The 53,708-nt window shown below is 71.0% G+C and carries 59 protein-coding genes and 1 tRNA gene (2 of these 60 cut by a window edge); 19 read left to right on the top strand and 41 right to left on the bottom strand.

Annotated elements, in window-relative coordinates:
- The 4 genes from D9599_RS07135 to hpf form a co-directional block, all read left to right on the top strand.
- A protein-coding gene (locus tag D9599_RS07135) for an LptA/OstA family protein (RefSeq protein WP_198380656.1) crosses the window boundary here: on the top strand, positions 1 to 1,022 show its 3' portion. Its footprint begins 25 nt before the window's first position; only the last 1,022 of its 1,047 coding nucleotides appear in the window; its start codon lies beyond the left edge, outside the window; its stop codon occupies positions 1,020 to 1,022.
- The gene (lptB, locus tag D9599_RS07130) at positions 1,019 to 1,771 is read left to right on the top strand and encodes an LPS export ABC transporter ATP-binding protein (RefSeq protein WP_198380528.1); all 753 of its coding nucleotides are present in this window, start codon (positions 1,019 to 1,021) and stop codon (positions 1,769 to 1,771) included. Before D9599_RS07135 ends, lptB begins: the two co-directional genes overlap by 4 nt.
- Before the next feature lie 80 nt (positions 1,772 to 1,851).
- The gene (gene rpoN, locus D9599_RS07125; protein ID WP_198380527.1) at positions 1,852 to 3,315 is read left to right on the top strand and encodes an RNA polymerase factor sigma-54; all 1,464 of its coding nucleotides are present in this window, start codon (positions 1,852 to 1,854) and stop codon (positions 3,313 to 3,315) included.
- Between the two features lie 72 nt (positions 3,316 to 3,387).
- Positions 3,388 to 3,999, top strand: coding sequence for a ribosome hibernation-promoting factor, HPF/YfiA family (gene hpf, locus D9599_RS07120; protein WP_198380526.1), 612 nt, complete (start codon positions 3,388 to 3,390; stop codon positions 3,997 to 3,999).
- Positions 4,000 to 4,069: 70 nt separating this feature from the next.
- Here hpf and D9599_RS07115 read toward each other — a convergent pair whose 3' ends face one another.
- Together D9599_RS07115 and D9599_RS07110 are read right to left on the bottom strand one after the other, a co-directional pair.
- The gene (locus tag D9599_RS07115) at positions 4,070 to 4,291 is read right to left on the bottom strand and encodes a DUF1150 family protein (protein WP_043834018.1); all 222 of its coding nucleotides are present in this window, start codon (positions 4,289 to 4,291) and stop codon (positions 4,070 to 4,072) included.
- Between the two features lie 93 nt (positions 4,292 to 4,384).
- Entirely contained in the window at positions 4,385 to 4,822 is a 438-nt protein-coding gene (locus tag D9599_RS07110; protein WP_198380525.1) for an Hsp20 family protein, read from the bottom strand.
- A 217-nt stretch (positions 4,823 to 5,039) separates the two neighbouring features.
- On the opposite strand from D9599_RS07110, the gene def reads away from it, so the two are divergent.
- The 4 genes from def (at position 5,040) to D9599_RS07090 (ending at position 7,732) form a co-directional block, all read left to right on the top strand.
- Positions 5,040 to 5,573 (top strand): peptide deformylase, encoded by a 534-nt coding sequence (gene def, locus D9599_RS07105; protein ID WP_198380655.1) that lies wholly within the window; start codon positions 5,040 to 5,042, stop codon positions 5,571 to 5,573.
- Between the two features lie 8 nt (positions 5,574 to 5,581).
- Positions 5,582 to 6,493, top strand: a complete 912-nt coding sequence (gene fmt, locus D9599_RS07100) for a methionyl-tRNA formyltransferase (protein ID WP_198380654.1) — start codon at positions 5,582 to 5,584, stop codon at positions 6,491 to 6,493.
- Positions 6,494 to 6,506: 13 nt separating this feature from the next.
- Positions 6,507 to 7,271, top strand: a complete 765-nt coding sequence (gene truA, locus D9599_RS07095) for a tRNA pseudouridine(38-40) synthase TruA (RefSeq protein ID WP_198380524.1) — start codon at positions 6,507 to 6,509, stop codon at positions 7,269 to 7,271.
- Positions 7,272 to 7,339: 68 nt separating this feature from the next.
- On the top strand, positions 7,340 to 7,732 hold the full coding sequence (locus D9599_RS07090; protein WP_198380523.1) for a DUF1622 domain-containing protein: 393 nt from the start codon (positions 7,340 to 7,342) through the stop codon (positions 7,730 to 7,732).
- Here D9599_RS07090 and D9599_RS07085 read toward each other — a convergent pair.
- From D9599_RS07085 to D9599_RS07075, 3 genes are read right to left on the bottom strand one after another with little or no spacing between them, the layout of a single operon-like run.
- Positions 7,729 to 8,451, bottom strand: coding sequence for a class II aldolase/adducin family protein (locus D9599_RS07085; RefSeq protein WP_198380522.1), 723 nt, complete (start codon positions 8,449 to 8,451; stop codon positions 7,729 to 7,731). The genes D9599_RS07090 and D9599_RS07085 overlap by 4 nt on opposite strands.
- A 22-nt stretch (positions 8,452 to 8,473) precedes the next feature.
- Positions 8,474 to 9,913, bottom strand: a complete 1,440-nt coding sequence (locus D9599_RS07080) for an NAD-dependent succinate-semialdehyde dehydrogenase (protein WP_198380521.1) — start codon at positions 9,911 to 9,913, stop codon at positions 8,474 to 8,476.
- 14 nt (positions 9,914 to 9,927) lie between these two features.
- A complete protein-coding gene (locus tag D9599_RS07075; protein ID WP_198380520.1) occupies positions 9,928 to 11,466 on the bottom strand; it encodes an acetolactate synthase large subunit in 1,539 nt (512 codons plus the stop codon).
- A gap of 188 nt (positions 11,467 to 11,654) precedes the next feature.
- Here D9599_RS07075 and gabT point away from each other — a divergent pair, with 188 nt between their 5' ends.
- From gabT to mobA, 3 genes are read left to right on the top strand one after another with little or no spacing between them, the layout of a single operon-like run.
- Positions 11,655 to 13,004 carry a 4-aminobutyrate--2-oxoglutarate transaminase gene (gene gabT, locus D9599_RS07070; protein WP_198380519.1) on the top strand — a complete coding sequence of 450 codons (1,350 nt, stop codon included), beginning with the start codon at positions 11,655 to 11,657 and terminating at the stop codon, positions 13,002 to 13,004.
- On the top strand, positions 13,001 to 13,399 hold the full coding sequence (locus D9599_RS07065) for a hypothetical protein (RefSeq protein WP_198380518.1): 399 nt from the start codon (positions 13,001 to 13,003) through the stop codon (positions 13,397 to 13,399). The genes gabT and D9599_RS07065 overlap by 4 nt, the downstream gene beginning before the upstream one ends.
- Positions 13,400 to 13,412: 13 nt before the next feature.
- Positions 13,413 to 14,009 carry a molybdenum cofactor guanylyltransferase MobA gene (mobA, locus tag D9599_RS07060; RefSeq protein WP_232480240.1) on the top strand — a complete coding sequence of 199 codons (597 nt, stop codon included), beginning with the start codon at positions 13,413 to 13,415 and terminating at the stop codon, positions 14,007 to 14,009.
- A gap of 212 nt (positions 14,010 to 14,221) precedes the next feature.
- Here the strand turns inward: mobA and glp are convergent, their stop codons facing one another.
- Positions 14,222 to 15,481: a gephyrin-like molybdotransferase Glp gene (gene glp / locus D9599_RS07055; RefSeq protein WP_198380517.1), complete on the bottom strand. Its 1,260-nt coding sequence runs from the start codon at positions 15,479 to 15,481 to the stop codon at positions 14,222 to 14,224.
- A complete protein-coding gene (gene mobB / locus D9599_RS07050; protein WP_198380516.1) occupies positions 15,469 to 15,969 on the bottom strand; it encodes a molybdopterin-guanine dinucleotide biosynthesis protein B in 501 nt (166 codons plus the stop codon). Before mobB ends, glp begins: the two co-directional genes overlap by 13 nt.
- 174 nt (positions 15,970 to 16,143) lie before the next feature.
- Between mobB and D9599_RS07045 the strand changes: the two genes are divergently transcribed.
- The 3 genes from D9599_RS07045 to D9599_RS07035 all read left to right on the top strand — a co-directional run bounded on the left by D9599_RS07045 (position 16,144) and on the right by D9599_RS07035 (position 19,036).
- On the top strand, positions 16,144 to 17,145 hold the full coding sequence (locus D9599_RS07045; RefSeq protein WP_198380515.1) for an NADP-dependent oxidoreductase: 1,002 nt from the start codon (positions 16,144 to 16,146) through the stop codon (positions 17,143 to 17,145).
- 26 nt (positions 17,146 to 17,171) lie between these two features.
- Positions 17,172 to 18,608 (top strand): M20 family metallopeptidase, encoded by a 1,437-nt coding sequence (locus tag D9599_RS07040; protein ID WP_198380514.1) that lies wholly within the window; start codon positions 17,172 to 17,174, stop codon positions 18,606 to 18,608.
- Positions 18,609 to 18,676: 68 nt separating this feature from the next.
- Positions 18,677 to 19,036 carry a hypothetical protein gene (locus tag D9599_RS07035; protein WP_198380513.1) on the top strand — a complete coding sequence of 120 codons (360 nt, stop codon included), beginning with the start codon at positions 18,677 to 18,679 and terminating at the stop codon, positions 19,034 to 19,036.
- A gap of 6 nt (positions 19,037 to 19,042) precedes the next feature.
- Here the strand turns inward: D9599_RS07035 and D9599_RS07030 are convergent, their stop codons facing one another.
- Positions 19,043 to 20,056, bottom strand: a complete 1,014-nt coding sequence (locus tag D9599_RS07030) for a tripartite tricarboxylate transporter substrate binding protein (protein WP_198380512.1) — start codon at positions 20,054 to 20,056, stop codon at positions 19,043 to 19,045.
- Between the two features lie 80 nt (positions 20,057 to 20,136).
- Positions 20,137 to 20,856: a pirin family protein gene (locus tag D9599_RS07025; RefSeq protein ID WP_198380511.1), complete on the bottom strand. Its 720-nt coding sequence runs from the start codon at positions 20,854 to 20,856 to the stop codon at positions 20,137 to 20,139.
- A gap of 111 nt (positions 20,857 to 20,967) precedes the next feature.
- On the opposite strand from D9599_RS07025, the gene D9599_RS07020 reads away from it, so the two are divergent.
- The 4 genes from D9599_RS07020 to D9599_RS07005 all read left to right on the top strand — a co-directional run bounded on the left by D9599_RS07020 (position 20,968) and on the right by D9599_RS07005 (position 24,826).
- A complete protein-coding gene (locus D9599_RS07020) occupies positions 20,968 to 21,714 on the top strand; it encodes a DUF3833 family protein (protein WP_198380510.1) in 747 nt (248 codons plus the stop codon).
- 70 nt (positions 21,715 to 21,784) lie between these two features.
- The gene (locus D9599_RS07015) at positions 21,785 to 22,309 is read left to right on the top strand and encodes a histidine phosphatase family protein (protein ID WP_198380509.1); all 525 of its coding nucleotides are present in this window, start codon (positions 21,785 to 21,787) and stop codon (positions 22,307 to 22,309) included.
- A gap of 262 nt (positions 22,310 to 22,571) precedes the next feature.
- Entirely contained in the window at positions 22,572 to 23,882 is a 1,311-nt protein-coding gene (gene gltA / locus D9599_RS07010; RefSeq protein WP_198380508.1) for a citrate synthase, read from the top strand.
- Between the two features lie 434 nt (positions 23,883 to 24,316).
- On the top strand, positions 24,317 to 24,826 hold the full coding sequence (locus D9599_RS07005) for a hypothetical protein (protein WP_309228564.1): 510 nt from the start codon (positions 24,317 to 24,319) through the stop codon (positions 24,824 to 24,826).
- Between the two features lie 29 nt (positions 24,827 to 24,855).
- Here the strand turns inward: D9599_RS07005 and D9599_RS07000 are convergent, their stop codons facing one another.
- From D9599_RS07000 to D9599_RS06865, 28 genes are all read right to left on the bottom strand, one after another.
- Positions 24,856 to 26,268, bottom strand: a complete 1,413-nt coding sequence (locus D9599_RS07000; RefSeq protein ID WP_198380507.1) for a hypothetical protein — start codon at positions 26,266 to 26,268, stop codon at positions 24,856 to 24,858.
- Between the two features lie 91 nt (positions 26,269 to 26,359).
- Positions 26,360 to 26,436 (bottom strand) — tRNA-Arg (locus D9599_RS06995).
- 101 nt (positions 26,437 to 26,537) lie between these two features.
- Positions 26,538 to 27,647, bottom strand: coding sequence for a 3-isopropylmalate dehydrogenase (gene leuB, locus D9599_RS06990; protein WP_198380506.1), 1,110 nt, complete (start codon positions 27,645 to 27,647; stop codon positions 26,538 to 26,540).
- A 29-nt stretch (positions 27,648 to 27,676) separates the two neighbouring features.
- Positions 27,677 to 28,288, bottom strand: a complete 612-nt coding sequence (gene leuD / locus D9599_RS06985; RefSeq protein WP_198380505.1) for a 3-isopropylmalate dehydratase small subunit — start codon at positions 28,286 to 28,288, stop codon at positions 27,677 to 27,679.
- Positions 28,285 to 29,724: a 3-isopropylmalate dehydratase large subunit gene (leuC, locus tag D9599_RS06980; protein ID WP_198380504.1), complete on the bottom strand. Its 1,440-nt coding sequence runs from the start codon at positions 29,722 to 29,724 to the stop codon at positions 28,285 to 28,287. The genes leuD and leuC overlap by 4 nt, the downstream gene beginning before the upstream one ends.
- 84 nt (positions 29,725 to 29,808) lie before the next feature.
- On the bottom strand, positions 29,809 to 30,201 hold the full coding sequence (gene rplS, locus D9599_RS06975) for a 50S ribosomal protein L19 (RefSeq protein ID WP_198380503.1): 393 nt from the start codon (positions 30,199 to 30,201) through the stop codon (positions 29,809 to 29,811).
- A gap of 25 nt (positions 30,202 to 30,226) precedes the next feature.
- Complete coding sequence (trmD, locus tag D9599_RS06970) at positions 30,227 to 30,979, bottom strand: tRNA (guanosine(37)-N1)-methyltransferase TrmD (RefSeq protein ID WP_198380502.1); 753 nt, start codon at positions 30,977 to 30,979, stop codon at positions 30,227 to 30,229.
- Entirely contained in the window at positions 30,976 to 31,566 is a 591-nt protein-coding gene (rimM, locus tag D9599_RS06965; RefSeq protein ID WP_198380501.1) for a ribosome maturation factor RimM, read from the bottom strand. Before rimM ends, trmD begins: the two co-directional genes overlap by 4 nt.
- 18 nt (positions 31,567 to 31,584) lie before the next feature.
- Positions 31,585 to 31,929 (bottom strand): 30S ribosomal protein S16, encoded by a 345-nt coding sequence (rpsP, locus tag D9599_RS06960; protein WP_198380500.1) that lies wholly within the window; start codon positions 31,927 to 31,929, stop codon positions 31,585 to 31,587.
- Between the two features lie 31 nt (positions 31,930 to 31,960).
- Complete coding sequence (gene ffh, locus D9599_RS06955; protein ID WP_198380499.1) at positions 31,961 to 33,346, bottom strand: signal recognition particle protein; 1,386 nt, start codon at positions 33,344 to 33,346, stop codon at positions 31,961 to 31,963.
- Between the two features lie 407 nt (positions 33,347 to 33,753).
- The gene (locus tag D9599_RS06950; RefSeq protein ID WP_198380498.1) at positions 33,754 to 34,128 is read right to left on the bottom strand and encodes a hypothetical protein; all 375 of its coding nucleotides are present in this window, start codon (positions 34,126 to 34,128) and stop codon (positions 33,754 to 33,756) included.
- A 41-nt stretch (positions 34,129 to 34,169) separates the two neighbouring features.
- Positions 34,170 to 34,568, bottom strand: coding sequence for a RidA family protein (locus D9599_RS06945; protein WP_198380497.1), 399 nt, complete (start codon positions 34,566 to 34,568; stop codon positions 34,170 to 34,172).
- Positions 34,569 to 34,573: 5 nt separating this feature from the next.
- Positions 34,574 to 35,629 (bottom strand): aromatic ring-hydroxylating dioxygenase subunit alpha, encoded by a 1,056-nt coding sequence (locus tag D9599_RS06940; RefSeq protein WP_198380496.1) that lies wholly within the window; start codon positions 35,627 to 35,629, stop codon positions 34,574 to 34,576.
- 4 nt (positions 35,630 to 35,633) lie between these two features.
- On the bottom strand, positions 35,634 to 35,876 hold the full coding sequence (locus D9599_RS06935; protein WP_198380495.1) for a recombinase-like helix-turn-helix domain-containing protein: 243 nt from the start codon (positions 35,874 to 35,876) through the stop codon (positions 35,634 to 35,636).
- Positions 35,873 to 36,217 (bottom strand): hypothetical protein, encoded by a 345-nt coding sequence (locus tag D9599_RS06930; protein ID WP_255531542.1) that lies wholly within the window; start codon positions 36,215 to 36,217, stop codon positions 35,873 to 35,875. The genes D9599_RS06935 and D9599_RS06930 overlap by 4 nt, the downstream gene beginning before the upstream one ends.
- Positions 36,214 to 37,197 carry a PDR/VanB family oxidoreductase gene (locus D9599_RS06925; protein ID WP_232480239.1) on the bottom strand — a complete coding sequence of 328 codons (984 nt, stop codon included), beginning with the start codon at positions 37,195 to 37,197 and terminating at the stop codon, positions 36,214 to 36,216. Before D9599_RS06925 ends, D9599_RS06930 begins: the two co-directional genes overlap by 4 nt.
- Positions 37,194 to 38,708, bottom strand: a complete 1,515-nt coding sequence (locus D9599_RS06920; protein WP_198380494.1) for an aldehyde dehydrogenase — start codon at positions 38,706 to 38,708, stop codon at positions 37,194 to 37,196. The genes D9599_RS06925 and D9599_RS06920 overlap by 4 nt, the downstream gene beginning before the upstream one ends.
- On the bottom strand, positions 38,708 to 40,396 hold the full coding sequence (locus D9599_RS06915; RefSeq protein ID WP_198380493.1) for a thiamine pyrophosphate-binding protein: 1,689 nt from the start codon (positions 40,394 to 40,396) through the stop codon (positions 38,708 to 38,710). Before D9599_RS06915 ends, D9599_RS06920 begins: the two co-directional genes overlap by 1 nt.
- An 11-nt stretch (positions 40,397 to 40,407) precedes the next feature.
- Positions 40,408 to 41,193 (bottom strand): SDR family oxidoreductase, encoded by a 786-nt coding sequence (locus tag D9599_RS06910; RefSeq protein WP_198380492.1) that lies wholly within the window; start codon positions 41,191 to 41,193, stop codon positions 40,408 to 40,410.
- Between the two features lie 4 nt (positions 41,194 to 41,197).
- On the bottom strand, positions 41,198 to 42,124 hold the full coding sequence (locus D9599_RS06905) for a VOC family protein (RefSeq protein ID WP_198380491.1): 927 nt from the start codon (positions 42,122 to 42,124) through the stop codon (positions 41,198 to 41,200).
- Positions 42,121 to 42,954 (bottom strand): IclR family transcriptional regulator, encoded by an 834-nt coding sequence (locus D9599_RS06900; RefSeq protein ID WP_198380490.1) that lies wholly within the window; start codon positions 42,952 to 42,954, stop codon positions 42,121 to 42,123. The genes D9599_RS06905 and D9599_RS06900 overlap by 4 nt, the downstream gene beginning before the upstream one ends.
- Entirely contained in the window at positions 42,947 to 43,738 is a 792-nt protein-coding gene (locus D9599_RS06895) for an alpha/beta fold hydrolase (RefSeq protein ID WP_198380489.1), read from the bottom strand. Before D9599_RS06895 ends, D9599_RS06900 begins: the two co-directional genes overlap by 8 nt.
- Positions 43,735 to 44,514, bottom strand: a complete 780-nt coding sequence (locus tag D9599_RS06890) for an SDR family oxidoreductase (RefSeq protein ID WP_198380488.1) — start codon at positions 44,512 to 44,514, stop codon at positions 43,735 to 43,737. Before D9599_RS06890 ends, D9599_RS06895 begins: the two co-directional genes overlap by 4 nt.
- Positions 44,511 to 45,359, bottom strand: a complete 849-nt coding sequence (locus tag D9599_RS06885) for an ABC transporter permease (RefSeq protein ID WP_198380487.1) — start codon at positions 45,357 to 45,359, stop codon at positions 44,511 to 44,513. Before D9599_RS06885 ends, D9599_RS06890 begins: the two co-directional genes overlap by 4 nt.
- Positions 45,346 to 46,365: an ABC transporter substrate-binding protein gene (locus D9599_RS06880; RefSeq protein WP_198380486.1), complete on the bottom strand. Its 1,020-nt coding sequence runs from the start codon at positions 46,363 to 46,365 to the stop codon at positions 45,346 to 45,348. Before D9599_RS06880 ends, D9599_RS06885 begins: the two co-directional genes overlap by 14 nt.
- Positions 46,366 to 46,370: 5 nt before the next feature.
- Positions 46,371 to 47,228, bottom strand: coding sequence for an ABC transporter ATP-binding protein (locus tag D9599_RS06875; protein ID WP_232480238.1), 858 nt, complete (start codon positions 47,226 to 47,228; stop codon positions 46,371 to 46,373).
- 182 nt (positions 47,229 to 47,410) lie between these two features.
- Positions 47,411 to 48,391 (bottom strand): tripartite tricarboxylate transporter substrate binding protein, encoded by a 981-nt coding sequence (locus D9599_RS06870; RefSeq protein WP_198380485.1) that lies wholly within the window; start codon positions 48,389 to 48,391, stop codon positions 47,411 to 47,413.
- 62 nt (positions 48,392 to 48,453) lie between these two features.
- Positions 48,454 to 49,257, bottom strand: a complete 804-nt coding sequence (locus D9599_RS06865) for an IclR family transcriptional regulator (RefSeq protein WP_198380484.1) — start codon at positions 49,255 to 49,257, stop codon at positions 48,454 to 48,456.
- A gap of 84 nt (positions 49,258 to 49,341) precedes the next feature.
- On the opposite strand from D9599_RS06865, the gene D9599_RS06860 reads away from it, so the two are divergent.
- On the top strand, positions 49,342 to 50,292 hold the full coding sequence (locus D9599_RS06860; protein ID WP_198380483.1) for a cupin domain-containing protein: 951 nt from the start codon (positions 49,342 to 49,344) through the stop codon (positions 50,290 to 50,292).
- 199 nt (positions 50,293 to 50,491) lie between these two features.
- Here the strand turns inward: D9599_RS06860 and D9599_RS06855 are convergent, their stop codons facing one another.
- The 4 genes from D9599_RS06855 to D9599_RS06840 all read right to left on the bottom strand — a co-directional run.
- Positions 50,492 to 51,265 (bottom strand): ATP-binding cassette domain-containing protein, encoded by a 774-nt coding sequence (locus D9599_RS06855; RefSeq protein WP_198380482.1) that lies wholly within the window; start codon positions 51,263 to 51,265, stop codon positions 50,492 to 50,494.
- Positions 51,262 to 52,215: a substrate-binding domain-containing protein gene (locus D9599_RS06850; protein ID WP_198380481.1), complete on the bottom strand. Its 954-nt coding sequence runs from the start codon at positions 52,213 to 52,215 to the stop codon at positions 51,262 to 51,264. The genes D9599_RS06855 and D9599_RS06850 overlap by 4 nt, the downstream gene beginning before the upstream one ends.
- Before the next feature lie 33 nt (positions 52,216 to 52,248).
- Positions 52,249 to 53,214, bottom strand: coding sequence for an ABC transporter permease (locus tag D9599_RS06845; RefSeq protein ID WP_198380480.1), 966 nt, complete (start codon positions 53,212 to 53,214; stop codon positions 52,249 to 52,251).
- 184 nt (positions 53,215 to 53,398) lie between these two features.
- Positions 53,399 to 53,708 carry the end of an FGGY-family carbohydrate kinase gene (locus D9599_RS06840; RefSeq protein ID WP_198380479.1) on the bottom strand. The gene runs 1,181 nt beyond the window's last position, so the window shows 310 of its 1,491 coding nt (coding positions 1,182–1,491); its start codon lies off the right edge, out of view — the gene reads right to left on this strand; it ends in the stop codon at positions 53,399 to 53,401.

Raw genomic sequence — 53,708 nt, 5'->3', positions numbered from 1 at the left:
CCGCGCTGGCGGCGGTGCTGGCTCCCTCCCCTTTCGGGGCAGCCTGGGCGCAGCCGATCGATCTTTCGGGCTCGGGCGGCGGGCCGGTGGAGATCACCGCGACCGACGGGATCGAGTGGCGGCAGGGCGAGCAGGTGGTGATCGCCCGCGGCAAGGCGAAGGCCGTGCGGGACGGGGTGACGGTGGACGCCGCCCGGCTGATCGCGCGCTACCGCCCGCGGGCGCAGCCACCGGGGGCCGAGGCGCCGGCGGATACGGCCGGGGGCGAGAGCCCGATGTCGGGCGGGGAGATCTGGCGGCTGGAGGCGGAGGGGGACGTGGTGATCTCCACCCAGACCGACCGGGCGCAGGGCGACCGCGGCGTCTATGACATCGACCAGGCCGTCATGGTGATGACCGGGCGGGACCTGAAGCTGACGACGCAGAGCGACACGATCGTGGCGCGGGACAGCCTCGAATACTGGTCCCAGCGGCGGATGGCGGTGGCGCGGGGCGCCGCGCGGGTGACCACGAGCGACAACCGCCAGATCATGGCGGACACGCTGGTGGGCTATTTCCTGGAGAACGCGCCGCCGGTTCAGGCCGTGGCGGCGCGGCCGGCGGCGCCGACGCCCCCTGCCCGGCCCGGTGCCCCGGCGGCGGCGCCCGGTGCGGCTCCTGCTGCGCCCCGGCCGGTGCCGGGCGAGGGGTCGAAGCTCGACCGGGTGGAGGTCTTCGGAAATGTCGAGATCCGGACCGAGACGGAGGTCGTGCGCGGGGATCGCGGGGTCTACAGCCCGGTGACGGGCATGGCGCGGGTGCTGGGCAACGTGCGGATCACGCGCGGGCAGAACCAGTTGCAGGGGCAAGAGGCGATCGTGAATCTTCGTACGGGGATCTCCCGCCTCGTCTCCGCACCGGGACAGCGGGTGCAGGGGCTGGTGCTGCCGAATTCGGGGCAGGAGGCGGCGCCGGCGGGCGGCGCAGCTCGGCCGGCGGCGCCCTCCCCCACGCCTGCACCGGCCCAGGGGCGGGCGCGGTGAGCGAGGGATTTAGGGTGGTGCCGGGCGAGTCCGGGCTCGTCGCGCGGTCGCTGGGCAAGCGCTACAAGAAGCGGCCGGTGGTGCGGGGCGTCTCGCTCAGCCTCAAGCGGGGTGAGGCCGTGGGGCTGCTCGGGCCGAACGGCGCGGGGAAGACGACGACCTTCTACATGATGACGGGGCTCGTGCGGCCGGACGAGGGGCAGGTCTTCCTCGACGGGCACGATGTCACGATGCTGCCGATGTACCGCCGCGCGCGGCTGGGCCTGGGCTACCTGCCGCAGGAGGCGTCGATCTTCCGGGGGCTCTCCGTGGAGGACAACATCCGCGCGGCGCTGGAGGTGGTGGAGCCGGACCGCGAGCGGCGGGACGGGATGCTGGATAGCCTGCTGGCGGAGTTCGGGATTGCGCATCTCAGGCGCGCGCCGGCGCTGGCGCTCTCGGGCGGGGAGCGGCGGCGCTGCGAGATCGCGCGGGCGCTGGCGACGCACCCGGCCTACATCCTCCTGGACGAGCCGCTGGCGGGCATCGACCCGATCGCGGTGGGCGAAATCCGTGACCTCGTGCGGCACCTGAAGGATCGCGGGATTGGGGTGCTGATCACCGAGCACAACGTGCGGGAGACGCTGGCGATCATCGACCGCGCCTATATCCTGCATGATGGGCAGGTGCTGATGGAGGGCCGGCCGAGCGAGATCGTGGCGCATGAGGGCGTGCGGCGGGTCTATCTCGGGGAGCGGTTCAGCCTGTGAGCGCGCTGGTTACTCGCCGCGTGGGACGCGGGTGCTGATGATGCGCGCAACGTGCTGATGGCGCGGGTGGCGGATCGCTCATGGTAGGGTTAGGGCCGCGGCTCGACTTCCGGCAGACGCAGCAGCTGGTGATGACGCCGCAGTTGCGGCAGGCCATCAAGCTGCTCCAGTCGAGCAACGTCGAGGTCTCCGCCTTCGTCGAGGAGGAGTTGGAGCGCAACCCGATGCTGGAGCGGGAGGAGGGCAGCGCGCCCGTCCTGGCCGCGCCGGCGGAGCAGGATTCCTTCGAGGCTGCCTCCTCCGCCACCATGCCTGACGAGGCGAGCAGCCCGATCGAGGCGGACTGGTCGGGCGGATACGAGAGCGGCGATGCGCTCTACCCGACTTCCGGCGGGGCGCGGGCGGATGCCTGGGACGAGGACGGGCGGAGCCTGGAGGAGATCGCGGGGGAGCGGCCGCGCTCCCTGCGCGAGCTGCTGGCCGAGCAGGCGCGGCTGACCTTCACCGACGCGCGGGAGCGGCTGATCGCGGGGCAGTTGATCGCGCTGCTGGACGGCGCGGGGCGGCTGGCGGTGACGGACGAGGCGATCGCGGGGGCGCTGGGCTGCGAGGAGGCGGTGGTGGCCGCCGTGCGGGCGCGGATGCAGCGCTTCGAACCGACGGGGCTGTTCTGCGGCAGCCTGAAGGAGTGCCTGGCGGTGCAGCTGGCGGAGCTGAACCGGCTGGACCCGGCGATGCAGGCACTTTTGGATAACCTGGAGATGCTGGCCCGGCGGGACATGGCGGGGCTGCTGCGGGTCTGCAGCGTGGATGCCGAGGATCTGGCCGAGATGGTGGCCGAGATCCGGCGGCTGAATCCGAAGCCAGGCGTCACGGGCGACGGCGAGGTGGCGCCGATGGTGGTGCCCGACGTGCTGATGCGGCGGATGCCGGACGGGACGTGGATGCTGGAGCTGAACCCGGAGACCTTGCCGCGGGTGCTGGTGAACCGGGGCTTCCACGCGACGGCCTCGACGGCCACGCGGTCGAAGGAGGACAAGGCCTTCATCGCGGAGAAGCTTCAGGCCGCGAACTGGCTGGTGCGGAGCCTGGAGCAACGGGCGAACACCATCCTTCGCGTGGCGGCCGAGATCGTGCGCCGACAGGAGGGGTTCTTCCGCCACGGGGTCGGGCATCTGCGGCCGCTGATCCTGCGGGATGTCGCGGACGAGCTGGGGATGCACGAGAGCACCGTCTCCCGCGTGACGGCGAACAAGTACATCGCGACGCCGCGCGGCACGCTCGAGCTGAAGTACTTCTTCACCACGGCGATCGCGGGGACGCATGGGGGGGAGAGCTTCTCGGCGGAAGCCATCCGGCACCGCATCCGCGACATGGTGAATGCCGAGACGGCGGAGGACGTGCTGTCGGACGACGCCATCGTGGAGCGGCTACGGGCGGAGGGCGTGGACATCGCGCGGCGCACGGTCGCGAAGTACCGGGACGCGCTGAAGATCCCCTCCTCGGTGCAACGCAAGAGGGAGAAATCGGCGCTCGTTCTCTGATCGGTCCTCTTTAAACCGGCCCCGGCCCGTCTCACGTCACTTATGTTACAAGTAGGACAAGGGAGCCGATCCATGCAGATCACTGTCGCCGGCAAGGGCGTCGAGACCGGCGAGGCACTCAAGACTCATGTGACGGACGGGCTGGAGGCGGTCACCCGAAAGTACTTCGACCATGCCCTCGATGCCCATGTGACCTTCCGCAAGGACCGAGCCTTCTTCGCCTGCGACATCAACCTGCGGGCGGGCCGCGGCCTGAATATGCGGGCAGAGGGGGAAGGTGTGGACGCCCACCGGGCCTTCGCAGATGCGGCAGCGCATATTGGCAAGCGGCTGCGGCGCTACCGGCGCCGGGTGAACGAGCACGCGCGGAGCATGGCCGAGGAGCGCGACCCGCTGACCGAACTGGCGCGCGCGGTGGTGCTGCGCGAGGAGCCGGAGGAGGAAGGTGCCGAGGCGGCGTCCACGGAAGGCGAGGCGGTGACGGCTGACGGCTACGCGAACGGGGCCGTGGTGGCCGAGGCGCCGACCGAGATCAGCCGGCTGACGGTGCCGGAGGCGGTGATGCGGCTCGACCTTTCCCAGGAGACGGTGCTCATGTTCCGCAACCGGGGCACCGGGGTGCTGAACGTCGTTTATCGCCGGGCGGACGGGCATGTGGGGTGGATCGATCCCCAGACGGCGTGAAGCGGCCGCGTGCTGAAAAGGGGGAGGCCGGATGGCCTCCCCTTCCCTTTTCGGGATCCCGGCCCGGCTCTCAGTGGACGAGGACGGGCGCCATCTCGTGCTGGAGGATGGCGGCGATGGCCAGGGCCTCGTTCGGGGCGGCGCCGATGGGGGTGCCGTCGGCCGCGTGGATGGCCACCGCCTGGGTGCCGTTGACGGTCACCGGACGGATATAGGCCATCTCCTGGGCGCCGAAGCGGGCCCAGTCGAGGGGGGTCAGGTCACGAAGGCTGATTTCGGTGTTGGGCTGCATGATGTTCTCCTCGCCCGCAGCCGGGATGGCCTGCGAGCCTATAACGTCCTTCAGGCCCCCCGGTTCGGCAGAGCGTTTCGGACGGGGAAGGATCTAGGCTTGGCCGTCCACGAGGGGGCGGGTTCTGCCGTTGATCTGGATGGTCCGGACCCGGACCTCGGGCTGGGGGCGGCGCAGCTCGACGTGCAGGAGGCCGTTGTCGAGCCAGGCGCCCTCGATCTCGATCCCCTCGGCGATGACGAAGGCGCGCTGGAACTGGCGGCCGGCGATGCCGCGGTGGAGGAAGATGCGGTCCTCCGCGTCCTCCTTCTGGCGGCCGCGGATCACCAACTGGTTGTCCTCCTGGGTGATCTGGAGGTCGTCCATGGCGAAGCCGGCGACGGCGAGGGTGATTCGCAGGCGGTCGGCCGCGGTTTGCTCGATGTTGTAGGGGGGATAGCCGTCGGCGGTCTTCTGCACGCGGTCGAGCATCTGCTCGAGGTGGTCGAAGCCGAGGAAAAGCGGCGATCCGAAGACCGGCGAACGCGACATGTTGCGGCATCCTTGGGGAAGCGAGGCCACGCGGCGCGGCCCTTGAGGAGGCACCGCCCACGAGCCTGATATTGTCAGGCCGGGCGAGCGTTGCAAGGGCAGGGGTTACAAGGCGGAGAGGTGCGGACGGGTGGCGGGGGTCGCCCTGCCGGGAAGCGGTTCGGCCGGGGGCGGCATTCCGCCGGGGCGGGTTCTGCCCTACATGCGCGACACAGCCATGACCGACGCCCCGATCCTTCCCATCCTGTTCCACCCCGCGCCCATCCTGCGCGCCAAGGCCCGGCCAGTGGCCGAGGCGGATGGCACGCGGGTGGCGGACCTCGCGGCGCGGATGCTCTCGACCATGTACAAGGCGCCGGGGATCGGGCTGGCCGCGCCGCAGGTGGGCGAAGGGCTGCGGCTGGTGGTGCTGGATGTCGCCAAGGAGGAGACGCCGGCGCCGATGGTGCTGGTGAACCCCGAGATCGTGGCGGCGAGCACGGAGCGGGCGGTGCGGGAGGAGGGATGCCTTTCCCTGCCCGGACAGTACGCGGATGTGGAGCGGCCGGCGCGGGTGAAGGTGCGCTACCGGGCTCTGGACGGCTCCCGCCAGGAGGTGGAGGCGGATGACCTGCTGGCCACCTGCCTGCAGCACGAGATCGACCACCTCGATGGGGTGATGTTCACCGACCATCTGAGCCCGCTGAAGCGGAACATGCTGATCAAGAAGTTCTTGAAGGAGCAGAAGCTGAAGTCGCGGGAGGCGATGTGACCCTCCCGTTGCGGCTCGCCTTCATGGGGAGCCCGGCCTTCTCGGTGCCGGCGCTGCGGGCTCTGGTGGCGGCGGGGCACGAGGTGGCCTGCGTCTATGCCCAGCCGCCGCGGCCCGCGGGGCGCGGGCAGCGGGAGACCCCCTGCCCTGTTCATCAGGCGGCGATCGAGATGGGGCTGCCGGTGCGGACGCCGGCGCGGGTTCGGCGGGATGTGGCGGAGCACGAGGCCTTCACGAGGCTCGGCCTCGATGCGGCAGTGGTGGTCGCCTATGGGCTGATCCTGCCGAAGCCGATGCTCGATGCGCCCCGGCGTGGCTGCCTGAACATCCATGCGAGCCTGCTGCCGCGCTGGCGCGGGGCGGCGCCGATCCACGCGGCGGTGCTGGCGGGGGATGTCGAGACGGGCATCACCATCATGCGGATGGACGAGGCGCTGGACACGGGCCCGATGCTGCTGCGCGAGGCGACGCCGATCGGGCCGCGGGAGACGACGGCGGAGGTTCACGACCGGCTTTCGGAGATGGGCGCGCGGCTGGTGCTGCGCGCGCTGGAGGAGGACCCGCCCGCCGTGCCGCAGCCTGAGGAGGGCGCGACCTACGCCCCGAAGCTCGGGAAGGAGGACGGTCGGCTCGACTGGTCGGAGACGGCAGTGGCACTGGACCGGCGGGTGCGGGGGATGACGCCCTGGCCGGGGGCCTTTACGGCGCTGGGCGGCGAGGTGCTGCGGGTTCTCGCGGCCGAGCCGGCGGCGGGGCGGGAGGCGGCGCCGGGTACGGTGCTGGATGACCGGCTGCTGGTGGCCTGCGGCGGCGGGACGGCGTTGCGGCTGACCCGCGTGCAGAAGGCCGGGCGTGCGGCCATGGAAGCTGGCGCCTTCCTGCGCGGGCATGCCGTGCCGGCCGGCACGGTGCTCGGTTAGGGGCTGGGCCAGGATGCCGCGCTACGCCCTGCTGGTGGAGTATGACGGGGCGGGCTTCGTCGGCTGGCAGCGGCAGGCGGAGGGGGTTTCGGTTCAGGGCGTGCTGGAGGAGGCGGGCGCCTTCCTCAACGGCGGCGTGGTGCCGGAGGTGGGTGCTGCGGGGCGGACGGATTCCGGGGTGCATGCGGAGGGGCAGGTCGCCCAGATCGACCTTTCCGCCGACCTGCCGGGGGAGCGGGTGCGGGAGGCGCTGAACGCGCGGACGCGGCCGCACCGGGTTTCCGTGCTGGCGGTCGCGCGGCCGGGGCCGGAGTGGAGCGCGCGGTTCTCGGCGGTGCACCGCAGCTATCGCTACCGCATCCTCAACCGGCGGGCGCGGCCGGCGCTGGAGGAGGGGCGGGTCTGGCACGTGCCGGCGCCGCTGGATGCGGCGGCGATGCACGAAGCCGCGCAGGGGCTGCTCGGGCACCATGATTTCTCGGCCTTTCGCGCCGCGACTTGCCAGGCGAAGCACGCGATGCGGACGCTCGACCGGCTGGATGTGTCGCGCGAGGGGAAGGAGATCGTGGTGCGGGTGGAGGCGCGGTCCTTCCTGCATCATCAGGTGCGGAACCTCGTGGGCACGCTGGCGAAGGTGGGCTGGGGGCAGCGGCCGGTTTCCTGGCCCCGGCAGGTGCTGGAGGGGCGGGACCGGCGGAAGGCGGGGCAGACGGCGCCGGCCGAGGGGCTTTGCTTCGTGGGGGTAAGGTACGAGCCCGGGTTGGAGTGGAGCGCCTAGGGCGTCTCGGGCGCAGCAACGCGGAGACCAGGGTGCCGTTCACCTCTTCGGCGAGGAGGCGGGGCGGCGTGGAGGAGCTTTTCAAGACCTGGACGGCCTGGGTTGCCCTGGGCGTCGAGGGGGCGGCGGCGCTCATCATCGCGATCGCTTCGCTGGAGGCGACTTGGCGTGCATTGCGCGTGTTCCTCGCCCGGCCGGCGCTGCCGGACGCGGAGAAGGAGAGCGTGCGGCTGCGGCTGGCACGCTGGCTGGCCGTGGCGCTGGAATTTGCGCTGGCGGCGGACATCCTGCGCACCGCGATCGCGCCGGGCTGGGATGAGATCGGCAAGCTTGCCGCCATCGCGGCGCTTCGGACGCTGCTGAACTTCTTCCTGCAGCGCGAGATCGCGGACGAGGCGGAGCGGCGACGGCGCGGAGATGCGGTGACGGAGCGGCCCGGGGCCGCCGCGGCCCCTTCCTAGATCCCGCCGAAGCCGGCTCGCGCGCGGCGGTACTCCCAGGAGCGGGAGAGCGGGCGCTCGCCCATCTGCATCCTCGCGGTCAGCGCGATCTCGCCGGGGGAGAGGTACTGGACTTCCCCCATGGCCTCGGCGGCGGCCTGGACCTCGGCGTTGTCGCGCAGCGTGATGGCGACGAAGACGACGGCGGCGAGGCTGACTTCCGCGTTGGTGGCGCCGTGGCCGCGCAGCAGCACGCTGTTGCCGCTTCCCATGGCTCGGGCGTGGCTGTCGGCGACGGCAGCGTCGCCGATGATCATGGCGGTGTCGCCGAATTCGGGGACGCTGTCCCAGACGGGCACCGATTCACCCAGTACGGCGGCGAGGTGGAAGACGGGGCGGAGCGGCCGCTTCGTGATCGTGAAGGGCAGCACCGTGCGGGCGTGGTGGTGGACGATCGCCTGCACGTCCGGGCGCGCGGCGTAGAGGCGGGCGTGGACGATGGTTTCCAGGTAGGGGCGGCGCCCGCCGAGGTCCTCGGGCTTCGCGTCGAGGTCGAAGCGGATGAGGTCAGCGCGGGAGACGAGCTCGGGGCTGCGGGAGGCGCTGAGCCAAAAGCGGGAGGGATCGTGCGGGTCGCGCGCGGAGACGTGCCCGAAGTCGTCGAGCACGCCCTCATGCGCGAGGATGCGGTTAGCGATGACGAGGTCCGCCAGCAGGGCGTCCAGCGTGCGGTCGGTCATCGCCCCCCCTCCCCTTCCCGGTTCAGATGCCGGTCTGGGTGACGAACTTCGTCACCAGGTAGGCCTCGATGGCCTCGGAGCCGCCCTCCGAGCCGTAGCCGCTGTCCTTCACGCCGCCGAAGGGGACTTCGGGGAGGGCGAGGCCGAGGTGATTGATGGTCATCATGCCTGTTTCCACGCGGGCGCCGAGGGCCTGCGCGGTGCCGGCCGAGCCGGTGAAGGCGTAGGAGGCGAGGCCGAAGGGAAGGCGGTTGGCTTCCTCCACCACCTCGTCGAGGTCGGAGAAGCGGTTCACCAAGGCGAGCGGGCCGAAGGGCTCCTCGTTCATCGCGCGGGAGTCGAGGGGCAGTTCGGAGATGACGGTCGGCTCGTAGAAGTAGCCCTTGTTGCCGATGCGCTTGCCGCCGGTCTGGAGCTTCGCGCCGCGCCCGACGGCGTCCTGCACCAGCGCCTCGATGGCGGGGATGCGCCGCTCGTTCGCGAGCGGGCCCATGGCGACGCCGGCCTCGGTGCCGGGGCCGACCTTGATGGACTTGGCGGCCGTGGTGAAGGTCTCGAGGAACTCGTCGAAGGAGCGCTCCTGGATGAGGAAGCGCGTGGGGGAGACGCAGACCTGGCCGGCGTTGCGGAACTTCGCCGCCGCGAGGGTTTTCGCGGCCTTCTGCACGTCGGCGTCGTCGAAGACGATGGCCGGCGCGTGGCCGCCGAGCTCCATCGTGGCGCGCTTCATGTGCTGGCCCGCGAGGCCCGCGAGCATCTTCCCGACCGGGGTGGAGCCGGTGAAGGTGATCTTGCGGATGACCGGGTGCGGGATGAGGTAGGCGCTGATCTCGGAGGGAACGCCGTAGACGAGGCCGATGACGCCCTTCGGCACGCCGGCATCGACGAAGGCGCGGATCAGCTCGGCGGGCGAGGCCGGGGTTTCCTCGGGCGCCTTGACGATGATGGAGCAGCCGGTGGTCAGTGCGGCGGAGAGCTTGCGGACGACCTGGTTGATCGGGAAGTTCCAGGGCGTGAAGGCGGCGACGGGGCCCACCGGTTCACGGAGTGAGAGCTGGTACACGCCCTCCGCGCGGGCGGGAATGACGCGGCCATAGGCGCGGCGGCCCTCTTCGGCGAACCAGTCGATGATGTCGGCGCCGGCGAGGACTTCCATCTTCGCCTCCGGCAGCGGCTTGCCCTGCTCGGCGGTCATCATGGTGGCGATGGCGTCCGCGCGGCTGCGGAGGAGGTCGGCGGCCTTGCGCATGAGCTTGCTGCGCTCATAGGGCGAGACCTTGCGCCACACCGCGAAGCCGCGCTCGGCGGCGGCCAGCGCCTCGTCGAGGTCGGGGATCTCGGCGTGGGCGACGGTGCCGATCACCTCCTCGGTGGCGGGGTTGATGATCTCGAGGGTCTTGCCGGAGCGGGCGTCGCGCCACTCGCCGTCGATGTGGAGCTGAACCTTGGGGTAAGCGGACATGGCGTTGCCTCCGTCTAGATGACGAGTTCGATGAGGAAGGGGCCGTTGCGCGACGTGCTCTGGGAGAGGAGGTCGGCGACGGCTTCGAGGGTGGTGGCCTGGGCGGCTTCCACGCCCATGCCGTTCGCGATCCGCACCCAGTCGAGGTCGGGGTTGCCGAGGTCGAGCATGTTCATGGCGGTGGGGCCGGGATTGGCGCCGACGCCCGCGTACTCGCCGATGAGGATCTGGTACTTGCGGTTCGATAGAAGGATCGTCGTCACCGGCAGTTTCTCGCGCGCCTGAGTCCATAGGGACTGGACGGTGTACATGGCGGAGCCGTCGGCCTGGATGTTCACCACGCGGCGGCCGGCGCCGGCGATGGCGGCGCCGGTCGCGATGGGCATGCCGTCTCCGATGGCGCCGCCGGTGAGGTGGATCCAGTCATGCGGCGGGGCGGCGTGGGTCTCGGCGTAGAAGCCGCGGCCGAAGGAGACGCTCTCGTCCGCGACGATCGCGCCCTCCGGGATGAGGGCGGCGATGGTGCGGGCGAGGCCCTCGGGCGTGGGGGCGCCGCGGCCGGGCTCGGGGCGCGGGCCGGGGTCGGGGATGGCGGCCTCGGGGGCGCCGAGTTCGTCCGCGAGCGCCGTGAGGGCGGCGAGCGCGTCGCCCTCGAAGCGGGTGAGGACGTGGACCTCGGCGGTGGGCGGGTAGTGGTGGGAGGGCTTGCCGGGATAGGCGAAGAAGCCGACCGGGGCCTTCGCGTTCACGAGGATGATGTGCTCGAACTCCGCCAGCGCCTTGATGGCGATCTCGGCGACGTAGGGCACGCGCTCGAGCTGCATTCGGCCACGGCCGCGGGCGACGCGGGCGTTGGACTGCTCGGCGAGCGCGCGGGCGCCGGTGGCCTGGAGGATGCGGTTCGCCTGGTGCTGCGCCGCCTCGTGGACGGCGGGGCCGCCGAGGAGGAGGAGGACGTTGCGCCCCTCCCGCAGGATGCGGGCAGCCTGGCGGACGGCGTGCGGGTCGGGCGCGGTGGGGGCCGGGACCGGGAGGGGATCGGCGGGGATGCCGCCCTCGTCCCAGGAGGCGTCGGAGGGGAGGATGAGGGTGGCGATGCCGCCCGGCGCGGTGCGGGCGGCCTGGACCGCCACCGCGGCGTCGCGGCCGACATCGGCGCTGGCGGTGGTGGTGCGGACCCAGGCGGAGACGGGGCGGGCCCAGCCCTCCGTGTCCGCGGTCAGCGGTGCGTCGAAGGGGCGGTGGTAGGTGGCCTGGTCGCCGACGATGTTGACGATGCCGGAGCGGGCGCGGCGGGCGTTGTGGAGGTTGGCGAGGCCGTTCGCGAGGCCGGGGCCGCAGTGCAGCAGGGTGCAGGCGGGCTTTCCCGCGATTCGGAAGTAGCCGTCGGCCATGCCGGTGACGACGTTCTCGTGCAGGCCGAGGACGCAGCGCATGCCCGGGATCTGGTCCAGGGCGGCGACGAAATGCATCTCGCTGGTGCCGGGATTGGCGAAGCAGGTGTCCACACCGGACTTCAGCAGCGTGTGGACGAGACTGTGGGCACCATTCACGAGACGCGGACTCCCCCTTTGAAGGCGGCGCAAGTTGCGCGCGGCGGGGCGGGCTCGCAAGGGTGGGGGGTGTTCACGGGGGTGGGACGGGGTTTGGCCGTGCCTTGCCGCCGGGCGCGGCTGGGCGCAATTTCGGGGCTGGCAGCGCGCGTTTCGGCAGCGCGAACCTTTCTCAGGGGAGCTTCGGCATGGGCACCACGATCACCGGCGAGACCACCGCGCCGATCGAGGAGGGGCTGCGCAACGCGACCCTCCAGGCGCGGAAGGAGGCGGCGGTGCCGCGTGGGCTGGCGACCGCCCTGCCGGTGTTCGCGGCCAAGGCCGCGGGTTCCGAGATCACGGATGTCGAGGGCAAGCGCTACATCGACTTCGGCGGCGGGATCGCGGTGCTCAACACCGGGCACCTGCACCCGAAGGTCAAGGCGGCGGTGCAGGCGCAGCTGGAGAACTTCTCCCATACCTGCATCCAGGTGACGCCCTATGAGAGCTACATCCGGCTGGCGGAGCGGCTGAACGCCATCGCGCCGGTGCGGGGGCCTGCCAAGACGGTGTTCCTGACCACGGGCGCCGAGGCGGTGGAGAACGCGGTGAAGATCGCGCGCGCCCATACCGGGCGGCCGGGGGTGATCGCCTTCTCGGGCGCCTTCCACGGGCGGACGCTGCTGGGCATGGCCCTGACGGGGAAGGTGGTGCCCTACAAGGTGGGGTTCGGGCCGATGCCGGCCGACATCTACCACCTGCCCTTCCCTGTCGCCTATCACGGCAAGGAGGTGGCGGCGACGCTGGAGGCGATCGAGACGCTGTTCAAGGCGGATATCGACCCCGCGCGGATCGCGGCCATGATCATCGAGCCGGTACAGGGCGAGGGCGGGTTCTACCAGGCGCAGCCAGAGCTGATGCAGGGGCTGCGCGCCATCTGCGACAAGCACGGCATCCTGCTGATCGCGGACGAGGTGCAGACGGGCTTCGCGCGCACCGGAAAGATGTTCGCCCTCGAGCATACGGGGGTGAAGGCGGACCTCGTCACGATGGCGAAGTCGCTGGCGGGCGGGTTCCCGCTTTCCGCGGTGTCGGGCACGGCCTCGATCATGGACAGCCCGCATCCGGGCGGGCTGGGCGGCACCTATGGCGGCTCGCCGCTTGGCTGCGCGGCGGGGAACGCGGTGCTGGACGTGATCGAGGAGGAGAACCTCTGCCAGCGGGCGGACGAGATCGGCGACCTGCTGGTGCGGCGGATCAAGGAGCTGCAGACGGGCAATTCGCTGCGCGGCGTGATCGGTGACATCCGCGCGGTGGGCGCGATGGTGGCGATGGAGCTGGTGGCCGACGGCGATGCCGATAAGCCCGACCCGGACCTGACGCGGGCGCTGGTGGCGCGCGCGGCCGAAAAGGGGCTGGTGCTGCTCTCCTGCGGCGTGCGGGGGAATGTCATCCGCTTCCTCTGCCCGCTGACGACCTCCGATGCCCTGGTGAACGAGGGGATGGACCGCCTTGGCGAGGCGCTGCGCGAGTGCGTGGCCGAGCGGGCGGGGTCGTGAGGGAGAGCCTTCGGCGGGCGATTTTCTACGGGATACCCTGCGGCGCGCTCTCGGTGGTCGTGTTCCGGGATCCGACGCTGTTCCTGCTGAACAAGGTCGCGAAGGTGATGCCTCTCGCGGCCTATGTGCAGGCGAATGGGCCCTATGGGCTGCCCCTGATCGGGTGGTTCTGCCTCATGGGCGCGGCGGGGGGATTCCTTGTCGCGCTGCTGCTGCGGCTGCTGCCGATGCCAGACCTGATCTTCGGGGCCGTTCTCGGGGTTGTGGCGGTCTATCTCGTGCCGCAGCACCTGCCACGTGGGACGCCGGACTGGGTGCTGCCGCTGATCGGGGCGGCCTGGGGGTGGGGCACGGCCTTCCTGCTGCGGCCGCTGGCGCTGCGTGGGCGGAGTTAGCAAGCCGCCCGGCTTGCTCGGCGTTAGGCCCGATGGCGTGCTCGGCGTCGTGCTGGCCGGCGGGCTGGCTCGGCGGATGGGCGGCGGCGACAAGACGCTGCTGCCGCTGCGCGGGCGGCCGATGCTGGCGCATCTGCTGGAGCGGCTCGGGCCGCAGGTTGATGCGGTGGCGGTGAATGCGAACGGCGATCCGGCGCGCTTCGCGTCCGTGGCGCCTGGGGTGGCGGTGATCGCGGATGATGTGCCGGGGTATCCGGGGCCGCTGGCGGGCGTGCTGGCGGGGATGGAGCACGCGGGGCGGCTGGGGCTTGGGTGGGTGGTGACGGTGCCCGGTGATACGCCGCTGATCCCTTCTGATCTTGCTTCGCGGCTGCGGGAGGCAGCCAGGCCGGTGGCCTGCGCGGCCTCGGCGGGGCGGGTGCATCCGCCGGTGGCGATCTGGCCCTCGGGGCTGCGCGGGGCACTGCGGGAGGCCGTGCTCGGGGGCGAGGGGAAGGTGCTTCGCTGGGCGGAGGGGTGCGGGTTGTCGGTGGTGGAGTGGGCGGGGGATCCGTTCCTCAACGCCAACGCGCCGGGGGATTTGGCGGTGCTTGAGGCGGGTTTGGAGTAAGCGGGTGACTCCGGGGGAGAGAGTGGGTTCTCTCCCAGCCCCCTCTCATCTTTCTCTATCTGTTCGGATGGTTCTGCCAATGGCGCGCCTCGGGTCGGTGACCCGAGCGACGGCGCGTTCAGGAAGGTTCCGCGAAGCCAGATGGGGGCCAGGGGCCCCAGGCCCTTGGCGGGTGAGGCCTGGAGAGGGCGGCGGCCCTCTCCCGCGGCCGCTCAGAACAGGCCCCCGTAAGGAATGACCGTCAGGGGGTCGCCCGCGTCGATGGCGATGGCGTCTTCCGGCAGTTCGGCGAAAGCCTCCGTGCGGGCGAGGGAGGCGAGAAGACCGGCGCCGTCGCGGGGGTAGCGGTGGGCGGCGCCGTCGACGAGGGAGACGCGGAGGTATTCGCGGCGGCCGGGTTTCTTGCGGTGGCTGAAGGCGGCGGGGGCGGTCAGGCGCGGGAGGGGCGTGGTGGCAGCGCCCGCCAGGCGTAGGATCAGGGGACGGGCGAGGTGGAGGAAGGCGACCACCGCGGCCACGGGGTTGCCGGGCAGGCCGAGGACGGGGGTTCCGGCGATCATGCCCATGGCGGCGGGCTTGCCGGGTTTTACGGCGAGCTTCCAGAAATGAAGGGTGCCGTTGGCCTCGATGGCGCGGCGGACGTGGTCCTCCTCCCCGGCGGAGACGCCACCGGAGGTGAGGAGGAGGTCATGGCGGGCGGCGGCCTCGTGCAGGGCCTCGGCGGTGGCGAGGGCGCGATCGGGGAGGATGCCGAGGTCCTGGGCCTCGGCCGGAAGGGCGTCGAGCAGGGCGAGGAGGGTGTGGCGGTTGCTGTCGTGGGTGGCGGCGGGGCGGAGGGGCTGGCCGGGTTCGACCAGTTCGTCGCCGGTGCTGAAGACGCCGATGACGGGGCGGCGAGTGACGCGAAGGCGCGGGCGGCCGAGGGCGGCGGCGAGGCCGAGGGCGGGGGCGTCGAGGCGGTGGCCGGCGCGAAGGGCGAGTTCGCCGGCCGCGATGTCCTCGCCGGCAGGGCGGATGTTGGCACCTTCCGGGAGGTCGCGCGGGAGGGTGATGGCGATATTGGTGGGAATCGCGAGGCCGGCCGGGCGGGTGTCCTCCTGCATGGCGACGGCGTCGGCGCCGGGAGGGATGGGGGCGCCGGTGAGGATGCGGGCGGCGGTGCCGGGGGGCAGCGGCTCGGCGGCCTGCCCGGCGGCGATGCGGGCGGCGACGGGCAGGATGGCGTCCTGCGGCAGGTCGGCGCGGCGGAAGGCGTAACCGTCCACGGCGCTGTTGGCGAAGGGCGGCAGGTCGGAGGTGGCGACGAGGGGTTCGGCGAGGATGCGGCCACGCGCGGCGCGGAGCGGGAGTTCCTCGGTGCCGTGGAGGGGAACGATGCGGGCGGTGACGAGGGCGGCGGCGGCCTCGACGGAGAGGAGGCCGCCCTCGTGGGCGAAGCAGTCGCCGGGCTCGGGTGGTGTCAGGCCGGCCATGGGGCGGCGTGCTCCAGCGCGAGGGCGCCGATCGCGGGGATGTCGTCGAGGGCTGCGTGCGGCAGGTGGCCAGGGGGGACGATATCGGCGGCGACGGCGCGGATGGCGGGCTCCTCCGGGTGCAGCCAGGGCTTGGCATTGGCGGCGCGATGAACCTCGATCTTAGGGAGGGGATCGCGCTTGAAACCCTCCACGATCACGAGATCGACGGGGGCGAGGTGGGTCAGGAGTTCGGTGAGCGGGGGTTCGGGGGCGCCGCGCAGCTCCGTCATCAGCGCCCATCGCCGGGAGGAGGCGACGAGAACCTGCTCCGCCCCTGCGAGGCGGTGGGTGTGGCTGTCCTTGCCTGGCTGGTCCAGGTCGAACCCGTGGTGGGCGTGCTTGATGGTGGAGACGGTGAGACCCCTCCCCTTCAGCCAGGGGATGAGGGCGGCGAGGAGGGTGGTCTTGCCGGCGCCGCTCCAGCCGGCGAGGCCGATCAGCCGCATCGCAGAGGGGGCATTCCGTGGGGCGTCCTCGGTGGCCGGGGGCCGGTCGGGCCTCCTGTTCGGCTGCGGCTCTAGCGCCGGGCGGGGCGGGGCGCCAGTTTCGGGGCGCACACATCCCGGAGCGGAGCGGCTCCGGGGCAGATTTTTGCCGGATGATGAGCAGGGGAGAGCCTAATGGCCGAGAGCAACCTTCGCATCCTTCTTCGCGCGCGGCCGGAGGGGCGGGTGGGGCCGGAACACTTCGAGCTGTCGGAGGCCCCTCCTCCTTCGCCGCGGCCGGGGGAGGCCTTGCTGCGGAACCGGTTCCTCTCGCTCGACCCCTACATGCGCGGGCGGATGAGCGCCGCGAAGTCCTACTCGGCGCCGGTGGAGGTCGGGGCGGTGATGGAGGGACAGTGCGTCTCCCAGGTGGTGGAGGACCCGACGGGGCGGTTCTCTGCAGGGGATTGGGTGTTGGGGGGCTTTGGGTGGCAGCGCTTCTCGGCGGTGCCGGTGGCGGGGCTGAGGAAGCTGGAGGCGGATGGTGCGCCGATGACGACGGCGCTGGGCGTGCTGGGGATGCCGGGGACGACGGCCTGGGTAGGGACGACGGAGCTGGCGCGGCCGCAGCCGGGGGAGACCTTCGTGGTTTCGGCGGCGTCCGGTGCCGTGGGAGGCGTGGCGGGGCAGATTGCGGCGCGGATGGGCGCGCGCGTGGTCGGGATTGCGGGGGGCGAGGAGAAATGCGCCTTCGTGCGCGATGTGCTCGGCTTTCCGGAATGCGTGGATCATCGCGCGGAGGACTTTCCGGAGCGGTTGAAGGCGGCCTGCCCGGAGGGGATCGACGCCTATTTCGAGAATGTGGGCGGTGCCGTGCAGAGGGCCGTTTTTCCGCTGCTGAACGACTTCGGGCGGGTCGCCTTCTGCGGAATGGTGGCGGAGTACAACGACGCGGAGCCGACGCCGGGGCCGAACCTGATGCAGGTGGTGCGGAAGCGGCTCTCGCTGCGCGGGTTCATCGTGAGCGACCACCCGCGGGCTTTCACGGATTGGCGGCGGATCGGCGGAGCATGGGTGCAGGACGGGTCGCTGCGCTACCGCGAGGACGTGGTGCAGGGGCTGGAGCGGGCGCCGGAAGCCTTCATGGGGCTGCTGGCCGGGAAGAACTTCGGGAAGCTGGTGATTGAGGTGACCTGAGGGGTGGGTGGTCGTAGTGTTGGGGCATGAAGAACGACCCCATCGCGCTCGATCACATCTCCGGGCTCGTGAAGGCGAAGGCGCCGGATTATGTGGCGCTTTCGGACCGGATCTGGGGGATGCCGGAGCTGCGCTTCGCCGAGCACCGCTCGGTGGAGGAGCAGATCGCGCAGCTGGAGGCGGAGGGGTTCCGCGTCACGCGGAACGTGGCGGGGATCCCGACGGCCTTCGTGGCGGAGTCCGGCGACGGGGGCCCGGTGATCGGGTTCCTCGGCGAGTTCGACGCGCTGGCGGGCCTCTCCCAAGAGGCGGGGGTGGCGGAGAAGCGATCGGTGGAGGCCGGTGGCAACGGGCACGGTTGCGGGCACAACCTGCTGGGCGCGGGGGCGATGCTGGCGGCGGTTTCGGCGCGGGATGCGCTGCGCGAGGCGGGGATGCCGGGGCGGGTGCGGTATTATGGCTGCCCAGGCGAGGAGGGAGGATCGGGCAAGACCTTCATGGCGCGGGAGGGGGTGTTCGACGACCTCGATGCCGCCGTGACCTGGCATCCGGGGGCCTTCAACGCGGTGATGTCCACGCGGAACCTCGCGAACTATCAGGTTTACTTCCGCTTCAAGGGCAAGGCGGCGCATGCGGCGGGGTCGCCGCATCTCGGGCGCTCGGCGCTGGATGCGGTGGAGCTGATGAATGTGGGCGTGAACTACCTGCGCGAGCACATGCCGCAGGAGGCGCGGGTGCACTACGCCATCACGAATTCCGGGGGTGTTTCGCCGAATGTGGTGCAGGCGGAGGCGGAGGTTCTCTACCTGATCCGCGCACCGAAGGTAGCTGAGGCGGCGGCGCTGTTCGAGCGGGTGAAAGCCTGCGCGGAGGGGGCCTCGATCATGACCGGGACGAGCTGGTCCTTCGAGATCGACAAGGCCTGCTCGGAGCTGCTGCAGAACCGGACGCTGGAGACGGTGCTGCACGGGAACTTCCAGGCGCTGGGGCCCGCTGAGTACGACGAGGCGGACCGGCGCTTTGCGGCGGAGATCCGGGGCTCGCTGAGCGCGGAGGACATCGCGTCCGAGTTGGCGAGCTTCGGGGCGGAACCGGTGCTGGCGGAGGCCGGGCTGCATGACGGGGTGCTGCCCTTCGACGGGACGCCGCTGACCCAGGCGGGGTCCACCGATGTGGGCGACGTGTCGCAGATCGTGCCGACGGTGCAGGCCTGGGGCGCCTGCTGGGCGGTGGGCACGCCCTTCCATACCTGGCAGGCGGTGGCGCAGGGGAAATCCGCGCACGCACATAAGGGGATGACCCAGGCGGCGAAGGTGATGGCGGCGACGGCGCTGGACGGGTTCCGCGACCCGGAGTTGCTGGCACGGGCGAAGGCGGAGCTGGTGAAGCGGCGGGGCGGGGCAGCTTATGCCTGCCCGATCCCGCCGGAGGTGGTGGCGCCGCCGCTGCGCGGGCGGGGCTGATAACGGTGTGCGGATCGTTGGAGGGCGCGAGGGAACTTTTAACCTTTCGCGCGTTACCCCCTTCGATCATGCCACATACGATACAAGTTAACGACCTCTCACTCCATCACGCGGTCGCACTGCCGCTGGCTAGCGGCCGCGCGACCACCCTTGCGGCCGGGGACATGCCGGCCACGCAGGGGCGTGGGGCAGCGGTGCTGCATGTGCTCGGAGCCGCCGTGCTGCGTTTGCTCGAGACCGCGCTGCTGCGTGTGTTCGGAACCGCATTTCTGTTCACCCTTGCGGGGTGCCTCTGCATCGCCGGGGCTGCCGCGGCTTATAGCCTGAAGCGGGCACTGAACCTCGACATCGTGCCCGGCGTGGACATGCTGCCGGACGCGGAGATCGAGGACGCGATCCGGGCGGTGCTGGCGCTGATGGGGTTCTGAGCGGGCTTAGTCCTGCCGGATGCCGAGGGCGGTGACCGCGCCGCCGATATCACGAACCTGCTGCGTGACCATGGCGGTGAATTCCTGTGGGCCGAGGGGCTCGCCGGTGATGCCGCGCTCGTCCAGGCGGCGGCGCATCTCGGGGGTGGCGAGAGCAGCGAAGGTTTCGGCGCGCAGGCGCTCCGCGGTGGCGGCGGGCAGGCCGGCCGGGGCGCTGAGGCCGAGCCAGTTGTCGATCCTGATGTTCGGATGGCCGACTTCCGCCATGGTGGGCACCTCGGGCGCAAGGGGCTGGCGGGCGGCGGCGGTAACGGCATAGGCGCGGAGGCGGTCGGCCTTGATGTTCTCGGCGGTGTCGGGGAGCACATCGAAGCCGAGGGGGAGCGAGCCGCCGAGGAGTTCGGCCTGCATGGGCGCGCTGCCGCGATAGGGAATGTGGTTAAGGCGGATGCCGGCCTCGCGTTCCAGCAGCACGCCGAGGATATGCGGGACGGAGCCGACGCCGGAGGTACCGTAGGCGACGGGCTGGGGCTGCGCCTTGATCCAGGCGATGAGGCCGGCGAAGTCGGTCGCGGGCACGAGGGTCTTGTTGGCGGTGATGACTGCGGGGGTGGTTCCGAGGAAGGCGACGTGGGTGAAGGAGGCGACGGGGTCGTAGCCGGGCTTCGCGTAGAGGGGTGGCGAGGTGACGATGGGCGCGGTGTTCGACAGCATGAGCGTGTAGCCGTCGGCCGGCTGGGTCGCGACATGGGCGGCGCCGACGGTGCCGCCGGCGCCCGGGCGGTTGTCCACCACGAAGCGGGCGTTCATCCGCTGGGAGAGGACGTCGGCCATGACGCGGGCGACAATGTCCGAGGCGCCGCCGGGCGGGAACGTGACGACGATGCGGACGGGACGGCTGGGCCAGACGCCATTCGCCCCGGGTTGATTCATGGGGGGCTGGGCGAGGGCGGGCTTGGTCAGGGCGCCGGCGGCCGTGACGAGGCCGGGGATGGCGAGGAGGGCGGAACGGCGGCGCATCGGGAACTCCGCGCACCGGAAGCGGTGCGTTTTGCGCGCGGATGCAGCAAGGGACGTGCCAGCCCCCCTCCCCTATCTGTTCAGGCGGCGACCTCGACGAGGACCAGCTCGGCTTCCTCCTCGGCGGTGATGCGCAGCTCGGGCTCGTCGCGGATGGCGGCGCCGTCGCGCTCGCCGAGTGGGAGGCCGTTCACCGTGACCCGGCCGCGGGCGGGGACGAGGTAGAGGCCGCGGCCTGCGCCAAGCGGGAGGGTGGCGGTCTGGCCCTTGGCGAGGGTGGTGGCGAGCACCGCGCCGTCGGCGTTCAGGCGCAGGGCATCGGTGCCGGCATCGGCGGGACGACCGGAGGCGAGAAGAGTGAAGCGGCCCCCTTCCTCCGCGGCGGCATCCACCTTGGGGAAGGACCTGGCGCCCCAGCGCGGGGCCTCGCCGCTGCGGTCGGGCATGATCCAGATCTGGAAGATGCGGGTGGTCACGGGCTCGAGGTTGTACTCGGCGTGCACGATGCCGGTGCCGGCGGACATGATCTGGACGTCGCCGGCCTCGGTGCGGCCCTCGTTGCCCAGGTTGTCCTTATGAGTAATCGCGCCTTCGCGGACATAGGTGATGATCTCCATGTCGCGATGCGGGTGCGGGTCGAAGCCGGTGCCGGGGGCGATCTCGTCGTCGTTCCAGACGCGGAGCCTGCCCCAATTCGTGCGGGCGGCGTTGCCGTAGCCGGCGAAGGAGAAGTGGTGGCGGGCCTTCAGCCAGCCGTGGTCGGCGTGGCCGAGAGTTTCGAAGGGGCGGATGTCGATCAACTGGGTGCTCTTTCCGGGGGCGGCGGGGGTGCCGCGGGGTTAGGGAGGAGATGGCGGGCACCGGGCGGGGGCGCCATGCCGGGGGCGGCATCGCGGCGATCATCGGCCTGAATGGGCGCCTCGCGCGCCCTGGCCAATGCCGCGCGGGTAGGGGATGTTCCGGTGACGATGCAGAACCGACGCCGCCTTCTTCTCGCCCTGCCAGCCCTGGCGGCCGCCTCGCTTTCCGGCTGCGGGACCTCGCCGGAGACCTTCGGCGGCAAGGGGCCGCCCTTCCGGCCGGAGGAGTTCTTCGCGGGGCGGCTGCGGAGCAGCGGGCTCTTCGTGACGCGGCTGGGCGGGATCGAGAGCTGGTTCACCGCGCGGCTGGTGGGGGCCTGGGACGGGACCACGCTGACCTTTGACGAGGTGTTTCGCTACGAGGACGGGTTTGAGGACCGGCGCTTCTGGAAGCTGCGGCGGGACCCTGCGGATGCCTCGGGCGCGGCCTGGCTGGGCGAGGCGACGGACGCGACCGGGCCGGTGCGGGGGCGGGTGGTCGGGAACGCCTTTCACCTGGAGCACGAGTTGGACATGAGGAATCTCTCGGGCAATCGGCGGCGGCTCGCCTTCGATCAGTGGTTCGTGCGGACGGCCGAGGATCTCGCGCTCTCCCGCGCGGCGGTGTCCTGGCACGGGGTGCAGGTGGGCGTGGCTCAGGTGGCCTTCCAGCGGCTGAGCACCGGGGTGACGGAGGGCGCGATCACGCCCGGGCAGGCGGCGCGGGAGGAGATGCAGAACGCGCCGAGGCCTGCGCCGCCCGCCGGGCCGCCGGCGCGCGACCCGGGACGGCTGATGAACCTGCCGCCGCGGCGTTGAGGGGGTTTCAGGGGGTGGTTCCGGTCCCCTCCCCCGCGACAGGCGGCGGCGCCTGTGGCAGGTTGCGGGCATGCACCAGTTGCTCCTGCTGCGCCACGCGAAATCGGCCTGGGACGACCCGGCCCTGTCGGACCATGCCCGTCCTCTGAACGCGCGCGGGCGGCGCGCGGCCTCCGCCATGGCGGGGGCGATGCGCGGCCTCTCGCTGCGGCCGGAACTGGTGCTCGTCTCCTCCTCCCGCCGGACGCTGCAGACATTGGAGACGTTGGGAACGCTCGAGGGTCCACCGCGGGTGGAGCCGATGGACGACCTCTACCTAGCGCCCTGGACGCGGTTGATGGAGGTGGTGCGGGAGGCGCCGGAGACGGTGGGAAGCTTGCTGGTGATCGCGCACAACCCGGGTCTGCACGACTTCGCGCTGGCCCTTGCTGGCGGTGCCGATTCGGGTGGGCCGCCGCCGGCGCTGACTGAGGCCTTCCCGACGGCCTCTCTGGCGGAGTTCGCGATTGAGGGGCCCTGGGCGGGGCTGTCGCCGGGCAGGGCGCGTCTGGTGCGTTTCCTGCAGCCGCGGGACCTCCCGGAAATGGCGGCCTGACAAAGCTGCGTGATGCTGCCGCGCCGTTAAGGCCGCGTTTGTGGGCCGTGCGGAGGATTGCCCAGGAAACCGGGTGCCGATTCGTCCTGGGCTGACCAAACCGCGATGCGGGCGGCCGCCGGGGCCAGTGGATGGACAAGCGCGCAAGCGGGCCTATCTTGCGCCGCACCATCCGGGCGACCGGCAGGAACGCAGATCTTGCGCCCCAGATGCCGCTCTCCCATCAACACGGCCGGGCTCACCGGCTGCCGAGGATCAACGCATGAGCGACGCGTCAACCAAGGGTTCCGTCACCCTCACGCTCGACGGTACAAATCGGTCCAGCACGGCTCCGCTGGTCCAGGCGACCGTCGGGCCGGCCGTTGCGGATATCCGCAAGCTCTATGCCGATCTCGGCGTCTTCACCTTTGATCCGGGCTTCGGCATGACCGCGGCCTGCGAGAGCAAGATCACCTATATCGACGGCGACCAGGGGGTGCTGCTCTATCGCGGTTATCCTATCGAGCAGCTGGCCGAGAACTCCGACTTCGTTGAGGTCTGCTACCTGCTCCTGAACGGCGAGTTGCCCAAGGAGGGCGAGCTGGCCGAGTTCAAGCGCAACGTCACCACGCACACGATGGTGCACGAGCAGATCCGCCGCTTCTTCGACGGCTTCCGCCGCGACGCGCACCCGATGGCGATCCTCTGCGGCGTGGTGGGCGCGCTCTCGGCCTTCTATCACGACAGCCTCGACATCAACGACGCGCGGCAGCGCGAGATCGCGGCATTCCGCCTGATCGCGAAGGTGCCGACGATCGCGGCGATGGCCTACAAGTACTCGATCGGCCAGCCCTTCGTGTATCCGCGGAACGACCTGAACTACGCCGAGAACTTCCTTTACATGCTGAATGCGGTGCCGGCGGAGGAGTACAAGGTCAACCCGATCCTCTCCCGCGCCATGGACCGCATCCTGGTGCTGCACGCGGACCACGAGCAGAACGCCTCCACCTCCACGGTGCGGCTGGCGGGCTCGACGGGTGCCAACCCCTATGCCTGCATCGCCGCAGGCATCGCGGCGCTCTGGGGCCCCGCGCATGGCGGCGCCAACGAAGCGGTGCTGAAGATGCTGGGCGAGATCGGCAGCCCCGAGAATATCCCGGATTTCATCAGCAAGGTGAAGGACAAGAACAGCCATGTGAAGCTCATGGGCTTCGGGCACCGGGTCTACAAGAACTTCGATCCGCGCGCGAAGATCATGAAGGAGACCTGCCACGAGGTTCTGGCGGAGCTCGGCATCAAGGACGAGCCGCTGCTGGACATGGCAATGGAGATGGAGCGGATCGCACTCCACGACGATTACTTCGTTTCTCGCAAGCTCTACCCGAACGTCGATTTCTATTCGGGCATCATCCTAAAGGCGATGGGCATCCCGACCTCGATGTTCACCGTGCTCTTCGCCGTGGCGCGCACGGTGGGCTGGGTGAGCCAGTGGAAGGAGATGATCGAGGATCCGGCGCAGCGCATCGGTCGCCCGCGGCAGGTCTACACGGGTGCGACGACCCGCGACTACCAGCCGGTGGCCCAGCGGGGCTGATTCTGTCTCCATCCGACGTTGTCGCAAGAACCCGTCCCGAAAGGGGCGGGTTTTTTGTTTAAGGGATTTTCATAAGAATTCACAACAAGAATGCCCTTCAAGGACATGAAGAGATTCAGAGGTGGGCAAAAATTTCTTCGTATTTTAAACAGTCCCGAAATTTGTGATCGACCATTAATTTGATAAATTCGTTCGACTTCTTAAGTGTTTTTGAATTGTTCCCTTGCTCACGAACTCGTGCTCAGCGTTTCTATGTCTAGTTGCAGACGAAGGGCAGAACACACGTGATCATTGCATTGCGCGCCAGCATGCCCGCTAACCTCTCAGCCGATGAGATGGTTCGCCGCCGTCTCCGCTTATGGCCCCAGCGGCCGCCGGGGGCACCGGTCCCCCCCAAGCAGCCGGGCACCTGGCTCCGCGCGCGTCCGGGCGATGTGAGGACGACGAACCAGCCCTTCCTCAAGCTGCCGGGCACGAACCGCCTGCGCACGCTGCCGGACGGGCTCTGGCTGCACTTCTCGCCGGACCGGGCCGACCCCTATGCGGATATCCTGTGCATCGAAGCCTGCTCCAGTTTGCAGAACCTGCTCGACAAGCGGTCCCGCTTCGCGCCATCCACCACCTCCCTCCTCGCGGTCTGTCCTGTGCCGTGGCTTCTGGCGCCGAGCCAGCCGAACGATCCGGCGCCGCGGTGGCGGCTGATCAGGTTGCTGCGGGAGGAGCCGCAGGAGGCCCTGGTGCTGCCGGTGCGCGACGTGCGGGTGCTCTACGGATTGAAGTCGAGGCAGTATGACGGCTTCGCTAGGAGCCAGATGCCCCAGGCGCACGAATATTTCTGCCCCATGGAAGCTCTCATCGAGGAGCACGGGGCTGAGAACCCGGCCATGCGCGCCCTTCTCGCGCGGGCGAGCGCAGCGGCGAACTTCATGAACTTCCCGGGCTGATTTCCCTGGCAGGGTGGCGCGGCGAGGGGCTAGCGGCCCTCTGCCTTGCCATGCCGGAAGGCGGACCAAGCCTGCGCACGGCGGAGCAGGGCGGCGGCGCGGGCGGAGAGCCGGGAAGCGGTCTGGTGGGCTGAATCCCGGAGAGGGCGGGCGCTCTCGAGGCCAAGAGAAAGGGCGGCGGCATAGGCCGCCTCGGCCTCTCCCGGGCGGCCCTGGGCCCGCAGGGCATTGCCGAGGGCAAAGTGGGGGAAGGCGCCGGCCTGGGGTAGGGCCAGGGCTTCGCGCGCCGTCCGCTCGGCGCCGGCAGCGTCATCAAGGCCCAGCAGGGCGCCAGAGAGGCCGACGAGGATCCAGCCATCCGTGGGTCGCAGCGCGTGGGCGCGGGCGAGCGCGGCATGGGCCTCGGCGGCGAGCCCCTCTGCCAGGAGGAGATGACCGAACTGGGTGAGGAGCGCGGGGTTCTCTGGAAAGATGGCAAGTCCGGCCTTGGCCGCGCGCAGGGCAAGATCCGGGCGGCCGGCGCCGGCGAGCGCGAAGGAGCGGGACGCATGGCCCTCGGCCGAGAGGCCTTCGACGGCGAGGAGGCGCGCGAGGACCGGCTCGGCACCGCTGCGGAGGGCGAAGCCGAGGGCCTCGGCTTCGGCGTAGGGGGTGAGGCCGCGCTGCCGGGCGCAGTCCAGGAGGGCTGTGCCGGCCGCTTCCCGGCCGCGGCCGAGGAGGACCGCGCCAGTGCCGGCGTGCCAGGCGGCGAGGTCGCGGCGGCGGGCGCGGATGAGGCGGCGCAAGCGGGCGGGGTCGTCGGCGCGGAGGCTGGCCAGGGCCTCGGCCAACGGGGTGCGGCCCGCCAGCAGGGCCATGGTGCCGTGGAAGAGGCCGTAGGCCGGGACGAGGCGGACACCTTCCGCAGCGAGGAGGGAGGCGGCGGGGCCGTCACCGGGCGCGCGGGGGTCGGTGACCATCCAGACGCGGGGGGCGAGGTCCGTGGCGGTCACGCGCATGCCGGCGTGGAGGACGGGGTCGTGCAGGACGTGCCAGCGCGTGTCCTCCGGCACGTCCGCGGGCGCGATGGATGCCTGGGGCGAGATGGCGAGGGCGGCGGAGAGGCCGAGGGTGCGACCGTATTTCAGCGCACCGTAGCCGCCCATGGAGTAGCCGTAGCCGATGGCCTCCGCATCATCGAGGCGGGCGCGGACGAGTGGGGCGGCCGCGAGGACCGACGCGGCGGGATACCAGTTCGGGCGGCGCGCGACGAAGCCGATGGCGGGCCAGCCGAGGGCAGCGGCGGTGCTCGCGCCCCAGAAGCCCGGCTGGTCGGGGCGGCGGGTGTAGTCGCCGAAGGTGACGAGGGTAGGATGGCCGGGCGCGCCGGGAATGGCGCGGACGACGATCTCCGCATCCTCGAAAACGGTGACTGTTCCGGGTGCCGCGGGCGGCGTGATCATGCGCGCCTCTTCACGACCGATGCAGGGCGTGGCGGCTCGGTGTGTCAGCGCAACATGGGGTGATAGGCCTGCCAACCGGCCTAGGGAACGATGGCGCGCCCGAAGAGATTCGAACTCCTGACCCCCAGATTCGTAGTCTGGTGCTCTATCCAGCTGAGCTACGGGCGCATCGCCAAGTCGTTAGTCTTTTACGCTAGTACCGGCCGGGTTCGTCGTGCCCCGTCCTTGGCGCGGGAGATACAAGCAAGGCGGGTGGGGCGCAACCCCCTTCAGGCCGCCATCTTGTCGAGTTCGCGCACGACGGCCTCTCCCATGATGGATGTGCCGACGCGGGCGGCGCCGGGAACCATGATGTCGGCCGTGCGGAGGCCGCCGGAGAGCACCTTCTCCACCGCGTTCTCGATGAGGCGCGCGTCCTCCTCCATGCCGAAGGACCAGCGCAGCAGCATGGCGAAGGAGAGGATCTGCGCGCAGGGATTGGCGATGCCCTTGCCCGCGATGTCCGGCGCGGAGCCGTGGATGGGCTCGTAGAGCGCGTGGCGGCGGCCGCTGGAATCGGGCGCGCCGAGCGTGGCGGAGGGGAGCATGCCGAGGCTGCCGGTGACGGCGGCGGCGAGGTCCGAGAGAAGGTCGCCGAAGAGGTTGCTGGCGAGGATGACGTCGAACTGCTTCGGACGCGAGGCGAGCTGCATCGCACAGTTGTCGGCGTACATGTGCGAGAGCTCGACGTTCGGGAACTCGGCCGCGGTGCGCGTCACGATCTCGCGCCAGAAGCGGCCGGACTGCATGACGTTGGCCTTGTCCACGCTGGTGAGGCGGCCGCTGCGCTTCGCGGCCAGCTCGAAGCCGATGCGGGCGACGCGGGCGATCTCCTCCTCCGAGTAGGTCTCGGTGTCGAAGCCGCGGCGGGTGCCGTCGGGCAGGGTCTCGATGCCGCGGGGCTCGCCGAAATAGATGCCGCCGGTGCTCTCGCGCACGATCATCAGGTCGAGGCCGTCCACGAGATCGGCCTTCAGCGAGGAGGCCTGGGCGAGCGGGGACCAGACGAGCGCGGGGCGGAGGTTGGCGAAGAGGCCGAGTTCCTTGCGCAGGCGGAGGATGCCGAGCTCGGGGCGGCCTTCGAAGGGCAGGCTGTCCCATTTCGGGCCGCCGACGGAACCGAAGAGGATGGCGTCGGCGGCCAGCGCCTGCTCCATCGTGCGGTCCGGGCAGGGATGGCCGAGGGCGTCGATCGCGGCGCCGCCGACGAGGCCTTCCTCCACGTCGAAGGTGACTTGGCGGCGGCGGTCCAGCCAGTCGATGACGCGGCGCACTTCGCGCACGACTTCGGGGCCGATGCCGTCGCCGGGGAGGACGAGCAGCTTCTTGTTGGCGGGCATGCCCTGTTCCTTCCCGGTGGTGCTTCTGATCAGCCGTAGAGCCAGGGCTGCGCGGCGCGCTGCTTCTGCTCGAAGCCTTCGATGACGGCGGCGCGCTGCATCGTCTCGCCGATGTCGTCGAGGCCGTGGAGGAGGCGGTGCTTGCGGAGCGCGTCCACCTCGAAGGGGATTTCCTCCCCGTTCGGGCGGACGACGACCTGGCGCGGCAGGTCGATCGTGATGCGGGCGTTGGCGCCGAGGCGCGCGTCCTCCATCAGCTGGTCGCAGATCTCGCGCGGGAGGCGGATCGGCAGAACGCCGTTCTTGAAGGAGTTGTTGAAGAAGATATCGGCGAAGTCGGGCGCGATGACGCAGCGGATGCCGAAGTCGAGCAGCGCCCAGGGCGCGTGCTCGCGCGAGGAGCCGCAGCCGAAGTTCTCGTGCGCGACGAGGATCTCGGCCTGGCGGTAGGGCTCCTTGTTGAGGACGAACTCGGGCTTCTCGCTGCCGTCGTCGTTGAAGCGCATGTCGGCGAAGGCCGCGCGACCGAGGCCCTTGCGCTCGATCGTCTTGAGAAAGCGCGCCGGGATGATCTTGTCGGTATCGACATTCGCCATCGGCAGCGGGGCCGCGATGCCCGTGAGCGTGGTGAAGGGGGTCATGCGGCGTCTCCCATCGCTTGCGGCATCAGCTCGCGCACGTCGGTCAGGCGGCCCGTGACGGCGGCGGCGGCGGCCATGGCGGGGGAGAGGAGATGCGTGCGGCCGCCCTTGCCCTGGCGCCCCTCGAAGTTGCGGTTCGAGGTCGAGGCGCAGCGCTGGCCCGGCGAGAGCTTGTCCGGGTTCATGCCGAGGCACATGGAGCAGCCAGCCTCGCGCCACTCGAAGCCAGCCTCCTTGAGGATGGCGTCCAAGCCCTCGCGCTCGGCCTGCTCCTTCACGAGGCCGGAGCCGGGGACGACCATGGCGCGCACGCCCTCGGCCACGCGGCGGCCGCGCACGACGTTCGCGGCGGCGCGGATGTCCTCGATGCGGGAGTTGGTGCAGGAGCCGACGAACACGGCGTCCACCTTCAGGTCCTGCAGGCGCTGACCGGGGGTGAGGCCCATGTACTCCACCATGCGGCGGAGCTGCGCGCGGCGATCCTCGTCGGCGGCTGATTCGGGGTCGGGGACGGTGCCGGTGATGGGCAGCACGTCTTCGGGCGAGGTGCCCCAGCTGACCATCGGGGTGATCTCGGTGGCGTCGAGCACGACTTCCTTGTCGAAGTGGGCGCCCTCGTCGGAGGGGAGCGTGCTCCACCAGGCGATGGCACGGTCCAGGGCCTCGCCCTTGGGCGCCATGGGCCGCTCGCGGACGTAGTCGAAGGTGGTCTGGTCCGGCGCGATCATGCCGGCGCGGGCACCGGCCTCGATCGACATGTTGCAGACGGTCATGCGGCCGGCCATGTCGAGGGCGCGGATGGCCTCGCCCGCGAACTCGATGACGTGGCCGGTGCCGCCGGCGGTGCCGATCTTGCCGATGATCGCAAGGACGATGTCCTTGGCGGTGCAGCCGAAGCCGAGCTTGCCGTTTACCGTGACCCGCATGTTCTTCGCGGGCTTCTGCAGCAGGGTCTGCGTGGCGAGCACGTGCTCGACCTCGGAGGTGCCGATGCCGAAGGCGAGCGCGCCCATGGCGCCGTGGGTGGAGGTGTGGCTGTCGCCGCAGACGATGGTCATGCCCGGCAGCGACAGGCCCAGCTCCGGCCCGATGATGTGGACGATGCCCTGGCGCTTGTCGTTCAGCGGAATGTAGGTGACGCCGAACTCGGCGACGTTCTTCTCGAGCGTCGCGACCTGGAGCGCGCTCTCGGGCTCCTGGATGCCGGTGAAGCGCGTGGCGTCGGTCGGCACGTTGTGGTCGGTGACGGCGAAGGTGTTGTCCAGCCGGTGAACGCGGCGGCCGGCCTCGCGCAGGCCCTCGAAGGCCTGGGGGCTGGTGACCTCGTGGACGAGGTGGCGGTCGATGTAGAGGAGGGCCGTGCCGTCGGGGAGGGCTTCCACGACGTGGGCCTCCCAGATCTTGTCGAACAGGGTGCGTGGCTTCGTGGCCGACATGGCTTTCTCCTCCTCACCTGACCCAAACGGAAAGCGGCCCGCCCTATGTAAGGTGCAGGCCGCCGGCCGCTTCATGCCGCCTGGTTATGCCTGCTGGGCTTCCTCGGCGCCCTTGCGGGGGGCCGCGCGCTCCTGGATGCGGGCGGACTTACCCGTGCGGCCGCGCAGGTAGTAGAGCTTCGCGCGGCGAACCTTGCCGCGGCGGACCACCACGATCTCGGCCACGTTCGGGGAGTAGAGCGGGAAGACGCGCTCCACGCCCTCGCCGTAGGAGAGCTTGCGGACGGTGAAGTTGCTGTTCAGGCCGCGGTTGGAGCGGGCGATGCAGACGCCCTCATAGGCCTGGGTGCGGATGCGCTCGCCTTCCTGCACCTTGACCATCACGCGCAGCGTGTCGCCGGCCTGGAACTCGGGCGTCGCACGGGCGCCGGAGAGGCGCGTCATCTGGTCGTGTTCGAACTGCTGGAGCAGGTTCATCGTCGTGGTCCCTTCTGTCGTGCGTTTAGGCGGGCGAGGCCGCCGGATGCAATGGCGCCCGGGGGCCCGGATCGCGCCGTTGTTCTGTTGAGAGGAGGTCCGGACGCCGCTCGCGGGTCACGGCCTCCGACTGGGCGCGCCGCCAGCGGGCGACCTCCGCGTGGTGGCCGGAAAGGAGGACCTCCGGCACGCGCAGGCCGCGCCATTCGGCGGGGCGGGTGTAGTGGGGGTATTCGAGCAGGTTGCCACCGTCAGAGGATGAGAAGCTCTCCTCCTCCGCGCTCTCGGCGGCGCCCATGACGCCGGGGATGAGGCGCACGCAGGCGTCGAGCAGGATCATGGCCGCCAGCTCGCCGCCCGAGAGGACGTAGTCGCCGACGGAGACCTCGATCATGCCGCGGGCTTCCACCACGCGCTGGTCCACGCCCTCGTAGCGGCCGCAGAGAAGGACCGCGCCGGGGCCGGATGCGAGTTCGCGCACCATTGGCTGGCGGAGCGGGGTGCCGCGCGGGGTGAGGAAGACGAGCGGGCGGGTGTCACCTTCCGGCATGGCGGCGGCGCAAGCGGCGTCCACCACGTCCGGGCGCAGCACCATGCCGGCGCCACCCCCGAAAGGGGTGTCGTCCACCGTGCGGTGGCGGTCGGTGGCGACGGCACGGATGTCCCTCGCCTCCAGCGACCACAGCCCGCGCTCCAGCCCTCGCCCGGCGAGCGAGGCGCCGAGCGGGCCCGGGAACATGCCGGGGAAGAGGGTGAGGACGGTCGCGCGCCAGGTCATGCCGCGTCCCGCCCGCCGCTGCGGCGGCGCATGGAGGGACGTCGGGGGCGCGGGGTATCGCCCCCCTGCACCGTGTCCTCGCCGGGCTGGGGAGGCACGACGTTCTCCTCCGGCGGAGCGACGACGACACGGCCGGCGGCGATCTCCACCACCGGCACCACGGCGCGGGTGAAGGGCAGGAGCGTGTCCCGCCCGTTCGCGTCGCGGATGGTGATGACGGTGCCTGCGCCGAAGTCCTCGACCGCGGTGACGGTGCCGAGGGGTTCGCCCGCTTCCGTCTCGGCGCGCAGGCCGATGAGGTCGGAGAGGTAGAACTCGTCCTCCTCGGTTTCCGGCAGGGCGGCGCGGTCGATGTAGAGGCGCGTGCCGGTGAGCTTGGCGGCGGCGTCGCGGTCGGCGACGCCCTCCACCTGCACCAGCCCGTCCGCGAGCCATTTCAGCGAGAAGCTTCGCGCCCCGCTCTCATCCGAGAGCGGGCCATAGCCGGCAATCGCCGCCGGCTCGGCGGTGTAGGAGCGGACGTGGATCAGCCCCCTCACCCCGTGCGGGCGGCCGAATTCGCCGACAAGGATGCGCGACGCGGGCATGGCTCGGTGCGGTCAGCCTCAGCCGTTCGCGGCGGCAGCGGCCGCGGCGGCGCGCTCCTGGGCGCGCTTCTTCGGGGCGGACTGCTTCGGCTGCTCCTTGAAGGCGGGCATCGGCGCGAGGCCGGCCTTGCCGAGGAACTTCGCCACGCGGTCGGTCGCGACGGCACCGTTGCTCAACCAGTGCTTCAGGCGCTCGTCGAAGAGGCGCACGCGCTCGGCGTGGTCGGAGGGCAGCATCGGGTTGTAGGAGCCGAGGCGCTCGATGAAGCGGCCGTCGCGGGGAGAGCGGCTGTCGGCGACCACGATGTGGTAGTAGGGGCGCTTCTTGGCACCGGCGCGGGCGAGGCGGATCTTAAGGCCCATATTCAGCTTCCTTAGTGGGTCTGTCGGTTGATCAGAAGGGGCGCTTGCCGCCCCCCATGCCAGGCAGGAGCGCGCCGAGACCGCCGCGCATCATTCCCTTCTGGCCGAGCTTGTTCATCCGCTTCATCATCGCGGACATGTCGTCGAACTGCTTGAGCAGGCGGTTCACGTCCTGCACCGTCACCCCTGCCCCCGCCGCGATGCGCTTCTTGCGGGAGGCCTTGATGATGTCGGGGTTGCGCTTCTCCTTCAGCGTCATCGACGAGATGATGGCGGCCTGACGGCCGACCATCTTGTCGTCGATCTTCGCGTTCGCGATCTGCGACTTCATGGCGCCCATGCCAGGCAGCATGCCGAGGATCCCCGAGAGGTTCCCCATCTTGCCGACCTGCTTGAGCTGGTTGGCGAAGTCCTCGAGGTCGAAGGTCCCTTTCCGCATCTTCGCGGCAAGCTTCTCGGCCTCGTCGCGGTCGATGGTCTCCGCAGCGCGCTCGACGAGGGAGACGATGTCGCCCATGCCGAGGATGCGCGACGCGACGCGGTCGGGGTGGAAGTCCTCCAGCGCGTCCAGCTTCTCGCCGGCGCCGAGCAGGCGGATGGGGGCGCCGGTGACGGCGCGCATGGACAGGGCCGCGCCGCCGCGGGCGTCGCCGTCCACGCGGGTCATGACGATGCCGTTGACGCCGACGCGGTCCTGGAAGTTCCTCGCGGTGTTCACCGCGTCCTGGCCGGTCATGGCGTCCACGACGAGCAGCGTCTGATGCGGCTTCGTCGCGGCCTTCACGGCGGCGACTTCCTCCATCAGCGCGTCGTCGATCGAGAGGCGGCCGGCGGTGTCGAGGATGACGACGTCGAAGAGCTCGCGCCGGGCCATGTCCATGGCGCGCGCCGCGATCTCGAGCGGGGATTGGCCGGGGACGATGGGCAGGCTCATCACGCCGGCCTGGGTGGCCAGCGTCTGAAGCTGGAGCTGGGCGGCGGGGCGGGCCACGTCCAGCGAGGCCAGCAGGATCTTCTTCTTCTCGCGCGTGCGGAGGCGGAGGGCGATCTTGCCGGAGGTGGTGGTCTTGCCCGAGCCCTGAAGGCCGACCATCAGGATCGGCACGGGCGCAGGGGCGTTCAGGTCGAGGCCGGGGGCCTCCATGCCCTCGCCGCCGCCGAGCGCTTCCACCAGCGCGTCGTTGACGATCTTGATAACCTGCTGCGCGGGCGAGACGCTGCGGATGACCTCGGCGCCGACCGCCCGTTCGCGCACCTTCGCGATGAGGTCGCGCGCCACCGGGAGGGCCACGTCGGCCTCCAGGAGGGCGACGCGAACCTCGCGCAGGGCCTCGGTGACGTCGGCCTCAGACAGGGCACCGCGGCGGCGGAGCTTGTCGAAGACGCCGTTCAGGCGGGTGGAGAGCGCCTCGAACATGCGGGCGGGGTCAATCCTTACAGGCTGGGACCAGCCCATGACCGATCGCGCCGCTGCGCGAACACTCGCGGAGCGACGGAGCCGGCACCCTCAGGGGGCGGCCGACCGGCGGGCGGGACTGGTCCCGGGAGCGGGGGCAGTAGCGGGATGGAGCGTGGGCGTCAAGGAAATAGGCGGAGTGAGCCGGTGTTGGTGACTCTGGGGGAGAGAATGAATTCTCTCCCCCAGACCCCCACTCACCTTTTTCTTCAAGTTGGGAATACTTGGAGAACGGTGCGCCTCGGGTCTTGGACCCGAGGCGACTGCACGTTCAGGAAGGTTCCGCGAAAGCCAGATGGGGGTCCAGGGGCCTCAGGCTCCTGGCGGGTGAGGTCCGGAGAGAGCAGCGCCCTCTCTGGCCCGGCCGCTCAGGCCCGCAGCAGGTCCGGCGGCTGGTCCTGATCGGAGACGGCGTACTGGAAAAAGCCGCTGTGGCGGGCGTCGTAGAGGGTGACGGAGGCCCCTCCCCCGGCATGGCCGGTGAAGCGCTCGCCGGAGGCCAGGTCCTGGCCCTCGAAGGCGATGTCGCCGGTCAGGCGGAGGGCGACGGTGGTGCCGTCAAGGTCAATGCCCTCAGGGGTCGAGCGGATGCGGAGGTTGGTGGCGAGGTCGAGGAAGCCGTCCTCGCGCGGTTCGATGCGGAAGGTCTCGCCGGTGCCAAGGGCGTGGACGAGGACGGGGCAGCGGCCGCTGCGGCGGCGGTGGACCTCGACGGCCACGATGCGGCGGAGGTCGGCGTCCATGCCGGATTCCCGTCGCGGGAGGGCGGGGGCGAGGCCGTCCATCAGGCGCCAGCACCAAGGATGGCGACCGCGTCCACCTCGATGAGGAGGTCGGGCGCGGCGAGGGCGGAGATGCCGACGAGGGTGGAGCAAGGCATGGGGTCGGTGAAGAACTCGCGCCGGATGGGGCCGATGGCGGGGCGGTCCTCGATTCGCGTGAGATAGATGGTGAGCTTGGCGATGTCGGCGGCGGTGCCGCCGGCGGCCTCCACGAGGGCGATGACGCGGCGGAAGCTGTAGCGGGCCTGATCCGCCACGCTGCCGTCGCCCAGCACGCCGCCGCCGGGGGCGCCCGCGTGCTGGCCGGAGACGTGGACGGTGTTCCCGATGACGAGGCACTGGGAGAAGATCTCCCCCGGGGGTTCCGGCACCTCGGGGGACGTGACCTTGCGGTAGGCCATGCGCGCTATGCCTTGCCGGCGGCGCGGAGTTCGGTGAGCTGCTTGCGCGCGACCTGGGCGAGGTGGCGGCGCAGGCGGATGAGGCCGGCGTCGTGCTGGTAGAGCATCTCGAACTTCTCGAGGCCGGGGCGCTGGCCCTGGAGGATCTCGCGGTCCTGCTCCAGCACGTGCCAGTGACGGGGCTCCATGCGGGTGCGGTAGAGGAAGCGCCAGACGTCGCGCTGCCAGCCTTGGACCTTGCGGACGCGCCAGAAGAAGCAGGCGGTCCAGTTCTCGTCGATAGGGCAGCCGAAGGAGATGATGCCGAAGTTGCCGCCCGGGCCGCCGGAGGGCGGATAGGGGATTTCGAGGCGAACGTAGAGGGCGTTGTCGTCCACCAGCTCGGACCAGTCGAAGTTGACGTCGCGCTGGCCCTCCTTCTCGAAGAAGAAGCCCTTTTCGGTGTCGCGGGTGACGAAGTGAGCCTGGGTGTCGCCCTGGTACATCGTGTGGGAGTTGGCGTGCAGGAAGGTCCCGTGCATCGGGTCCATGTTGTTGTCGTAGAGGTAGCGCCAGAACATCTCCCAATCGGCGTAGCAGAGGATGGCCTCGTACTCGCCGCCGGCGAGCTGGGGCGGGGGAGTGAAGGGCTCGGGCTCCTCGTGCAGGGCGTCGCCGAACCAGACGAAGACGGCGCCGGCGATCTCCTGGGAAGGGTAGGTCTTGACGGCCTTCTTGCCCTCCAGCGGGCAGCCGGGCTGGCCGGGGACGGAGAGGACGGTGCCGTCCGTGCCGACCTCGACGCCGTGGTAGTTGCAGCGGAGGCGGTCGCCCTCGTTCAACCCGCGCGAGAGGGGGACGGCGCGGTGTGGGCAGCGGTCAGCCTGCACGCGGATGGTGCCGGTGTGGTCGCGCCAGAGCACGATTTTCTCGCCGAGGCGGGTGAGGCCGACCGGCTTGCCGTTGGTCTGGATGAAGCGGGAGGGGAGGACGGGCCACCAGCGGTTGCGGACGCCGGTGGAGAGATAGTCGCGGATCTCGGCGTCGGTGATCGCCGCCGGGCGGGTGAGGGTCGCGCTCATCGTGTCAGGCTCCCAGCTCGTGGATGAGGGCTTTGAAGCCCTCGGCGGTCCAGGCGCCGCCGGTCGGCGGGCGGACGCGGGAACGGTTGAGGGCGGCGACGAGGTCTTCCAGCTCGTAGTTGCCCTTGGCGAAGGCGGCCTCGATCGTGTCGGCGAGGTCGGATTCCCAGTCGGTGACGGGGCGCGTGAGGGTCTGGCGCGCCTCAAGATAGGGGAACACGTAGGTGTTGCTCACCGTCTGGCTCATGGTGCCTTTTCCTCTCTCTTCGCTTTCCACTCGCGCGTCAGGCGCTCCCGCACCGGCACGAAGTCGTAGGTGGGGAAGAATTCGGTGGAGAAAACGCCCCAGGCGGAGCGCTCGATCTCGATGTTGACGCGGTTCAGCAGGGCGGGCGGTAAGCGGAGCGTCACGATCTGGCCGAGGCCCATGGCGACGGTCCAGGAGACGATCTCGCAGCCCTCGGGCGGGAAGCGCTCCCACCAGGCGCGCTCGGCGAGCGTGCCTTGGATGCTGTCGATGTTCTGGGACTGGTCATGCTTGAGGAAGATCGTGAGCATGATCTTCGGCTCGTCGGGGGCGGCGGTCACAGGTCGAGCACCAGGCGGGGGGATTTGGCGCGGGAGACGCAGCACATCATCGTGGAGTTCGAGACGCGCTCGGCGGCGGAGAGGATGCTGTCGCGGTGGTCCACCTCGCCCTCCAGAACCGCGACCTCGCAGGTGCCGCAGATGCCCTGCTCGCAGGAGTGGGGAACGTCGAGGCCGGCGTCGTTCAGCACCTGGAGGATGGAGCGGTCGGACGGGACGGTGAGGGTGAGGCCGCGCCCGGCGCACTCGACCTCGAAGGTGTCGGCCGTCTCGCCCTCGGGGCGGGCGCGGGCGGTGAACCACTCGAAGCGGACGGTTCCCTCGGGCCAGGCGGCGGTGGCCTGCTCGACCGCGAGCATCAGGGGCTCGGGGCCACAGCAGTAGAGGAGGGTGTCGGGGCGGGCATCGCGGAGGTGGGCGGCGACGTCGAGGCGCGTGCCTTCGGTGCTCGCGTGGACGGAGACCTCGCCGAGGCCGTTGCTGGCGGCGAGGGCGCGGGCCTCGCGCAGGAAAGGGGCGTCGGCGGTGCGGGGGGCGCAGAGGAGGAGGGACCAGGGGGCGCCCGCGGCCGTGGCGGCGCGCATCATCGGCAGGAGCGGCGTGATGCCGATTCCGCCAGCGACGAAGAGATAGTTCGAGGCGGGCTCGAACGCGAAGTTGTTGCGGGGGATGCCGAGGGTGACGGTGACGCCCGGCCGAAGTTCCCCGCGGTGGATGAAGCGGGAGGCGCGGCCGCCCTTCACGTCGCGGACGGCGATGCGATAGTGGCCGCGCTCCGCCGGGTCGCCGCAGAGGGAGTACTGGCGGATCGTGCCGTCGGGCAGGTGCAGGTCGATATGGGCGCCGGGCTCGAATGGCGGCAGCTCGCGCCCGTCCTCGGCCTCGAAGTCCAGCGAGAGGACGCCGGGGGCCTCGTAGGTCATGCGGCGGAGGAGGGCAGTGAAGGTGGTGGCCGCCGCGCTTGTCGAGATGGCGTTCATGGGGCCAGTCCTGCCCAGGGATGCGGCTGGGCCGAGGTGTCGATGTAGAAGGATTTCTGCTGCGTCCAGGCGCGCAGGCCCTGGCGGCCCTTCTCGCGCCCGAGGCCGCTGTCCTTGATCCCGCCGAAGGGGGTGGAGATCGAGAACTGCTTGTAGGTGTTCACCCAGACCGTGCCGGTGCCAACTCCCCGGCCGACGCGCCAGGCGCGGCGGAAATCACCGGTCCAGATGCCGCAGGCGAGGCCGTAGCTGCTCTCGTTGGAGAGGGCGATGGCCTCCTCCTCCGTGTCGAAGGGCTGGACGTGGAGGACAGGGCCGAAGATCTCCTCCTGGCAGGTGCGGGCGCTGTTCGGCAGGCCGGCGATGATGGTGGGCAGGAGGTAGATGCCGGCGTCGTAGTCGGCGCCCTCGGGGCGGGTCCCGCCGCAGAGGATCGTGCCGCCCTCGGCGACGGCGGCGGCGATGGCGCGCTCCACGCTGTCGCGGTGGGGGTCGCGGATCATCGGGGCGACCTGGGTGGCGGGATCGGCGGGGTGGCCGACGCGGAGCGCCTTCGTGCGGCGGACGAGGAGGTCGAGGAAGCGGTCGTGGACGGCGCGCTGGACCAGCAGGCGCGAGCCGGCGATGCAGGACTGGCCGGTGGAGGAGAAGATGCCGAACATGATGCCGGCGACGGCCGTGTCGAGGTCGGCGTCCTCGAAGACGATGGTGGGGGACTTGCCGCCGAGTTCGAGGGAGACGGGCATGAGCTTCTCGGCGGCCTTGCGGGCGATGCCGCGCCCGACCTCGGTGCCGCCGGTGAAGCTGACCTTGCCGATGGCGGGATGGGTGACGAGCAGGTCGCCCACGATGTCGCCGCGGCCGGGGAGGACGGAGAGGAGGCCGGGGGGAAGGCCCGCTTCCTCGCAGATGCGGGCGAGGACGAGGGAGACGAGGGGGCTCCAGGAGGCAGGCTTCATCAGCACCGCGTTGCCGGCGGCGAGCGCGGGGGCGAGCTTCTGCGCGTCCGAGGCGATGGGGGAGTTCCAGGGGGTGATGCCGGCGACCACGCCGATGGGCTCGTGGACAGACATCGTCAGGTAGTTGCCGCGGGAGGGGGTGAGCGCCTCCTCCTCCGTCTCCAGCACGGCCGCGAAGTAGCGGAAGGTGCCGGCGGCGCTGGCGGCGAGGGCGCTGGTTTCGGCCAGCGTCTTGCCGGTGTCGCGGCTCTGGACCTGGGCGATGCGCTCGGCGTGGCGGGTGATGCCGTCGGAGATGCGGTGCAGCAGGGCGGCACGCTGGTGGGGGAGGAGGTTGCGCCAGGCGGGGTCGGCGGCGGCCTGTTGTGCGCGGTCAATCGCTTCCTCCACGTCCTCGGCGGAGGCGCCGCGGAGGGTCATGTTGGTGGAGCGGTCGGCGGGGTAGATCGAGGTGATCTCCCCTCCCCTGCCCTCCCGCCAGGTGCCGCCGATCAGGATGCGGGCGTCGGGGAGGCCGACCTCCTCGATGCCGATCTTGCCGATGGCGTTCATCAGCGCACGCTTCCCGCGGCGCCGGCGGGCGGACCGGCGAAGCTCTCGGCGAAGGGGCCGATGCTCGTCATGTCAACCTCAAGCACGCAGGGGCCGTTGATCGAGAGAGCGCGGTCGAGGGCGGCCTCGAAGGCGTCGATGCGGGAGACCTTCTCGTGCGGCAGGCGGATGGAGGCGCAGAGAAGCGAGAAATCGGGCGTCAGCAGGTCGGCGTAGTGGCGGCGGCCGTTGTACTGGGCGTCTTGGATGTTGCGGATGACGCCGTAGCCGCCGTCGTTCATGAGGATCACGACCATGTTGGCGCCGATGTCGGCGGCCGTCGCGAGCTCGCCGATCATGAGCATGGCGCCGCCGTCGCCGACGAGGGCGAGGGTCTTGGCGGGCTCGCCGGCAAGTGCGGCGCCGATGGCCATGGCGATGCCCTGGCCGATGCCGCCGCCGAGGGCGTGGACGCCGAGATGCGGGGCGGCGACCTGCACGTAGCGATTACCGAAGGTGGAGTTGGAGAGGGTGACGTCGCGCACGAAGGGGTGGCGGCCGGCGGGGACGCGGGCGAGCAGGGCGTCGGCGACTACCTGGTAGGGGCCGAGGGCGCCGCGGAGGACGCCTTCCGAGGCGGCGCGGGCGATGGAGATGTCGTGGAGGAAGTTGGCGTCGGTCGCGAGGGTGGCGGGCAGGCGGGCTACGAGGCCTTCGAGGACGAGGCGGGCGTCGCCGGCGATGAACATGTCCACGGGGTAGTTGCGGCTGGCCTGGGTGGGGTCGGCGTCCACCTGCACGAGCGGGCGCGGCAGGGGCATGGCGTTGTTGCGCGTCTCGTTGCCACGGAAGCGGGTGCCCACCGCGATCATAAGGTCGGCGCGGTCGTAGAGGGACTGCGCCTGGGGCGTCATGTTGAAGGCGCCGAGGGAGCGGGGGTGGTCCTCGGGGACGGTTGCGCGGCCCTGGGTGCTGGTGACGGCGGCGAAGCCGCGGTTGACGAGTTCGGTGGCCGCCGCAGAGGCGTGGCGGGCGCCGCCGCCGAGCCAGAGCATGGGGCGCTCGGCGCGGAGGACGAGTTCGGCGAGGGCGTCCAGTTGCGCCGGGTCTGACTGGGCGGGGGCGATGTGGAGGCTGGCGGGGAGCGCGCGGCCGGGGACCTTCACGCGCTGCACGTCCACGGGGATTTCCAGCGTGACGGGGCCGGAGGGGGCGGTCAGGGCCGCGCGGGCGGCGGCGAGGAGCGTGTCCACGGCGCCGGAGGGTTCCCAGGCGCGGAGATAGGCCTTGCTGATGGCCTTCAGCATGTCGGGCTGGCGGGGCACGTCGTGGATCGCCGCGCGGTCGCGGTCCATGAAGGCGCGGTCCACGGTGGCCGTGATGTGCAGGACGGGGGAGCCGGCGGTCAGCGCCTCCACCTGCGATCCGGCGGCATTGCCGGCGCCGGTTCCGGTGGAGGTGACGACGACGCCGAGGGAGCGCGAGACGCGGGCGTGGGCGTCGGCCATGTTCATCGCGCCGGCCTCGCCGCGGGCGGGGACGAAGCGGATGCGGCCCTGGCGCGCGATGGCGTCAAGGATCGGCATGTTGTGGATGGAGATGACGCCGAAGACGGTCGTGACGCCGATATCCGCGAGGGCGCGGGCGATGAGGTCGCCGACCGGTTCCTCGGTGGTGGTCCGGGCGGCGGCGGGGGTGAGGTTGTCCATGACCGTGTCCGTCAAATGTGCCGCGACACGCCGCCGGAAACCTCCAGGCTGGCGCCGGTGACGTAGCTCGCCGCGGGCGAGCCGAGGAAGAGGATGGCGCGGGCGGGCTCCTCCGGGCGGCCGAGGCGGCCGAGCGGGATGCCCTTCTTGCGCGCGAGGTCGCCGTACCATTCCTCGCGGGTCTGGGCCTGATCCGCGCGCGCGGCGAAGCGGCGCTGCCACTGGCCGGAATCCACGAGTCCGAGGAGGATGGAGTTCACGCGGATATGGGGCGCGAACTCGGTCGCCAGCGACTTCAGCAGGCTCTGCACGCCGGCCCGCGCCGCTGACGTGCAGACCATGTGGGCTTCGGGCTGAAGCGCGAGAAGGGAGTTCACGCCGACGACGGCGGGCGCTTCCGCGCGATCCAGCAGCGGGCGGAAGGCGCGGAGCGGGGTGATCTGGGAGAAGAACTTTAGTTCGAGTTCCTCATGCCAGGCGTCGTCGGTGGTTTCGGCGAAGGTGGAGACGCGGCCCTGGCCGGCGTTGTTCACGAGCAGGTCGAGCGCGCCGCCGCCCCACTCCGCGACGGCCTGCGCGAAGGCGGTGACCTGTTCCCGGTTCAGGACGTCGCAGGGCTGGACAAGGAGGTTGTCGCCGCCGCCGAGCTGGGCGCGGGCGGCCTCCAGGCGGCCGGGGTCGCGGCCGCAAATGGCGACGCGGGCGCCCTCCTCCAGCAGGAGGCGGGCGGTCTCGAGGCCGATGCCGGAGGTGCCGCCGGTGACGACGGCGATGCGGCCCGCGTAGCCGAGATTCATCGGATCAGCCCGCCGACTGCCAGCCAGCGTCCGGGCGGCCGGCCATGACGGTGCGCATGGCGGGCGTGGGCGGGCCGGCGGTCATCCAGGTATCCATCTTCTCCGGCACGTCGCGCGGCCAGACCTCGGGGGCGTGAGTGGCTTCCTCGACCTTGTGGACCTCCGACGTGAATTCGATGACGAAGCCGGAGGGGGAGACGAAATAGGCGAAGGGGTTGTTGCCGGGACCGTGGCGGCCGGGGCCCCAGGAAGGGGCCTGGCCGTTCTGCTTCATGCGGCCGATGCCCCGCATGAAGCTGTCGATCGAGGGCATCTCGAAGGCGACGTGGTTGGCCGAGGGGTATTGCGCGCGGTTGAGGGCGAGGCAGTGATGGTCGCTGAAGGCCTCGTCGGTCGCGCAGCGGAGGAAGACCATCATGTCCGCGGAGTAGTCGGTGATGCGGAAGTTGAGGTGCTCCTGGTACCAGGCGGAGGTCGCGTCCATCACGGGGGTGTTGAGCACGACGTGGGAGACCTTGCGTGGCAGGGCGCGCTCGTCATCCGTGTCGGTGTGGCGGGCGACGTCGGCGGAGAAGCGGAGGCGCCGGCCCTCGGGGTCGAGGGTGGTGAAGCCGTAGCCGCCGCCGGGGGTGGAGAGTTCGGCGGGGGCGGTGGTGGAGATGCCGGCACCGCTGAGCTGGGCGTGGAGGGCGTCCACGCGGGCGCGGCTGTTCATGCCGAAGTTGATGTAGTCGATGCCGAAGTCACGGTCCTCGCGCAAGGCGTAGATCCAGTACTCGGAGCCGGTGCCGCGAAGGTAGAAGGTGCCGTCATTGCCCTCCGCGACGGTGCGGAGGCCCCAGCTCTTCTCGTAGAAGCCGCGGGTGGCAGTGACGCCGGGGGCGCGCATGGCGATGCCGCGCATGAAGTCGGGGCCGATCTTCTGGGTCATGCGACCACCTCTAATCTCGGGGGGTTCTGGTGACGGGCCGGGCCGGCCCAGCCGAGGCGGCGCGAGATTTCCTCGGCGGTCTCGGCGACGGCGCGGCCGATGCGCTCGCGGCGGGCGGGACCGTCGAAGGAGGCGGTCTGGCCGCTGACGTTGATGGCGGCGATGGGCGCACCTGATGCGTCGAAGATGGCGGCGGCGACGGAGGAAATGCCGGCCTCGAAGAAGCCGTCGCTCCAGGCGAGGCCGGCGGCGCGGTCGGCGGCCAGGCGCTCGGCGAGCTGCTCCATCGTGACGGGGGTGTGCGGCGTGGTGGCCTGCAGCGGCGCGCCGGCAAAGAGGCGCTGCACGGTATCCGGTGGCATATGGGCGAGGATGATGCGGCCCATGACGGCGGCGTGGGCGGGCAGGCGGCTGCCGACCCGGATGTTGCTGACGTAGCGGCCGTGCTCGGGCGTGCGGCGGAGGACGTAGACGATGTCCACGCCGTCAAGCACGCCGAGATGGGCGGAGAGGTCGGTCGTGTCGGCGAGGCGCGCGATGCAGGGCACGGCGGTCTGCACGAGGTCCTGGGAGAAAAAGGCCTGGGCGGCCATGCCGATGAGGCCAAGGCCGATGCGCCAGCCGGCGTTGGGGCCAATCGGCTCGATGAAGCGCTCGGCCTCCAGCGTGGTCAGCAGGCGCAGCAGGGTGGTGCGGTTGATGCCGAGCGCGCGCGCGGTGGCCGCCATGTTCGTGACTGTGTCGCCCTCCGCAATGTGGCGGAGGAGGCGGGCGGCGCGCTGGACGGGAGGGGAGAGATAGGCGGAGTCCTCCGCCTCGGCGTCAGGCAAGGAGGGTCTCCGCGAGGATGGCGGCCAGCTCGCGCGGGAATTCCTGCGGCATGGCATGGCCGGCGGCGGGAAGCTCGGCGAGGCGGAGGGGGTTGGGCAGCGCCGCGTGCAGGCGGCGGGCGTTGTCGGGCGGGGTGACGACGTCCTCCAGGCCCGTGGCGACGAGGGTGGGCATGGTGAGCTTCGGCGCGTCGGCCAGGAGGTCGCCGGCGCCGAGGGCGTGGACGGCCTGGGCGTAGCCGGGCGGGTTCACGGCGGCCATGGAGCGGCGGACGCCCTCCATCACCGTCGGGCGGTTCTCGGGATCGTAAACCAGGCGGGCGGCGCGGCGGGCGGCGAAGTCCTGCGGGCCAAGGGCCGTGAGGTCGTCGATGCGCGCCTGGACGTTGGCGGGCAGCGGACCGGCGGTGACGCCGTAGCCGAGGGCGGGGGAGAGCAGCGCGAGGCGCTCGACGCGATCGGGGTGGAGGGCGGCGAAGCGGCCGGCGAAGAGGCTGCCGAGGGAATGGCCCATCAGGCGCACGCGGGCGTGGCCGAGCGTGTCCAGCACGCGAAGGAGGGCGGCGGCATAGTCGCTGGGGGTGGGGGATTCCGGCTCGACGGGGGCGGAGGTGCCGTAGCCGGGGGCGTCCCAGGCGATGACGTCGAGGCCGGGCGGGAGGACGGCCATGAGCGGCGCCCAGCTCTCCGCGTTGCTGCCGATGCCGTGCAGGAGGACGAGGGGGGTGCCCTCTCCCCTGTTGCGGTGGAGCGTGATGCCGGCGACGGTCTCGGTGGTGGTCATGTGAAGACGAAGCCCGCATCGACCGGGATGGTCTGGCCGGTGACGGCCAGCGCGCCGGGGGTGAGGAGGAAGAGGACGGTGTCGGTGATGTCCTCGGGCACCTGCGGGCCGGGCACGGCGCGGCCGGTCTCGTAGAGGCGGTGGCGCTCGGGGGGAACGTAGTCCGTCGCCTCGCAGCGCATGATGCCGGGGGCGATGCAGGAGATGCCGATGCCGCGCGGGCCGAGCTCGCGCGAGAGGGAGCGGGTCATGGACATGACCGCGCCCTTGCTGGCCGTGTAGGCCAGGAGGCGCGGGGCGCCCCACAGGGCGGTGTCGGAGGCGAGGTTGACGATACGGCCCCCCTCCCCACCCGCCTGCATCAGCGGGACCATGGCGCGGGTGACGAGCCAGGTGCCGCGAACGTTCACGCGCATCACGCGGTCCCAGGTGTCGATCTCGATGGCGTCGAATTCGGGACCGCCGATGCCGGTCGCTATGGCCGCGTTGTTGACGAGGCCTTGGACCGTGCCCTCGTGGGCGGCGATGTCGGCGGCGAAACCCTCGATGGAGGCAGGGTCGGCGAGGTCGAGCGGGAGGGCGCGGAGGTTGTATCCCTGCGCCGTCATGGCGGCGGCGGTCTCGGCGAGGCGGTCCGCCAGGATGTCGGCCAGCACGAGGCGGGCGCCGACGCGGGCGCAGGCGAGCGCGATGGCGTGGCCGACGCCGCGCGCGGCGCCGGTGACGACGATCGTGCGTCCCGCGAGGCTGCCCGTTGTGAGCGCGCTTTCGCTCACTGGCTGATCCGCGGGACGTAGTGAAGGATACGCGCCTCGGCGGCGGCAACGGCCCAGTAGAGGACGATGCCGATCACCGTGAGGAGGACGATGGCGTTGAAGACCATCGACGTGTTCGCCTGTCCCTCGCCATAGGTGATGAGATAGCCGAGGCCGACGCCGCCGCCGACCAACTCGCCCACCGTCACGCCGATCACGGCGAGCGTGGCACCGATGCGCAGCCCCGCGAGGAGGTTGGGCATGGAGGCGGGAAAGTAGACCTTCCAGAAGATCTGCGCGCGCGTCATCGAGTAGGCGCGTGCGAGGTTCACCAGGTCGCGGTCGGTGGTCTTCATCGACTGAAGCACGTTCACCAGGATGGGGAAGAAGACGACCAGCACGGTGACGACGAGCTTCGGCCAGGCGTTGTAGCCGAACCACATGATGAAGAGCGGCGCGAAGGCGACCTTGGGCGCGATCTGCAGCGCGAGGATGTAGGGCGACAGCACGCGCTCCCACAGGCGGGAGAGGCCGAGGCCGTAGCCGCAGGCGGCGCCGAGGAGGCCGCCCGCGACGAAGCCGATGGTGGCCATGGTGGCGGTCGAGACGATGTGGCCGAGCAGGTCCTCCTGCCGCCACATGCGGCCCATCTCGGCGGCCATGTCGGTGACGGTCGGGATGATGTATTTCGGCACGCCGAGCGCGGGTGGGAGGTACTGCCAGGCGAGCAGCACGACGACGGCGACAAGGAGTGTCATCGCGGGCAGCGCGAGGGGCCCGGCGAGGGAGAGGCGCGGGGCCTCGGTGCCCAGGGGTGCGACGGCGGGCGCGACGCCCGGCCGCGCGGCGGTCTCAGACGAACTCATTGCTGTACAGGTCCTGCACCGGGACGGCTTCCTGGATCACGCCGTTGTCCATGTAGGACTTCTGGATGAGGGCCAGGCGCTGGGGGTCGAACTTGCCGAGCTCCGTGCCGGGGCGCGGCGGGTAGACCTGGGTGACGTAGCGGCGAAGGATGCGCTCGATCTCCGCCTCCTTGCCGGCCTGCTGGGGAACGGCACGGCAGAAGTCGCGGGCGGCGGAGGCGGGGTCGTCCATGCAGGCCTTCACGCCGCGCATGATGCCGCGCACCACGCCGCGCACGGCGGCCGGGCGGTCATGCGCCATGCGGTCGGAGGTCAGCACGGCCTGCGCCATGGAGGGGAAGACCTGGGCCAGCTCGTGGTAGTCGAGGGCGGTGCCGGCGGTCTCGATGTTGTCGGCCCAGTCCGGCGTCGCGGTGATGCCGTCGAGGCTGCCGGCGACCATGAGCTGCACCATGCCGGCGGCGCCGACGGCCTGGATCTGCACGTCGCTCTTCTGGATGCCGCTGCCGGCCAGCGCGCCGAGTAGCGCGTAGTAGCCCGTGTCCTGGAAGGCGATGACGCCGATCTTCTTGCCGCGCAGGTCTGCGAGGGACTTGATGTTACGGTCCTTGCGGGTGGCGACCTGGTAAAGCGAGCCGCCGCCGAGGAGGGCGACGGCGCGCACGGGCAGGCCGTTCGCGCGCACGATCATGGAGGTGTCGCCGCTGCCGCCGCCGATTTCGGCATTGCCGAGCGCGACCTGCTTGGCGACATCGGCGCCGCCGCGGCCGAGCTGGTAGGCGACTTCCACGCCCTCCTCGCGGAAGAAGCCGCGGCTCTGGGCGAGGTGGTGGGGCACGAAGGCCGGGAGGAAGGAGGGGGCGGGGAAGAGGTAGGTGACCTTCTCCGCGGCCCGCGCGGGGCGGATCAGGGCGGCGGTGGCAAGGCCCAGGGCGGCGGCCCCGGTGGCGCGTCTCGTCAGTAAGGGCATGGCCCCTTCCCCCTTGGCTCTGATGGTGTCGTGCATGGTGGTTATTCCTCGCGTTCTGCGAGGTGGAGCGACTGGAAGAGGTGCGTCATCGCCTCGCGGGCGCGCGGGAGCGCCTGGCGGGCGATGGGGTCGTCGCGGTGCGGGAGGTCGAGGTCGATCTCCTCGACGATGCGGCCCGGACGCTCGCTCATGACGAGGATGCGGTCGGACATGGCGACGGCCTCGGCGAGGTCGTGGGTGATGAGCAGCGCGGTGACGCCGGAATCGTGGATGGTGCGGGCGAAGGAGCGTTGCAGCAGCAGCTTCGTCTGGGCGTCGAGGGCGGAGAAGGGTTCGTCGAGCAGCACGACGTCGGGCTCGATAGCCAGTGTGCGCGCGAGGGCCGCGCGCTGGCGCATGCCGCCGGAGAGCTGGAAGGGATAGTGGTTCGCGAAGTCCGAGAGGCGGCAGCGGGCGAGTTCGCGAAGTGCGCGCTCGCGGCGCTCGGCGCGGCTGAGGGCGCGGGCCTCGAGGCCGAACTCCACGTTACGGACGATGCTGCGCCAGGGGAGGAGCAGGTCCTTCTGGAGCATGAAGCCGACGTGCTTGTTCGGGCCGGTCACAGCCTCGCCGGAGAGGGAGACGCGGCCCTCGGTCGGGCCGTCGAGGCCGGCCGTCATGTTCAGGACAGTGCTCTTGCCGCAGCCGGAGGGGCCGACGATCGAGACGAACTCACCCTTTCTCACGCCGAAGGTGAGGTCCTGCACGGCGGTGAAGGGGGTGGCGGTGCGGGTGGCGAAGCGCTTGGTCACGCCCTCGAAGAGGAGGACGGCGGGGGGGGTGGGCCCGCGGAGAGCTTGCATGGCGGGGATGGCTGCCAGCTCGGCAGGGAGGGCGCTCTGCGACACAGGGGCATCCATCCATTCAATCCGTTCAAATATGAACGAAGCGTTCATAAATTGGAGCATCGGACGCTTCGCCAGTCCCGTCAAAAGGTTTTTCGGGGTGGGACGCCGCTGTTTCGGGCAAGCGGTGGTGGGAAGCGCGCGGCTTAGGCAGGGCCGCCGCATTGTTGTGCAGTGCAGCAGCCCTGTCCCGGTGGTCAGAGGCCGGACTGGATGTTCCGGCTGCGGATGACCTCGGCCCAGGTGGCGGTCTCGCAGCGGATGCGGGCGCCGAACTCGGCCAGCCCTTCGTCAGTGATGGTCAGGCCCTGGGCCTCAAGGCTGGCGGTGGTGGCGGGGGCGTGGAGCACGGCGCGAATTGCGGCGTAGATCGCAGCGAGGGTGGCATCGGGCGTCGCGCGCGGGGCGAGCAGGCCGTACCAGGAGGTGATGTCGAAGCCGGGGAGGCCGAGTTCCTCAAGGGTGGGAATTTCGGGCGCGGTGGGGGAGCGGGTGGCGGTGGTGAGCGCCAGGGCGCGAACCTGACCGCCGCGGATGGCCGCCAGCGCCGCGGGCAGGTTGGTGAAGAGGAGTTGCACGTTGCCGGCGACGACGTCGGTGAGGGCTTGGCTGGACCCACGATAGGGGACGTGGAGCATGGAGATGCCGGCGCGTTGGGCGAGGAGTTCGCCCGCGAGGTGGAGCTGACTGCCGACACCGGGCGAGGCGTAGGTCACGCCCTCGGGGCGCGACTTCGCGTAGGCGACGAGCTCCGCGATCGTGCGGACGGGCAGGCTGGGCGCGCAGACGATCACGTTCGGGGCCGTGGCGAGCATGCTGACGGGCCCGAAGTCGCGCTCCACGTCGAAGGTGAGGTTGCTCATCAGCGTCGGGTTGATCGTCAGGTTGCCGGCGGGGACCAGCAGGAGGGTGTTGCCGTCGGGGGCGGCGCGGCGGACGGCGTCGATGCCGATGTTGCCCTGGGCGCCCGTGCGGTTGTCCACGACGGCCGGCTGGCCGCTGGCGGACTGGATGCCCTGGGCGATGACGCGCGCGAGCACGTCCACGGGGCCGCCGGGGGTGAAGGGGGCGACGATGGTGACGGGGCGCGTGGGCCAGCTTTCAGCGAAGGCCGGCCGGGCGGCCAGGGCGGCGAGGCCGAGGAGGAGGGCGGCGCGGCGGGTGGGCTGGTGGGTCACGAGCGTAGGCCTTTGGCAGTTTCGATGTGGCGGGGGTGCAGGCAAGCGGCGCGCCCGGCGGATCAGGGCGCCGCGCTGCCGGTGTGGCCGAGCGCGAGGGAGATGCGGGCGGCGGCGGCGGTGACCTCGGCGGCGAGCGGGCCGCGGAGATCCTCTTCCGAGGTGAGGAGGGCGACGGTTGAGAGGTTGATGGCGGCAACCGTCGCGCCGCTGACGTCGCGGAGCGGGGCAGCGATGCTGGCGACGCCGGCCTCGAACCCCGCGACGTGGGCCACGAAGCCGGCGGCGCGGTCGCGCGCTGCCTGAGCGAGGAGGGCCGCGAGGGTGGTGGGCGTATTCGGGCCGTGGGGCGTGAGGTCGGCGCCGGCGTAGAGGGCGCGCAGGTCATCGGGCGGCATGGCCGCGAGGAGGACGCGGCCCATGGTGGTGGCATGGGCGGGCAGGCGAGTGCCGACCTGCACGGTGCTTGAGAGGGAGCGGCGGGTGGGGAGGCGAGCGAGGTAGACGACCTCCCTCCCCTCCAGCACGCCGAGATGGGCGGACCAGCCACTGCGGTCGCGGAGCGCTTCCAGTTGCGGAAGGGCAACCTCCACGAGGTCGCGCGAGGCGAGATAGCCGTAGCCGAGGCGCAGCACCTGCGGGCCGAGGGCGTAGGTGCGGGTGCGCGGGTCGTAGGCGAGGAAGCCGAGCTGGTCGAGCGTGTAGGCGATGCGGAAGACGGCGGAGCGGGTGACGCCGACAGCCTGGCCCATCTCGGTCAGCGTCATGCGGCGGCGCTCGGGGGTGAAGGCGCGCAGAACTTCCAACCCACGGGCGAGACCGGGGACGAGGTAGCGATCCTCTGAGGGGGCCTGTTGTTTACCCATAAAACTCTGTGTAGCTGCTAAAACCCAGAGCTGCTAGGGGAACGGCTCACCGGCACCGGGCCGGGACCAGCCGGAGGGCTCCGCATGAACGTCATCGCCCCTGTTGCCTCGAGCCTCGAGGCCGATCTGCGCGCCCATGTCGGTCGGCACGTGGACAAGGTGTTCGACTGGGATGCCTTCCCCAGCAACCGCGGCTTCGCGGACCTGGAGCGCGCGCAGATGCGCTACATCGGCGCGGGCGGGTCGCCGAAGGTGGGCGATGCCTCCACGCTGAAGCCGGAGCATTTCACGGTCAGCCTCATCTACAAGCCGGTGGGGAAATACGCCGCCTGCCACGCGCACGAGATCGAGGAGAGCTTCCTCATCATCGACGGCGTGCTGACGGTGGGCTGGGAAAAGGACGGCGAGGTCGTCGAGGTTCGCCTCGGGCCGAAGGACATGATCCTCAACGCCCGCGACATCGGCCACGGCTTTCGCAACGACGGGATCGAGCCGGTGCTGATGAGCATCAGCGTGGATGTCGGCAAGCCGCTGCCGCCCCGCTACCTCTACCACCCGAAGAACACGGCGCCGGAACTGGCGCGGAGCTTCGGCGCGGCGCCGGGCAAGACGGTTCCCTTCGACCCGAAGGGCGAGCACCCGTTGCAGCAGCACATGGCGCGCTACGTCATCCGCCATTCCGAGCAGCCGACGCTGTGGGACGCGGCGGGCTTCACGCGCAAGGTCTATGTCGGGCGCGGCGGCGTGGAATCCGACACCTGCCGCAAGGAGATGCTCGGCGTTCCCGTGGGCGTGGGCGTGAAGCCCTATGCGCGCGACGTGGAGGACGCCTTCCTCGTGCTGGAAGGCAGCCTGACCGTGGGATGGGAGGACGAGGCCGGCGCTTCCGTGGAAGTGGAGCTCGGGCCGCGGGACCTGGTGCTGAACCCGGCGGGGCGGCGGCACTGGTTCCGCAACAACAGCGCGGGGCCGGTGACGGTCTGGCAGGTGGTTGGCAGCGCCGAGCCGGAGACAGTGCGGTTCGAAGCGGGCTGATCGGGGATTGGTTCGATCAGCTCGGGGCGGTGCTCGTCGCGCCGGGTTGGCGCCGCTCCGGCCAGGGCGGAAGCCCGCTATCGCCAAGGTGCCGGGGACCGGAGCGCCAACGCGCTCCGGGCCTTTGGCGCCGTCCTTCGTGGCGGAATGAGCCGCCACGCCGCTTCCTGCGGCGGTCGAGCTGGGCCTGACGCGCCGCTCAGCCCGCCGGCGCCGCCTCCATCCCCTGCCCCGTCATGATCATGTGGGCGAGCATATCCGGATCGAGGCCTGCAACCGTCCGGTCGATGACTTTATGCCCGGCCTTCATGATCGCAACCCGCGTTGCCACCGCGCAGACATCGGCCATGCTGTGGCTGACCAGCAGCACCGCCCTGCCCTCGCCGCGCAGGCGGCGGATCAGGTCGAGGACCTGCGCGGTCTCGCGCACGCCCAGCGCCGCCGTGGGCTCGTCCATGATCACGAGCTCCGCCCTCCAGCGCAGCGCGCGCGCGATGGCGACGGCTTGCCGCTGCCCACCCGACAGGCCCTCGACGGGCCGCGCCATGTCGGTCAGCGCGGGGTTGAGGCGTTGGAGGTAGCCCAGTGCCTCCGTCATCATCCGCCGCCGGTCCAGCAGGCGTGGGAAGGGCAGGCCCAGCGGCCCGCGCGTCAGCTCGCTCCCGAGAAAGACGTTCTCGGCGATGGACATGCGGGGCGCGAGGGCGAGGTCCTGGTAGATCGTGGCGATCCCGCCGCGCAATGCGTCCTCGGGCGAGTGGAAGGCGACCTCTCTCCCCCGCAGCGTGATCGTGCCGCTGCTCGCCACCTGCGCGCCGGCGACGACCTTCACGAGGCTGGACTTACCGGCCCCGTTGTCGCCGCAGAGCGCCAGCACCTCTCCCGCCCGGATGTCGAGATCGACGCCGCGGACGGCCTCCACCGCGCCATAGGTCTTGCGAACGCCACGAAGGGAAAGGAGCGCCTCGCTCATGGCGCGAGGTAGCGGGCCACGTTGGACTGGTCGACCAGCTCGGCCTCCAGCAGCAGGTAGGGACCAGCGGTGACGCTCGCCACCGGCTGCTTGCGGACAGCGATGCTCTCCATCGCGGCGGTCGCGCGCCGGCCCATCTCCTCGAAGGGAATCGCCACGGTGGCCATCAGGGTGGATTCGGGATCGGCGATCCGCCGATAGGTCTCCTTGCCGCCATCGACGGAGATGATGGACACCTCGCCCTTCTTCGCGCCCTGTGCCTGCAGCAGGTCGTCCACCACATAGGCCTGCCCGTCGAAGGAGGCCCAGATCCCCTCGTACCGGCCACGGTTACGCAGCAGCAGCGCCTGCATGCCGGCGCGCACGTCCTCCTGCCAGCTTGCCGTGCGGGCCATGGCATGGCGCCCGAGGACGGTGACCGCCTGGTTCTCCGACAGCACCACGTCCAGCACCTTGCCGCGGATGCGGGTGGCGGCGTTCCCCTCGAACCGCACGGTGAGCAGCGCGCCGCGGTAGTTCATGCGGCCGAGCAGCCAGAGTGCCGCCTGGGCGCCGACCTGGTACTCGTTCACCGCCACGTCGAACAGCGTGTGGGGGCTGGAGCCGGACATGATGGTGATCACCGGAATGCCCGCCTTGGCCGCGGCGGCGAACTGCGCGTCCGCCTCCGTTGGCTTGCCCATGCAGACGACGATGCCGCCGGGCTTGCGCTGGACCAGCGCGTCGAACTGCTCGGCGTGCTTCGGCAGCGAGCCCTCGGAGTTCAGCAGGGTGACGTTCCAGCCCTTCGCCCGCGCCGCCGCGGCGGCCGCATTGGCGGCGCGGGCGTGGGTCTCGGAAGACATCTGGAAGCCGATGACCGCCAGCTCGAACGGCGCCTGCGCCGCGGCCGGGCCCGCCGCCATGGCCACCATGGCGGCGGAGGCGCCCAGCAGATCCCGTCTCAGCATCGCGTTCTGTCTCCCGATCGCATTAAGATTGTGTCAGGCAGCTGTGCGCAGGTTCAGCCGCTTGGTGAAGGCGGCGCGCCGCATCACCGTGGAGGACAGCGCGACCGACCCCGTGATGATGACGCCGAGCGCGATATCCTGCGCGTAATAGGGCGCGCCAAGCAGGACCAGCCCGTTGCCCAATGCCTTCAGCATGAAGGCGGCGAGGAGCGTGCCAGGGATGTTGGGCCGCCCCGGCTCGATCATCGTCATGCCGAGCAGCACCGCGGCGATGGCGTAGAGGAAGTGGTCCCCGGCCATGTTCGGTGCGGCGGAGGAAAGGCTGGCCGCGAGCAGCACCGCCGTGACGCCCGCCAGCAGGCCCGCGAGCACTAGGCCCAGACGCTTCATGCGCCGTGTGCGGATGCCTGCCAGCCGCGCCGCCTCGTCGGCCTCACCCGTCGCCAGCATGTGCAGGCCGGTGCGCGTGCGCTTCAGGAGGACCCAGGCGAGCAGGCCGATCGCCGCCATCCACCAGATCATGTTCGACACGCCGAGCAGCGAGCCGCGCGCGAGCCCCGTGAACTCCCGCGGCCAGCGCCCGACGAAGGCGACGCCCTGCGTGATCATGAAGCCGAAGCCGCGCGCGACGGCCGCCGTGCCCAGGGTCGCGATCAGCGAGGGAACGCCGAGGACGGTCACCGCGAAGCCGTTGACCAGCCCGGCGCCCAGCCCGGTGGCAAGGCCCGCCAGCACGGCCAGCGCCGGCATCGTGCCGCCCTGGATCAGCGCGCCCGTCACGACCGCCGCCAGGCTCGCGACGTCGGCGATGGAAAGGTCCAGTTCCGCCGTTGCCAGAGCCAGGGTGAAGCCGATGGCCAGTACCGCGAGGAAGGCGGTGTCCTTGAGGATGAGGGAGAGGTTGCCGGGACTGGCGAAGTTCTCGGCGAAGGCCCCGAAGGAGAGGAGCACGAGGAACCCCGCCAGCGCCGTGCCGAAGCGTGAGAGAAGAGCCGTCATGAAGTGACGATCGCCCGGCAACGCCGCTTCTGCCGCAGGAGAACCCTGCGCCTGGACAATCCTGCTTGCGCAGCCAACAGCCCACCCTCCGTGACGATCATGCGCCCGCGCGCCACGGTCCTGCGGCGCGTCGGGCGCAGGATGGACCGGGCGGCGCGGCCCGTCACCCCGGCCACTCCTGCCCTCAGGACGGGGAGCGGAGCGCGGCCAGTTCCGCCGCGCCCGGCCGCAACGCCGCCACCGCCGCGGTCCAGGCGGCGTAGAGAGGTTCATAGGCGTCGCGGCGTGCGGGGTCGGGCTCGTAGCGGCGTGCCGGACGTGCGAGCGCCCGCTGTGCCGCGGCGAGGTCGGGAAACATGCCGAGCCCGGCCCAGGCCAGCATGGCGCATCCCAGCAGGCCGGGCTCCGCGGCCTCTCCCACCACGATGGGGCGGTTGGTCACGTCGGCCTTGATGCGACACCAGGTCCCGCTGGCCGCGCCGCCGCCGCCGAGG

The sequence above is a fragment of the Roseomonas sp. KE2513 genome (genome assembly GCF_016107305.1).
In the GTDB taxonomy this organism is placed as follows: domain Bacteria; phylum Pseudomonadota; class Alphaproteobacteria; order Acetobacterales; family Acetobacteraceae; genus Roseomonas.
The sequence above is the reverse complement of the archived record's forward strand: the minus strand, read 5'-3'. Positions and strand labels throughout refer to the sequence as shown.

Excerpts from the sequence above, each read along its gene's own strand:
- leuD (WP_198380505.1), bottom strand. The coding sequence starts at position 28,288 with ATGACCCCCTTCACCACGCTCACGGGCATCGCGGCCCCGCTGCCGATG.
- gltA (WP_198380508.1), top strand. The coding sequence starts at position 22,572 with ATGAGCGACGCGTCAACCAAGGGTTCCGTCACCCTCACGCTCGACGGT.
- D9599_RS06865 (WP_198380484.1), bottom strand. The coding sequence starts at position 49,257 with ATGGGTAAACAACAGGCCCCCTCAGAGGATCGCTACCTCGTCCCCGGT.
- D9599_RS07030 (WP_198380512.1), bottom strand. The coding sequence starts at position 20,056 with ATGCGCCGCCGTTCCGCCCTCCTCGCCATCCCCGGCCTCGTCACGGCC.
- glp (WP_198380517.1), bottom strand. The coding sequence starts at position 15,481 with ATGGCCGGCCTGACACCACCCGAGCCCGGCGACTGCTTCGCCCACGAG.
- D9599_RS06940 (WP_198380496.1), bottom strand. The coding sequence starts at position 35,629 with ATGAGCGCGACCCTCACCCGCCCGGCGGCGATCACCGACGCCGAGATC.
- rpoN (WP_198380527.1), top strand. The coding sequence starts at position 1,852 with ATGGTAGGGTTAGGGCCGCGGCTCGACTTCCGGCAGACGCAGCAGCTG.
- D9599_RS06845 (WP_198380480.1), bottom strand. The coding sequence starts at position 53,214 with ATGACGGCTCTTCTCTCACGCTTCGGCACGGCGCTGGCGGGGTTCCTC.
- gabT (WP_198380519.1), top strand. The coding sequence starts at position 11,655 with ATGGGCACCACGATCACCGGCGAGACCACCGCGCCGATCGAGGAGGGG.
- rplS (WP_198380503.1), bottom strand. The coding sequence starts at position 30,201 with ATGAACCTGCTCCAGCAGTTCGAACACGACCAGATGACGCGCCTCTCC.
- D9599_RS06905 (WP_198380491.1), bottom strand. The coding sequence starts at position 42,124 with ATGACCCAGAAGATCGGCCCCGACTTCATGCGCGGCATCGCCATGCGC.
- D9599_RS07085 (WP_198380522.1), bottom strand. The coding sequence starts at position 8,451 with ATGACCGACCGCACGCTGGACGCCCTGCTGGCGGACCTCGTCATCGCT.
- D9599_RS06855 (WP_198380482.1), bottom strand. The coding sequence starts at position 51,265 with ATGAGCGAGGCGCTCCTTTCCCTTCGTGGCGTTCGCAAGACCTATGGC.
- mobB (WP_198380516.1), bottom strand. The coding sequence starts at position 15,969 with ATGCGGCTGATCGGCCTCGCCGGCTGGAGCGGCGCCGGCAAGACCACC.
- leuB (WP_198380506.1), bottom strand. The coding sequence starts at position 27,647 with ATGCCCGCCAACAAGAAGCTGCTCGTCCTCCCCGGCGACGGCATCGGC.
- D9599_RS06880 (WP_198380486.1), bottom strand. The coding sequence starts at position 46,365 with ATGCACGACACCATCAGAGCCAAGGGGGAAGGGGCCATGCCCTTACTG.
- D9599_RS06950 (WP_198380498.1), bottom strand. The coding sequence starts at position 34,128 with ATGGACGCCGACCTCCGCCGCATCGTGGCCGTCGAGGTCCACCGCCGC.
- ffh (WP_198380499.1), bottom strand. The coding sequence starts at position 33,346 with ATGTTCGAGGCGCTCTCCACCCGCCTGAACGGCGTCTTCGACAAGCTC.
- D9599_RS06925 (WP_232480239.1), bottom strand. The coding sequence starts at position 37,197 with ATGAACGCCATCTCGACAAGCGCGGCGGCCACCACCTTCACTGCCCTC.
- D9599_RS06850 (WP_198380481.1), bottom strand. The coding sequence starts at position 52,215 with ATGCTGAGACGGGATCTGCTGGGCGCCTCCGCCGCCATGGTGGCCATG.
- trmD (WP_198380502.1), bottom strand. The coding sequence starts at position 30,979 with ATGACCTGGCGCGCGACCGTCCTCACCCTCTTCCCCGGCATGTTCCCG.
- def (WP_198380655.1), top strand. The coding sequence starts at position 5,040 with ATGACCGACGCCCCGATCCTTCCCATCCTGTTCCACCCCGCGCCCATC.
- D9599_RS06945 (WP_198380497.1), bottom strand. The coding sequence starts at position 34,568 with ATGGCCTACCGCAAGGTCACGTCCCCCGAGGTGCCGGAACCCCCGGGG.
- D9599_RS07115 (WP_043834018.1), bottom strand. The coding sequence starts at position 4,291 with ATGCAGCCCAACACCGAAATCAGCCTTCGTGACCTGACCCCCCTCGAC.
- D9599_RS06885 (WP_198380487.1), bottom strand. The coding sequence starts at position 45,359 with ATGAGTTCGTCTGAGACCGCCGCGCGGCCGGGCGTCGCGCCCGCCGTC.
- truA (WP_198380524.1), top strand. The coding sequence starts at position 6,507 with ATGCCGCGCTACGCCCTGCTGGTGGAGTATGACGGGGCGGGCTTCGTC.
- hpf (WP_198380526.1), top strand. The coding sequence starts at position 3,388 with ATGCAGATCACTGTCGCCGGCAAGGGCGTCGAGACCGGCGAGGCACTC.
- leuC (WP_198380504.1), bottom strand. The coding sequence starts at position 29,724 with ATGTCGGCCACGAAGCCACGCACCCTGTTCGACAAGATCTGGGAGGCC.
- D9599_RS06915 (WP_198380493.1), bottom strand. The coding sequence starts at position 40,396 with ATGGACAACCTCACCCCCGCCGCCGCCCGGACCACCACCGAGGAACCG.
- D9599_RS07080 (WP_198380521.1), bottom strand. The coding sequence starts at position 9,913 with ATGTCCGCTTACCCCAAGGTTCAGCTCCACATCGACGGCGAGTGGCGC.
- D9599_RS07015 (WP_198380509.1), top strand. The coding sequence starts at position 21,785 with ATGCACCAGTTGCTCCTGCTGCGCCACGCGAAATCGGCCTGGGACGAC.
- rpsP (WP_198380500.1), bottom strand. The coding sequence starts at position 31,929 with ATGGGCCTTAAGATCCGCCTCGCCCGCGCCGGTGCCAAGAAGCGCCCC.
- D9599_RS06895 (WP_198380489.1), bottom strand. The coding sequence starts at position 43,738 with ATGACCACCACCGAGACCGTCGCCGGCATCACGCTCCACCGCAACAGG.
- D9599_RS07110 (WP_198380525.1), bottom strand. The coding sequence starts at position 4,822 with ATGTCGCGTTCGCCGGTCTTCGGATCGCCGCTTTTCCTCGGCTTCGAC.
- D9599_RS06875 (WP_232480238.1), bottom strand. The coding sequence starts at position 47,228 with ATGGATGCCCCTGTGTCGCAGAGCGCCCTCCCTGCCGAGCTGGCAGCC.
- D9599_RS07020 (WP_198380510.1), top strand. The coding sequence starts at position 20,968 with ATGGGCGCCTCGCGCGCCCTGGCCAATGCCGCGCGGGTAGGGGATGTT.
- D9599_RS07040 (WP_198380514.1), top strand. The coding sequence starts at position 17,172 with ATGAAGAACGACCCCATCGCGCTCGATCACATCTCCGGGCTCGTGAAG.
- D9599_RS07000 (WP_198380507.1), bottom strand. The coding sequence starts at position 26,268 with ATGATCACGCCGCCCGCGGCACCCGGAACAGTCACCGTTTTCGAGGAT.
- D9599_RS06910 (WP_198380492.1), bottom strand. The coding sequence starts at position 41,193 with ATGAATCTCGGCTACGCGGGCCGCATCGCCGTCGTCACCGGCGGCACC.
- rimM (WP_198380501.1), bottom strand. The coding sequence starts at position 31,566 with ATGCCCGCGTCGCGCATCCTTGTCGGCGAATTCGGCCGCCCGCACGGG.
- D9599_RS07045 (WP_198380515.1), top strand. The coding sequence starts at position 16,144 with ATGGCCGAGAGCAACCTTCGCATCCTTCTTCGCGCGCGGCCGGAGGGG.
- D9599_RS06935 (WP_198380495.1), bottom strand. The coding sequence starts at position 35,876 with ATGAGCCAGACGGTGAGCAACACCTACGTGTTCCCCTATCTTGAGGCG.
- D9599_RS06920 (WP_198380494.1), bottom strand. The coding sequence starts at position 38,708 with ATGAACGCCATCGGCAAGATCGGCATCGAGGAGGTCGGCCTCCCCGAC.
- D9599_RS07035 (WP_198380513.1), top strand. The coding sequence starts at position 18,677 with ATGCCACATACGATACAAGTTAACGACCTCTCACTCCATCACGCGGTC.
- D9599_RS06860 (WP_198380483.1), top strand. The coding sequence starts at position 49,342 with ATGAACGTCATCGCCCCTGTTGCCTCGAGCCTCGAGGCCGATCTGCGC.